The sequence below is a fragment of the Streptomyces sp. Xyl84 genome (assembly GCF_059731885.1).
Map to the genome: position 1 here is coordinate 4,949,852 of NZ_AP029182.1, position 56,083 is coordinate 5,005,934.

53 protein-coding genes (2 of these 53 cut by a window edge) are annotated in these 56,083 nt (G+C 72.4%); 25 read left to right on the top strand and 28 right to left on the bottom strand.

All coding sequences use genetic code 11. The features are described from left to right. Positions 1–206, top strand: the 3' portion of a protein-coding gene (locus AC6I72_RS21430) for a P-II family nitrogen regulator (RefSeq protein WP_037854343.1). Its footprint begins 133 nt before the window's first position; only the last 206 of its 339 coding nucleotides appear in the window; the start codon falls outside the window, past its left edge; its stop codon occupies positions 204–206. A 44-nt stretch (positions 207–250) separates the two neighbouring features. On the opposite strand, the gene AC6I72_RS21435 is transcribed toward AC6I72_RS21430, so the two are convergent. Continuing rightward, a complete protein-coding gene (locus AC6I72_RS21435) occupies positions 251–613 on the bottom strand; it encodes a cytidine deaminase-like protein (RefSeq protein WP_498002728.1) in 363 nt (120 codons plus the stop codon). A gap of 103 nt (positions 614–716) precedes the next feature. After that, positions 717–1,538 carry a helix-turn-helix transcriptional regulator gene (locus AC6I72_RS21440; protein ID WP_498004762.1) on the bottom strand — a complete coding sequence of 274 codons (822 nt, stop codon included), beginning with the start codon at positions 1,536–1,538 and terminating at the stop codon, positions 717–719. A gap of 148 nt (positions 1,539–1,686) precedes the next feature. Between AC6I72_RS21440 and AC6I72_RS21445 the strand changes: the two genes are divergently transcribed. Further along, positions 1,687–3,183: an MFS transporter gene (locus tag AC6I72_RS21445; protein WP_498002730.1), complete on the top strand. Its 1,497-nt coding sequence runs from the start codon at positions 1,687–1,689 to the stop codon at positions 3,181–3,183. A 33-nt stretch (positions 3,184–3,216) separates the two neighbouring features. Here the strand turns inward: AC6I72_RS21445 and AC6I72_RS21450 are convergent, their stop codons facing one another. The 8 genes from AC6I72_RS21450 to AC6I72_RS21485 form a co-directional block, all read right to left on the bottom strand. Beyond that, complete coding sequence (locus AC6I72_RS21450) at positions 3,217–3,576, bottom strand: MmcQ/YjbR family DNA-binding protein (protein ID WP_037854337.1); 360 nt, start codon at positions 3,574–3,576, stop codon at positions 3,217–3,219. Next, positions 3,573–4,871: a hemolysin family protein gene (locus AC6I72_RS21455; protein WP_498002731.1), complete on the bottom strand. Its 1,299-nt coding sequence runs from the start codon at positions 4,869–4,871 to the stop codon at positions 3,573–3,575. Before AC6I72_RS21455 ends, AC6I72_RS21450 begins: the two co-directional genes overlap by 4 nt. 6 nt (positions 4,872–4,877) lie before the next feature. Next, positions 4,878–5,375 carry an rRNA maturation RNase YbeY gene (ybeY, locus tag AC6I72_RS21460; protein ID WP_498002732.1) on the bottom strand — a complete coding sequence of 166 codons (498 nt, stop codon included), beginning with the start codon at positions 5,373–5,375 and terminating at the stop codon, positions 4,878–4,880. 12 nt (positions 5,376–5,387) lie between these two features. Further along, positions 5,388–6,476: a PhoH family protein gene (locus AC6I72_RS21465; RefSeq protein WP_051812609.1), complete on the bottom strand. Its 1,089-nt coding sequence runs from the start codon at positions 6,474–6,476 to the stop codon at positions 5,388–5,390. Positions 6,477–6,627: 151 nt separating this feature from the next. Continuing rightward, on the bottom strand, positions 6,628–7,935 hold the full coding sequence (locus tag AC6I72_RS21470; RefSeq protein WP_498002733.1) for an MFS transporter: 1,308 nt from the start codon (positions 7,933–7,935) through the stop codon (positions 6,628–6,630). Next, the gene (locus tag AC6I72_RS21475) at positions 7,932–9,272 is read right to left on the bottom strand and encodes a GH1 family beta-glucosidase (protein ID WP_498002735.1); all 1,341 of its coding nucleotides are present in this window, start codon (positions 9,270–9,272) and stop codon (positions 7,932–7,934) included. Before AC6I72_RS21475 ends, AC6I72_RS21470 begins: the two co-directional genes overlap by 4 nt. Positions 9,273–9,559: 287 nt before the next feature. Next, positions 9,560–9,826, bottom strand: a complete 267-nt coding sequence (locus AC6I72_RS21480) for a protealysin inhibitor emfourin (protein ID WP_037854332.1) — start codon at positions 9,824–9,826, stop codon at positions 9,560–9,562. 20 nt (positions 9,827–9,846) lie between these two features. Next, on the bottom strand, positions 9,847–10,917 hold the full coding sequence (locus AC6I72_RS21485) for a M4 family metallopeptidase (protein ID WP_498002737.1): 1,071 nt from the start codon (positions 10,915–10,917) through the stop codon (positions 9,847–9,849). Between the two features lie 368 nt (positions 10,918–11,285). Here AC6I72_RS21485 and leuA point away from each other — a divergent pair, with 368 nt between their 5' ends. Together leuA and AC6I72_RS21495 are read left to right on the top strand one after the other, a co-directional pair. Then, entirely contained in the window at positions 11,286–13,007 is a 1,722-nt protein-coding gene (leuA, locus tag AC6I72_RS21490) for a 2-isopropylmalate synthase (protein WP_498002739.1), read from the top strand. A 183-nt stretch (positions 13,008–13,190) separates the two neighbouring features. After that, a complete protein-coding gene (locus AC6I72_RS21495) occupies positions 13,191–13,889 on the top strand; it encodes a TerB family tellurite resistance protein (protein ID WP_498002740.1) in 699 nt (232 codons plus the stop codon). Positions 13,890–13,949: 60 nt separating this feature from the next. Here the strand turns inward: AC6I72_RS21495 and AC6I72_RS21500 are convergent, their stop codons facing one another. After that, the gene (locus tag AC6I72_RS21500) at positions 13,950–14,888 is read right to left on the bottom strand and encodes a dihydrodipicolinate synthase family protein (RefSeq protein WP_498002742.1); all 939 of its coding nucleotides are present in this window, start codon (positions 14,886–14,888) and stop codon (positions 13,950–13,952) included. Positions 14,889–14,979: 91 nt separating this feature from the next. On the opposite strand from AC6I72_RS21500, the gene AC6I72_RS21505 reads away from it, so the two are divergent. Next, positions 14,980–15,435, top strand: a complete 456-nt coding sequence (locus AC6I72_RS21505; protein WP_498002743.1) for a protein-tyrosine phosphatase family protein — start codon at positions 14,980–14,982, stop codon at positions 15,433–15,435. Positions 15,436–15,454: 19 nt separating this feature from the next. Here the strand turns inward: AC6I72_RS21505 and AC6I72_RS21510 are convergent, their stop codons facing one another. Then, positions 15,455–15,997 carry a GNAT family N-acetyltransferase gene (locus AC6I72_RS21510; RefSeq protein ID WP_498002745.1) on the bottom strand — a complete coding sequence of 181 codons (543 nt, stop codon included), beginning with the start codon at positions 15,995–15,997 and terminating at the stop codon, positions 15,455–15,457. Positions 15,998–16,317: 320 nt separating this feature from the next. Here AC6I72_RS21510 and AC6I72_RS21515 point away from each other — a divergent pair, with 320 nt between their 5' ends. The 6 genes from AC6I72_RS21515 (at position 16,318) to AC6I72_RS21540 (ending at position 23,261) form a co-directional block, all read left to right on the top strand. Next, complete coding sequence (locus AC6I72_RS21515; protein WP_498002746.1) at positions 16,318–17,067, top strand: SCO2525 family SAM-dependent methyltransferase; 750 nt, start codon at positions 16,318–16,320, stop codon at positions 17,065–17,067. 73 nt (positions 17,068–17,140) lie between these two features. Continuing rightward, positions 17,141–18,985: an SCO2524 family protein gene (locus tag AC6I72_RS21520; RefSeq protein WP_498002747.1), complete on the top strand. Its 1,845-nt coding sequence runs from the start codon at positions 17,141–17,143 to the stop codon at positions 18,983–18,985. Between the two features lie 3 nt (positions 18,986–18,988). Beyond that, positions 18,989–19,906, top strand: coding sequence for an SCO2523 family variant P-loop protein (locus AC6I72_RS21525; protein ID WP_037854314.1), 918 nt, complete (start codon positions 18,989–18,991; stop codon positions 19,904–19,906). Continuing rightward, positions 19,903–20,868 carry an SCO2522 family protein gene (locus AC6I72_RS21530; protein WP_498002748.1) on the top strand — a complete coding sequence of 322 codons (966 nt, stop codon included), beginning with the start codon at positions 19,903–19,905 and terminating at the stop codon, positions 20,866–20,868. The genes AC6I72_RS21525 and AC6I72_RS21530 overlap by 4 nt, the downstream gene beginning before the upstream one ends. Position 20,869: 1 nt before the next feature. Further along, on the top strand, positions 20,870–21,916 hold the full coding sequence (locus AC6I72_RS21535) for an SCO2521 family protein (protein WP_498002750.1): 1,047 nt from the start codon (positions 20,870–20,872) through the stop codon (positions 21,914–21,916). Between the two features lie 79 nt (positions 21,917–21,995). Continuing rightward, a complete protein-coding gene (locus AC6I72_RS21540; protein ID WP_498002752.1) occupies positions 21,996–23,261 on the top strand; it encodes a collagen-like triple helix repeat-containing protein in 1,266 nt (421 codons plus the stop codon). Between the two features lie 46 nt (positions 23,262–23,307). On the opposite strand, the gene AC6I72_RS21545 is transcribed toward AC6I72_RS21540, so the two are convergent. The 3 genes from AC6I72_RS21545 to AC6I72_RS21555 form a co-directional block, all read right to left on the bottom strand. After that, the gene (locus AC6I72_RS21545; protein ID WP_498002754.1) at positions 23,308–24,828 is read right to left on the bottom strand and encodes an alpha/beta hydrolase; all 1,521 of its coding nucleotides are present in this window, start codon (positions 24,826–24,828) and stop codon (positions 23,308–23,310) included. A gap of 224 nt (positions 24,829–25,052) precedes the next feature. Beyond that, on the bottom strand, positions 25,053–25,343 hold the full coding sequence (locus AC6I72_RS21550) for a DUF397 domain-containing protein (protein WP_498002755.1): 291 nt from the start codon (positions 25,341–25,343) through the stop codon (positions 25,053–25,055). Next, positions 25,325–26,158 carry a helix-turn-helix domain-containing protein gene (locus AC6I72_RS21555; protein WP_498002757.1) on the bottom strand — a complete coding sequence of 278 codons (834 nt, stop codon included), beginning with the start codon at positions 26,156–26,158 and terminating at the stop codon, positions 25,325–25,327. Before AC6I72_RS21555 ends, AC6I72_RS21550 begins: the two co-directional genes overlap by 19 nt. Positions 26,159–26,258: 100 nt before the next feature. Between AC6I72_RS21555 and AC6I72_RS21560 the strand changes: the two genes are divergently transcribed. From AC6I72_RS21560 to AC6I72_RS21580, 5 genes are all read left to right on the top strand, one after another. After that, positions 26,259–26,519, top strand: a complete 261-nt coding sequence (locus tag AC6I72_RS21560) for a hypothetical protein (protein WP_498002759.1) — start codon at positions 26,259–26,261, stop codon at positions 26,517–26,519. Next, complete coding sequence (locus AC6I72_RS21565) at positions 26,516–26,740, top strand: hypothetical protein (RefSeq protein WP_037854305.1); 225 nt, start codon at positions 26,516–26,518, stop codon at positions 26,738–26,740. Before AC6I72_RS21560 ends, AC6I72_RS21565 begins: the two co-directional genes overlap by 4 nt. Positions 26,741–26,782: 42 nt before the next feature. Then, complete coding sequence (recO, locus tag AC6I72_RS21570) at positions 26,783–27,529, top strand: DNA repair protein RecO (RefSeq protein WP_037854304.1); 747 nt, start codon at positions 26,783–26,785, stop codon at positions 27,527–27,529. A 37-nt stretch (positions 27,530–27,566) separates the two neighbouring features. Beyond that, complete coding sequence (locus tag AC6I72_RS21575) at positions 27,567–28,406, top strand: isoprenyl transferase (RefSeq protein ID WP_498002761.1); 840 nt, start codon at positions 27,567–27,569, stop codon at positions 28,404–28,406. 141 nt (positions 28,407–28,547) lie between these two features. Continuing rightward, positions 28,548–29,957: a histidine-type phosphatase gene (locus AC6I72_RS21580; RefSeq protein ID WP_498002762.1), complete on the top strand. Its 1,410-nt coding sequence runs from the start codon at positions 28,548–28,550 to the stop codon at positions 29,955–29,957. A gap of 88 nt (positions 29,958–30,045) precedes the next feature. On the opposite strand, the gene AC6I72_RS21585 is transcribed toward AC6I72_RS21580, so the two are convergent. The 4 genes from AC6I72_RS21585 to AC6I72_RS21600 are packed head-to-tail and all read right to left on the bottom strand — an operon-like array spanning position 30,046 to position 33,232. Then, the gene (locus AC6I72_RS21585) at positions 30,046–30,471 is read right to left on the bottom strand and encodes a Fur family transcriptional regulator (RefSeq protein WP_498002764.1); all 426 of its coding nucleotides are present in this window, start codon (positions 30,469–30,471) and stop codon (positions 30,046–30,048) included. Between the two features lie 60 nt (positions 30,472–30,531). Beyond that, positions 30,532–31,434 carry a metal ABC transporter permease gene (locus tag AC6I72_RS21590; protein ID WP_498002766.1) on the bottom strand — a complete coding sequence of 301 codons (903 nt, stop codon included), beginning with the start codon at positions 31,432–31,434 and terminating at the stop codon, positions 30,532–30,534. After that, positions 31,434–32,255, bottom strand: a complete 822-nt coding sequence (locus AC6I72_RS21595; protein WP_498004763.1) for a metal ABC transporter ATP-binding protein — start codon at positions 32,253–32,255, stop codon at positions 31,434–31,436. Before AC6I72_RS21595 ends, AC6I72_RS21590 begins: the two co-directional genes overlap by 1 nt. A 20-nt stretch (positions 32,256–32,275) precedes the next feature. Then, a complete protein-coding gene (locus AC6I72_RS21600) occupies positions 32,276–33,232 on the bottom strand; it encodes a metal ABC transporter substrate-binding protein (RefSeq protein ID WP_498002768.1) in 957 nt (318 codons plus the stop codon). A 205-nt stretch (positions 33,233–33,437) separates the two neighbouring features. On the opposite strand from AC6I72_RS21600, the gene AC6I72_RS21605 reads away from it, so the two are divergent. Beyond that, a complete protein-coding gene (locus tag AC6I72_RS21605; protein WP_037854295.1) occupies positions 33,438–34,820 on the top strand; it encodes a glycine--tRNA ligase in 1,383 nt (460 codons plus the stop codon). An 84-nt stretch (positions 34,821–34,904) separates the two neighbouring features. On the opposite strand, the gene AC6I72_RS21610 is transcribed toward AC6I72_RS21605, so the two are convergent. Beyond that, positions 34,905–35,987, bottom strand: a complete 1,083-nt coding sequence (locus tag AC6I72_RS21610) for a chitinase (RefSeq protein ID WP_498002770.1) — start codon at positions 35,985–35,987, stop codon at positions 34,905–34,907. Between the two features lie 266 nt (positions 35,988–36,253). Here AC6I72_RS21610 and AC6I72_RS21615 point away from each other — a divergent pair, with 266 nt between their 5' ends. Further along, complete coding sequence (locus AC6I72_RS21615; protein WP_498002772.1) at positions 36,254–37,264, top strand: aldo/keto reductase; 1,011 nt, start codon at positions 36,254–36,256, stop codon at positions 37,262–37,264. Positions 37,265–37,301: 37 nt separating this feature from the next. Then, positions 37,302–37,895 (top strand): TetR/AcrR family transcriptional regulator, encoded by a 594-nt coding sequence (locus AC6I72_RS21620; protein WP_498002774.1) that lies wholly within the window; start codon positions 37,302–37,304, stop codon positions 37,893–37,895. A gap of 18 nt (positions 37,896–37,913) precedes the next feature. Here the strand turns inward: AC6I72_RS21620 and AC6I72_RS21625 are convergent, their stop codons facing one another. Next, positions 37,914–38,336 (bottom strand): hypothetical protein, encoded by a 423-nt coding sequence (locus tag AC6I72_RS21625; RefSeq protein ID WP_498002775.1) that lies wholly within the window; start codon positions 38,334–38,336, stop codon positions 37,914–37,916. 232 nt (positions 38,337–38,568) lie between these two features. Next, positions 38,569–39,999 (bottom strand): MFS transporter, encoded by a 1,431-nt coding sequence (locus tag AC6I72_RS21630; protein WP_498002777.1) that lies wholly within the window; start codon positions 39,997–39,999, stop codon positions 38,569–38,571. Between the two features lie 101 nt (positions 40,000–40,100). Here AC6I72_RS21630 and AC6I72_RS21635 point away from each other — a divergent pair, with 101 nt between their 5' ends. Continuing rightward, positions 40,101–41,153, top strand: a complete 1,053-nt coding sequence (locus AC6I72_RS21635) for a helix-turn-helix transcriptional regulator (protein ID WP_498002778.1) — start codon at positions 40,101–40,103, stop codon at positions 41,151–41,153. A 14-nt stretch (positions 41,154–41,167) separates the two neighbouring features. Here AC6I72_RS21635 and AC6I72_RS21640 read toward each other — a convergent pair whose 3' ends face one another. Next, positions 41,168–42,613 carry an MFS transporter gene (locus AC6I72_RS21640; protein WP_498002779.1) on the bottom strand — a complete coding sequence of 482 codons (1,446 nt, stop codon included), beginning with the start codon at positions 42,611–42,613 and terminating at the stop codon, positions 41,168–41,170. A gap of 81 nt (positions 42,614–42,694) precedes the next feature. Here AC6I72_RS21640 and dusB point away from each other — a divergent pair, with 81 nt between their 5' ends. Together dusB and ppdK are read left to right on the top strand one after the other, a co-directional pair. Continuing rightward, on the top strand, positions 42,695–43,837 hold the full coding sequence (dusB, locus tag AC6I72_RS21645; RefSeq protein ID WP_498002780.1) for a tRNA dihydrouridine synthase DusB: 1,143 nt from the start codon (positions 42,695–42,697) through the stop codon (positions 43,835–43,837). Between the two features lie 846 nt (positions 43,838–44,683). Then, complete coding sequence (ppdK, locus tag AC6I72_RS21650) at positions 44,684–47,431, top strand: pyruvate, phosphate dikinase (RefSeq protein WP_498002782.1); 2,748 nt, start codon at positions 44,684–44,686, stop codon at positions 47,429–47,431. A gap of 157 nt (positions 47,432–47,588) precedes the next feature. On the opposite strand, the gene AC6I72_RS21655 is transcribed toward ppdK, so the two are convergent. Further along, positions 47,589–48,407 (bottom strand): PepSY domain-containing protein, encoded by an 819-nt coding sequence (locus AC6I72_RS21655; RefSeq protein ID WP_498002783.1) that lies wholly within the window; start codon positions 48,405–48,407, stop codon positions 47,589–47,591. Positions 48,408–48,733: 326 nt separating this feature from the next. On the opposite strand from AC6I72_RS21655, the gene AC6I72_RS21660 reads away from it, so the two are divergent. From AC6I72_RS21660 to AC6I72_RS21670, 3 genes are all read left to right on the top strand, one after another. Further along, complete coding sequence (locus tag AC6I72_RS21660; RefSeq protein WP_498004765.1) at positions 48,734–49,993, top strand: ABC transporter substrate-binding protein; 1,260 nt, start codon at positions 48,734–48,736, stop codon at positions 49,991–49,993. 155 nt (positions 49,994–50,148) lie between these two features. Continuing rightward, positions 50,149–51,051, top strand: a complete 903-nt coding sequence (locus tag AC6I72_RS21665) for a carbohydrate ABC transporter permease (protein WP_498004766.1) — start codon at positions 50,149–50,151, stop codon at positions 51,049–51,051. Beyond that, positions 51,044–51,877: a carbohydrate ABC transporter permease gene (locus AC6I72_RS21670; RefSeq protein ID WP_037854283.1), complete on the top strand. Its 834-nt coding sequence runs from the start codon at positions 51,044–51,046 to the stop codon at positions 51,875–51,877. Before AC6I72_RS21665 ends, AC6I72_RS21670 begins: the two co-directional genes overlap by 8 nt. Positions 51,878–51,904: 27 nt before the next feature. Here AC6I72_RS21670 and AC6I72_RS21675 read toward each other — a convergent pair whose 3' ends face one another. From AC6I72_RS21675 to nirB, 4 genes are all read right to left on the bottom strand, one after another. Further along, positions 51,905–52,690 carry an SDR family NAD(P)-dependent oxidoreductase gene (locus AC6I72_RS21675; protein ID WP_498002785.1) on the bottom strand — a complete coding sequence of 262 codons (786 nt, stop codon included), beginning with the start codon at positions 52,688–52,690 and terminating at the stop codon, positions 51,905–51,907. Between the two features lie 86 nt (positions 52,691–52,776). Then, the gene (locus AC6I72_RS21680; RefSeq protein WP_498002787.1) at positions 52,777–53,361 is read right to left on the bottom strand and encodes a TetR/AcrR family transcriptional regulator; all 585 of its coding nucleotides are present in this window, start codon (positions 53,359–53,361) and stop codon (positions 52,777–52,779) included. Positions 53,362–53,415: 54 nt separating this feature from the next. Further along, positions 53,416–53,820 carry a nitrite reductase small subunit NirD gene (gene nirD, locus AC6I72_RS21685; protein ID WP_498002788.1) on the bottom strand — a complete coding sequence of 135 codons (405 nt, stop codon included), beginning with the start codon at positions 53,818–53,820 and terminating at the stop codon, positions 53,416–53,418. Beyond that, a protein-coding gene (nirB, locus tag AC6I72_RS21690; protein WP_498004767.1) for a nitrite reductase large subunit NirB crosses the window boundary here: on the bottom strand, positions 53,817–56,083 show its 3' portion. The gene runs 301 nt beyond the window's last position; 2,267 of the gene's 2,568 nt are visible here — the last part of the coding sequence; the start codon falls outside the window, past its right edge; it ends in the stop codon at positions 53,817–53,819. Before nirB ends, nirD begins: the two co-directional genes overlap by 4 nt.

A 56,083-nucleotide genomic window follows, 5' to 3' on the forward strand; every position in this document is an offset into this window, starting at 1 on the left:
TGTACCGGGGCGCCGAGTACCGCGTCGACCTCGTGCCCAAGGTCCGTATCGAGGTGGTCGTCGAGGACGCCGACGCGGAAGCGGTCGTCGACGCCGTGGTCCGCGCCGCGCGGACCGGGAAGATCGGCGACGGCAAGGTGTGGGCCGTGCCCGTCGAGACGGTCGTACGCGTCCGGACCGGCGAACGCGGCCCGGACGCGCTCTGAGCGCCCTCACCGGGCCCGCGCGGCCCTCCCGGCAGCGGGGCGGCCTACTCGGCGGCCCCCGCGGGCCGGGTCAGGCGCACGGTGCCGTCGGGTCCCGCCAGCAGCACCGGCGTCCCGGCCCCGCCCAGGTCGCCCACGGCGGACAGGTCCTCGGGTGCCAGCCCCTCCGCCTCGCTGACCACGGCCGCCGCCTCCAGTGACGTCGCCCCGGACGCCACCGCCATCGCCACCGCCGTCTGCAGGGCGCTCAGCTTCAGCGAGGCGAGGTGCACCGAACCGGCGGCGTAGGTCCGGCCCGTCTCGTCCCGTACCGCCGCGCCCTCCGGCACGCCGTTGCGGGCCCGTACCGAACGGGCCAGGGTGACGATCTTTCGGTCCTCGGCGTCAAGCGCGTTGCTCTCGGTCATGATCCGAGCATACGGAGCCGCACCGGCGCCCAGGTGTCCGGTGCCGCGCCGGCGGCCGTACGGCCCGGTCCGCCGCCGGGCCCCCGGCGCGCCACGGGACGCCTCACCCCGCCACCGGGTACATCGCCCCGCGCCGTCCTTCCGGCGAGGCCAGCCACTCCAGTTTCGACGCCGTGTTCGCCTCGTCCAGCGGGGTGTGCAGCACCACCGTCAGGTCCGGCCGGGCCGGCACCTTCATCGCCGTCGACTCCACGCACAGCAGACCCACCAGCGGATGCTCCAGCTCCTTGCGGACCTGCCCCGGCTCCTCGATGTCCTGTTCCTCCCACAGCGCCGTGAACTCCTCGCTGGCCTGCGAGACCCGGTCCAGGACCGCCTGGTACCCCTCGTCACCGGGACGGGCGGCGCACGCGGCGCGGAACTGGGCGACGACGGTGCGCGCGTTGCGCTCCCAGCTCTGCGAACGGGAGCGGTACAGCGGGTCGGTGAAGAAGTCGACCAGGCAGTTCTGCGTGATGTCCGGGCGCATGCCCAGCACCACCGCGGCGGCGTCGTTGTACATCACGCAGTTGTAGTACAGGTCCATGATGTGCGCCGGGTACGGCATCCAGGTGTCGATCAGCCGCCGCAGACCCTCGCACATGTCCCGCTTCCCGGGCGCCACTTCGGGTGCGGGCGGGTTCAGACCGGCGAGCAGGTACAGGTGCCGGCGCTCGGCGTTGCTCAGCCGCAGCACCCGCGCCACCGCGTCCAGGACCTGCGGGGAGACGGAGATGTCGCGGCCCTGTTCCAGCCACTGGTACCAGGAGGCGCCCACCCCGGCGAGCACCGCGACCTCCTCGCGCCGCAGCCCGGGCGTGCGCCGCCGGGCACCGCCGTCCGGCAGCCCCGCCTCGGCCGGTGTCACCCTCGCCCGCCTGCTCATCAGGAACTCGCGCAGCTCACGCCGCCGCTGACTCTTGAACACGTCCGTGTCGGGCACGTACCGATCCCCCTCGTGCTGTCTGGTGGTGCCACCACCACCATAAGTGGCGACTCCCCACGGGTGTTCCGGCCGCACCAAGCTCTTGCCCATGGCGATCGACACCACCACGGACACCGCGTCCGCGGCCCCTTCACCCACGACCACCCCGTCCACGACCGCGTCCCCCGCTCCCGCCGCCCCCGGGCCCGACGGGACGGCGTCCGGCGCCCCCCGGCTGTCGACGCGTGACAAGCTGGTCCTCTTCGTCCTGTGCGCGGCCCAGTTCATGGTCGCCCTGGACTTCTCCGTCCTGAACGTGGCCCTGCCGGACCTGGGCGCCGACCTCGGCATGAGCCGGTCCGCGCTCCAGTGGGCGGTCACCGCGTTCGCGCTCCCCTCGGGCGGCTTCCTGCTGCTGTTCGGCCGGGCCGGCGACCTGTTCGGCCGGCGCAGGCTGTTCCTGACCGGGCTGGCCGTGTTCGGCGTCTCCTCGCTGCTGGCCACCCTCGCCTGGGACCCGGCCTCCTTCCTGGCCGGACGGGCGCTGCAGGGCCTGGGCGCGGCGGCGATCGTGCCGACCGGCATGTCCCTGCTGACCACCACCTTCCCCGAGGGCCCGGCCCGCGACCGCGCCCTCGGCATCTCCGGCACCCTGCTGTCGCTGGGCTTCACCGTCGGCATGGTCGCCGGCGGCGTCCTCACCGACGCGTTCGGCTGGCGCTCCACGATGGCGCTGCTCACCGTGTTCGCGCTGATCGTGCTGCCGCTGGCCCCCGGCCTGCTGCCGGAGTCCCGCACCCCCGACCGTCCGCGCCTGGACGTACCCGGAGCGGTCACCGTCACCACCGGCCTGCTCGCGCTGATCTACGCCCTGTCCACCGCCGCCGACCACGGCTTCGGCCGCGCCGACGTCCTGGTGACGCTGATGGCGGGCCTCGCCCTGCTGACCGCGTTCGTGGTCGTGGAGTCCCGTTCCGCCGCCCCGCTGGTCTCGCTGCCCATGCTGCGCCGCCGCACGGTGGCCTGGGGCAACGTGGGCGGTCTGGTCACCTTCTCGATGATGTCGACGGTCATCTTCGTCCTGACCCTGTACCTCCAGGAGATCCTGGGCCTGTCGGCCTTCGAGACCGGCATGGTCTTCGGGGTGCAGGGTGTGCTCTCGGTGGTCGCCGGCTCGTACGCCGCCAAGGTCATCGGCCGCTTCGGCGCCCGCCGCACGCTGGCCGGCTCGCTGGCCGGGCAGGGCGCGCTGATCGCCGCGCTGCCCGGACTGGGCACCGGGTCCTGGTCGGTGTGGCTGGCCACGGCCGCCGTCTCGCTGGCCAGCATGTGCCACCTGGGCGCGATCGTCTCCTACGGCCTGACCGTCACCTCGGGCGTCCCCGACGAGGAGCAGGGCCTGGCCACCGGCCTGGTCACCTCCACCCAGCAGGTCGGCATCACCGTCGGCATCCCGCTGCTGGGCGTGCTGGCCACCACCTCCGACGACCTGCTCGCCGGTGTCCGCACGGTGCTCGCCCTGGACGCGGCGATCGTGCTGGCGGCGGCGGTGCTGGTCGGACTGGGCCTGCGCGGCCGGAAGGCCGCGCAGAGCCCGGCGGCCTGAGCGGCCGCGCGGCTCCCGGCCGCCCCGGAGGTCTCAGGGGCGGTCGAGGCGGAGCCGCTCGGCACGCGGCAGCCCGGCCACCACCAGGTCGTACGAGTCCTCGACCAGCTCCCGGACCAGCCGGTCCGGGAGTTCGCCGTCGGCCGTGACCGTGTTCCAGTGCCGCTTGTTCATGTGCCAGCCGGGGACGATCAGCCCCGGGTGCTCGCCGCGCAGCCGCACCGCGTCCTCGGGGTCGCACTTGAGGTTGACGGTCAGGGGCCGCGCGTCCAGCGCCGTCAGCGCGAACAGCTTGCCCCGCACCTTGAAGACGGAGGTCTCCGGGTTGAAGGGGAAGTCCTCCACGGCCGCGTTGAACGACAGGCACAGGGCGCGCAGCTCCTGGGGCGTCACTCGGGCTTCTCCGCGTCCTCGGGCGGCTCCACCGGCTCCGCCAGCACCGTCACGATCTTGTTCCGGCGGCCCGCGGCGGACTCCGCGGTCAGCCGCAGCGCCCGCCCGTCGGGCAGGTCCACGACCGCCGACGCCCCGGCGATCGGGACCCGGCCGAGCGCCTTGGCGAGCAGCCCGCCGACCGTCTCCACGTCCTCGTCGTCGTACTCCTCCAGGCCGTACAGCTCGCCCAGGTCGGTGATGTCGAGGCGGGCGGTGACCCGGTGGCGGCCCTCGCCCAGGTCCTCCACCGGCGGCAGCTCACGGTCGTACTCGTCGGTGATCTCGCCGACGATCTCCTCCAGGATGTCCTCGATGGTGACGATCCCGGCCGTGCCGCCGTACTCGTCGATGACGACGGCGACGTGGTTGCGTTCCTTCTGCATCTCGCGCAGCAGGTCACCGGCGTTCTTGGTGTCCGGAACGAAGACGGCCGGGCGCATCGCCGTGGACACCAGGTCGTTCTCCGCGTCCCGGCTGATGTGCGTGCGGCGCACCAGGTCCTTCAGGTACACGATGCCGACGACGTCGTCCTCGCTCTCGCCCGTGACCGGGATCCGCGAGAAACCGGAGCGCAGCGCGAGCGTGAGGGCCTGGCGGATGGTCTTGTACCGCTCGATGACGACGAGGTCGGTGCGCGGCACCATCACCTCCCGCACCAGGGTGTCGCCGAGTTCGAAGACCGAGTGCACCATCCGGCGCTCATCGTCCTCGATCAGCGACTCCTGCTCGGCCAGGTCCACCAGCGCCCGCAGCTCGGCCTCCGAGGCGAACGGGCCGCGCCTGAACCCCTTGCCCGGGGTGAGCGCGTTGCCGATGAGGATCAGCAGCGACGGGACCGGGCCCATGATCCGCGCGAGCGGCACCAGCACGTACGCCGCCACGGTCGCCGTGTTCAGCGGGTGCTGGCGGCCGATGGTGCGCGGGGACACCCCGACGGCGACGTAGGAGACGAGGACCATGACCGCGATCGCGGCCACCAGCGCCTCGCCGGTGCCGGAGAACGCCTCCAGGCAGGCGTAGGTGACCAGCGAGGCCGCCGCCATCTCGCAGGCGACACGGACCAGCAGGGCCACGTTCAGGTAGCGGGTCGGGTCGGCGGCGACCTGGGCGAGCTTGGCGCCGCCCCGGCGGCCGGACTTCACGGCCTCCTCGGCACGGAAGCTGGAGACACGCGCGAGGCCCGCCTCCGCGCAGGCGGCGAGCCAGGCGACGACGACCAGGGCGACCGCGCCGACGACGATCTGTGGACTCATCGGCGGTTACGAGACCGTCGGTGCCGGGGACGGGCCCTCCAGGCCCCGCTCGGCACGCCAGCCGTCCACGATCGCCGCCTGGAGACCGAACATCTCGGCCTTCTCGTCCGGCTCCTCGTGGTCGTAGCCGAGCAGGTGCAGCACGCCGTGGACGGTGAGCAGCTGCAGCTCCTCGTCCATGGAGTGCCGCGTCTCCGCCTCGGCGCCCTGCTTGGCGGCGACCTCCGGGCAGAGCACGATGTCGCCGAGCAGGCCCTGCGGGGGCTCGTCGTCGTCCTTGCCCGGCGGACGCAGTTCGTCCATCGGGAAGGACATGACGTCCGTCGGCCCCGGCAGGTCCATCCACTGGATGTGCAGCTGCTCCATGGCGTCGGCGTCCACGACGATCACCGAGAGCTCGGAGAGCGGGTGGATGCGCATCCGCGCGAGCGCGTAGCGGGCGATGTCGAGGATCGCCTGCTCGTCGACCTCGGTTCCGGACTCGTTGTTGACGTCGATCGACATGGTCGTGCTGGTCTACTTCCCCTTGTGCCCGTGCCCGTGACCGGCGGCCCTGGCTCGGCCGCCCTTGGGCACGCCGCCGTTCTCGGTGCCGTGCTGGCTGTCGTACTTCTCGTACGCGTCGACGATACGGCCCACCAGCTTGTGCCGTACGACGTCCTGCGAGGAGAGCCGGGAGAAGTGGACGTCCTCGACGCCCTCCAGGATCTCCTGCACCTGCCGCAGTCCGGATTTCGTGCCGCTGGGCAGGTCCACCTGGGTGACGTCACCCGTGATGACGATCTTCGAGTCGAAGCCGAGGCGGGTGAGGAACATCTTCATCTGCTCGGGGCTGGTGTTCTGCGCCTCGTCCAGGATGATGAACGCGTCGTTCAGGGTCCTGCCGCGCATGTACGCCAGCGGCGCCACCTCGATCGTCCCCGCGGCCATCAGCCGGGGGATCGAGTCCGGGTCGAGCATGTCGTGCAGCGCGTCGTACAGCGGGCGCAGGTAGGGGTCGATCTTCTCGTACAGCGTGCCCGGCAGGAAGCCGAGGCGCTCGCCGGCCTCGACCGCGGGGCGGGTCAGGATGATGCGGTTGACCTGCTTGGACTGCAGGGCCTGCACCGCCTTGGCCATGGCCAGGTACGTCTTGCCGGTACCGGCGGGGCCGATGCCGAAGACGACCGTGTGCTTGTCGATGGCGTCGACGTACCGCTTCTGGTTGAGCGTCTTGGGGCGGATGGTGCGGCCGCGCGAGGACAGGATGTTCTGCGTCAGCACCTCGGCCGGGGTCTCCTGGCCGTCGCTCTCCCCGTTCTCGCTCGCCTTGAGCATGGCGATCGAGCGTTCCACTGCGTCCTCCGTCATCGGCTGCCCGGTGCGGAGCACCAGCATCATCTCGTCGAACACGCGCTGTATCAGGGCGACGTCCGACGTGGCGCCGACCGCGCTGATCTCGTTGCCCCGGACATGGATGTCGGCCCCCGGGAAGGCCTTCTCGATCACGCGCAGGAGGGAGTCACCGGAACCCAGCACAGTCACCATGGGGTGCTGGGCGGGGACGGTGAACTGTGCTCTCGCCTGCCCCTGCGCGGGGGTGTTGGCTGCGGGTGTCTGAGTCATGGGCCGGCGCTCGACGCCTGCGATTCCTCCTCGTCACGGCCGCACAGCTGAGGGCGGCCTCGCGCTTCCCAGGGTACGACGGCGCGGTGACAACGCCGTAGGGCTTTTCGGTGCCGCCCCGCCCCGGACGGCCCCGGCGGGCGGCGGCTCCTCAGTCCACGCCCCGGATCCGGGCCACCAGCACCGCCCCGGCCAGCCCGATCACCGCCGCGGTCAGGTAGAGCACGCGGTAGCCGCCGAGGTACGTCACGACCGGCGCCGCCAGCGCCGGGGCCGCGACCTGGGGGAGGGCGTTGGCGACGTTGATCACGCCGAGGTCCTTGCCGCGGTCCAGGGCCGTGGGCAGGACGTCGGTCATCAGCGCGAAGTCGACCGAGGTGAAGACGCCGAAGCCGACGCCGAGGACGGCCGCCGCGACGATCGCGCCCGGCCAGGTCTGCCAGGCGGACAGGGCGGCCGTGGCCACCGCCATCAGGACGCCGGACCAGAGCACGAAGGGCTTGCGGCGGCCCACCCGGTCCGACCACGCCCCGCCGGCCACGACGGTGGCCAGCAGGGTCAGCCCGTTCACCGCCGTCAGGACGAGCACGCCCCGCTCGGGGTCGGCGTACCGGACCCGGTCGCGCAGGTAGTAGAGGAGGTAGAGCAGGACGAGGGAGTTGCTGAGGTTGATCAGGAAGCGGGTCAGCCAGGCCCAGGCGAGGTCGGGGTGGCGGCGCGGGCTGAGCAGGAACCCGCCCAGGAAGCCGCGCCAGGACCAGGGCGGCCGGTCCGCCGGTGCCAGTCGCAGGTCCCTGTGGAGCAGGACGTACGGCAGGACGCCCGCCAGTGTGAACACCGCGCAGGCCGCGTACCCGGCGCCGGTGCCGCCCGCCACCGTCGCCAGGCCCGTCCCGCCGACCACGCCGAGGATCTGCGCCGCGCCCAGCCAGCCGCCCACCGAGCCGCGCTGCGCGCGCGGCACCCGGTCCGGCACCGCCGCCGTCACCGCCGCGAAGGCCGCGTTCAGCGTCAGCTGCACCAGGCACCAGCCGGCCGCCATGACCGCGACCGAGCCCGCGCCCGCCAGCAGCAGCAGCGACAGCGCGCCGCCCGCGGCCCCGGCCACGATCCAGGGGCTGCGGCGGCCCGTGCGGGCCGTCGTGCGGTCCGACAGGGCGCCGAAGAGCGGGTTCGCCACCAGCGACACCACCGCGCCCGCCCCGGTCACCCAGGCCAGCAGGGTCTCCTTGGACATGCCGGCGCCGGGGGCGAAGTCCTTCGCCTGGGAGGCGAGCAGGATCTGCAGCGGCCCGTACCAGCCCACCCAGATCGCCCCGTTGGCCAGCGAGAGCGCGCCGGTCCACCCCCGCCCGACCGGCTCGGCCGGCTCCCCGAGCGGATCCGGCCCGGCGCCCGCCCCCGGCCCGCCGGGTGCGGCCGGACCCGGCGTCTTCGCGGGGCGCTCGGGCCGGGTCATCTCTGGGCCCGGAGTACGTCCCGGAACCAGGCGTACGACGCCTTGGGGGTGCGCCGCCGGGTCTCGTGGTCGACGTGGACCAGGCCGAAGCGGCGGGCGTAGCCCTCGGCCCACTCCCAGTTGTCCAGCAGGGACCAGACGAAGTAGCCGCGGACGTCCACGCCCGCCGTGATCGCGCGGTGCAGGGCGCGCAGGTGGCCGTCGAGGTAGGCGATGCGGTCCTGGTCGTCCAGGCCGTCGTAGGAGCAGCCGTTCTCGGTGATGACGACCGGCGGGAGGCGGTCGCCGTAGCGGGAGCGGAAGCCGGTCAGCAGTTCCGTCAGGCCCTCGGGGACGACGGGCCAGCCGAAGTCGGTGAGGGGGCGGCCCTCGATCTGCCGCACCGCGAAGGGCAGTTCGGCGGGGAGCGTGATCCCGCCGAACTCCGCGTCGGTGCCCTGCGGGGCGCCCACCCGGGCGGGGGCGTAGTAGTTGATCCCGTACCAGTCCAGCGGCTCGGCGATCACCCCGAGGTCGGCCTCGACGTCCTGCGGGGAGCCCGGCATCAGCTCGCCGACGCCCTCCGGATAGCGGCCCAGCAGCAGCGGTTCGGCGAACAGGCGGTTGAGCAGCATGTCGTAGAGGCCGGCCGCCTCCACGTCCGCCGCCTCCGGCGAGGCGGGCCAGGTGGGGCCGTGGGAGTTGGCGATGCCGATGTCCGTGGCCCCGGCCGCGCGCAGCGCCTGGACGGCGAGGCCGTGGGCGAGGAGCTGGTGGTGGGCGACGGGCAGCGCGTCGAACAGGAGCCGCTTGCCGGGGGCGTGCACGCCCAGCGCGTGGCCCAGCAGGGTGTGCTCGGCGGGCTCGTTGAGGGTGATCCACTTCGTGACGCGGTCACCGAGCCGTTCCGCCACCACCGCCACGTACTCCGCGAACTCCGCGGCCGTGTCCCGCCGGAGCCAGTCGAGGCGGGCCGGCAGGTCCCAGTGGAAGAGGGTGGGCACCGGGCGCACCCCGGCCGCGCACAGGTCGTCGACGAGCCGGTCGTAGAAGTCGAGGCCACCGGGGGAGTTCACCCGGGGCCAGGAGACGGAGAAGCGGTAGGCGTCCACGCCGAGCCCGGCCAGCAGGGCGACGTCCTCGGCGTGGCGGTGGACGTGGTCGCAGGCCACCGCCGCCGTGGAGCCGTCCTTGATCCGGCCGGGCTCGGCGGTGAACGTGTCCCACACGGACGCCTCCCGCGCGTCCGCCGCGCCCTCGATCTGGTGCGCCGAGGTGGACACGCCCCACAGGAAGCCGTCCGGGAACCGGGGGACCGCCCCGGCTGAAGTGCCTGTGGTGCCTGTGTCAGTCGCCATGCGCGGATCATCCGTACCGGCGGTAACAGAAGTCAACGGCCGTGCGAGAAAAGGGGGTTGAGGTCAGGGCGCGCGCCCCCGGCCGCGCGTCCTCCGGCGGGCGCCCTCGGCTAGGTCCTGTCGTCCCATTCCCGTCGTCCGCCCGGAGGGCGGGCCTCGCGGCGTCAGGTGCGTGCTCTCGGCGTGCCGGGCCCTGACCCTCGTACTGGACGTACTCGGGTCTGGGCCCGGTGCGGCGAGAGTGCGTGCATGGCGTCGCGATGCAGGCGGGAACTTGACGCCAGGGCCTAGGCGCCCTCCTTGAGCACCCTGGAGATCAGCGCGCGCTCGTCCTCGCTCAGCCGGGGGTCGGCGGTGTGGACCGTCCGGCCGTCGACGGTGATCTCGTAGTGGAAGCCGTCGGGAACCCCGGCGGGCGGCGTGTCCCGGCCGGAGGCGAGTGCCTTCTCGGCCAGGGCGTGCCACTCGGGGGCATCGGGCCGCCCCGAGGTGTCCACCTCGGCCCGCCGCTCGATGCCCGCGAACCCGCCCGTGCGCCGTACCTGAATACGCATGGGACGTGTCTAGTACGGAATCAGCGTGTCCGCACCTTCACCTGTTCCCAGGCCTTCTGCACGGCCTGGAGCGCGTCGCCCGCGCCGTACCGCTCCCGGGCGGCCTGGACGGTGAGGGTGGCGAAGTCCGCGAAGTCCGCGTCCTCCTTGAGCTTGCCGCCGGTCAGCACGTCGTACCAGATCTGCCCTGCCTTCTCCCAGGCGTTGCCGCCGATCGCGGTGGCGACCAGGTAGAAGGCGTGGTTGGGGATGCCGGAGTTGATGTGCACGCCGCCGTTGTCGCTGCCGGTGTGCACGTAGTCGTCCATGGTGGCGGGCTGCGGGTCCTTGCCGAGCACGTCGTCGTCGTAGGCGGTGCCGGGGGCCTTCATGGAGCGCAGCGCGGTGCCGGTGACGCGCGGGGCGAGCAGTCCGGCGCCGATCAGCCAGTCGGCCTCGCCCGCGCTCTGGCCGAGCGTGTACTGCTTGATCAGCGAGCCGAAGACGTCGGAGACCGACTCGTTGAGCGCGCCGGACTGGCCGAAGTAGGCGAGGTTGGCGGTGTGCTGGGTGACGCCGTGGGTCAGCTCGTGGCCGATGACGTCGACGGGGATGGTGAAGTCGAGGAAGACCTCGCCGTCCCCGTCGCCGAACACCATCTGCTCGCCGTTCCAGAAGGCGTTGTTGTACTTCTCGTCGTAGTGCACGGTCGCGTCCAGCGGCAGGCCGCTGCCGTCGATGGAGTCGCGGCCGTACGCCTTCAGGTACAGCTCGAAGGTGGCGCCGAGGCCGGAGTAGGCGCGGTTGACCGTGGCGTCCTTGCCGGGCTGCTGGCCCTCGCTGCGGACCTTGGTGCCGGGCAGGTCGGTGCCGTGGCGGGCGTCGTAGACCGTGCGGTGCGGCTGCTCGGCCTGCTTGCCGGCGGGCGGGGCGACGGCGGGCGCGCCGACGACGGTGGTCAGCCGCCTGCGGGTGCGCTCCATGGCGTCGCGCTGCAGGCTGCGGCGGGCCGGACCGGACAGGGCGGGGTCCTCGTTCCGCGCGAGGCGGTCCAGGACGTGCGGCGGCACGATGGTGCAGAAGACGGGCTCGGAGCCCCCGTGGGTCGTCATACGTCGACCATCGCACTGCGTGACGTCAAAGTCACTACCTGCAACCTTGATTGGTGAAATATCAGGGCAAGGGGTTCGTGTCGTGGTCGCGAAGGGTAAGGGTGGCTGCATGGAGTGACCTGGCGCACTCTTTGCCCCCTTCGCCCCTTTTCGGGCTCCGCGTTTCGCATACTGGACCGGGCCCGCGCGTCCGGCGCGGCTCGGCTAGGCTGCACAGCACCATGCGTTTCGGGCTGCTTCTCCTTAGCTGCCGCGGCGAGGGCCTGTAGTCGTAGGCCGACCCCCTCCCCGCGGAGTCTGGCGTTGCGCCGTCGGCCGTCTTTCCGGCACCCGCGCCACCGCGGAAATCCAGAGGAGCCCCCGCCACCATGGTCAACCGCCAGCAGTCCAGTTCCATGCCGGTCCACAAGTACGGCCAGTACGAGCAGGTCGACATCCCCGACCGCACCTGGCCCGAGAAGCGGATCACCGCCGCCCCCCGCTGGCTCTCCACCGACCTGCGTGACGGCAACCAGGCGCTGATCGACCCGATGTCGCCCGCCCGCAAGCGCGCCATGTTCGACCTGCTGGTCAAGATGGGCTACAAGGAGATCGAGGTCGGCTTCCCGGCCTCCGGCCAGACCGACTACGACTTCGTGCGCTCCATCATCGAGGAGGAGGGCGCGATCCCCGACGACGTCACGATCTCCGTACTGACCCAGGCCCGCGAGGACCTGATCGAGCGGACCGTGGAGTCGCTGAAGGGTGCCAAGCGGGCCACCGTCCACCTGTACAACGCCACCGCGCCGGTCTTCCGCCGGGTCGTCTTCCGCGGTTCAAGGGACGACATCAAGCAGATCGCCGTCGACGGCACCCGCCTGGTGATGGAGTACGCCGAGAAGCTGCTGGGCCCGGAGACCGAGTTCGGCTACCAGTACAGCCCCGAGATCTTCACCGACACCGAGCTGGACTTCGCGCTGGAGGTCTGCGAGGCGGTCATGGACGTCTACCAGCCGGGCCCGGGCCGCGAGATCATCCTCAACCTGCCCGCCACGGTGGAGCGTTCGGCGCCGTCCACGCACGCGGACCGCTTCGAGTGGATGCACCGCAACCTGTCCCGCCGCGAGTACGTCTGCCTGTCCGTCCACCCGCACAACGACCGCGGCACGGCGGTGGCGGCGGCCGAGCTGGCGGTCATGGCCGGCGCCGACCGCGTCGAGGGCTGCCTGTTCGGGCAGGGCGAGCGCACCGGCAACGTCGACCTGGTCACCCTGGGCATGAACCTGTTCTCGCAGGGCGTCGACCCGCAGATCGACTTCTCCGACATCGACGAGATCCGTCGCACGTGGGAGTACTGCAACCAGATGGAGGTCCACCCGCGCCACCCGTACGTGGGCGACCTGGTCTACACCTCCTTCTCCGGCTCCCACCAGGACGCCATCAAGAAGGGCTTCGACGCCATGGAGGCCGACGCGAAGGCCAAGGGCGTCACGGTCGACGACATCGAGTGGGCGGTGCCGTACCTGCCGATCGACCCGAAGGACGTCGGCCGCTCCTACGAGGCGGTCATCCGCGTCAACTCGCAGTCCGGCAAGGGCGGCATCGCCTACGTCCTCAAGAACGACCACAAGCTGGACCTGCCGCGCCGGATGCAGATCGAGTTCTCGAAGATCATCCAGGCGAAGACGGACGCCGAGGGCGGCGAGGTCACGCCGGGCGAGATCTGGGCGACCTTCCAGGACGAGTACCTGCCCAACCCGGACAACCCCTGGGGCCGCATCCAGGTCAGGACGGGCCAGTCGACCACCGACACCGACGGCGTGGACACCCTCACCGTCGAGGCCACCGTCGACGGCGAGGACACGGTCCTGACCGGCTCCGGCAACGGCCCGATCTCCGCGTTCTTCGACGCCCTGCAGGCCATCGGCGTCGACGTGCGCCTGCTGGACTACCAGGAGCACACGATGAGCGAGGGCGCCTCCGCGCAGGCCGCCTCCTACATCGAATGCGCGATCGAGGACAAGGTCCTGTGGGGGATCGGGATCGATGCGAACACGACACGTGCGTCGCTGAAGGCGGTCGTCTCGGCCGTCAACCGCGCGGCCCGCTGATCACCCTGACCGGCGCTTTCCGGGCCCCGGTCGCCTGAACGGGCGGCCGGGGCCCGTCGTCGTGGCCGTCGTTTACCGGCCAGGTCACGGAAAGGTCTCGTCCGGGGTACTGACTCAGCCTCACCGATGTGGCTAACATCACGCCCACGCGGCGATGTTGCCGCGTGGTTACGGAGGTGCGACGTGCTGCCAGTACGGGGACGAAACGGCCGTGCCGCCAGGCTTGCCCGCATTCTGGGCACCCGGACCGCCTGGGCACCCGTGGGCGACGGCGAGTTCTTCTGCCCCGGCTGCGGCGGCGACCGCAACTACCAGCGGCTGAGCGGCCGGCGCCGCTTCACCGTCCTCGGGGTGCCGCTGCTGCCCCGCGGCACCGCCGCACCGGTCGTGGAGTGCGCGGCCTGCACCGGCCGCTTCGGCACCGAGGCCCTGGACCACCCGACCACCTCCCGCTTCTCCGCGATGCTGCGCGACGCCGTGCACACCGTGGCCCTCGCGGTCCTCTCAGCGGGCGGCACCTCCTCCCGTACGGCCCTGGAGACGGCCGCCTCCGGCGTCCGCGCCGCCGGCTTCGCCGACTGCACCGAGGAGCAGCTCGCCGCCCTCGTCGAGGCGCTGGCCGCGGACACCGGCCGGGTGTACGAGGACCAGCCGTGCGCCCCCGGCCTGACCATAGAGCTGCACGAGGCCCTCGACCCGCTGGCCCCGCACCTCGCCCCGGCCGGCCGCGAGGCGATCCTGTTCCAGGCCGCCCGCGTCGCCCTGGCCGACGGCCCCTACATCCCCGCCGAACGCGACGTCCTCACCACCGTCGGCGCGGCCCTGACCATCCCCACGGACGACGTGACCCGCCTGCTGGCGGCGGCCAGGACACCGTCGTGAGCCGGTGAGGGCGGGCGGCAGCGGGCCGACGGGCGCCGCGCCGGTCCTGCCGGCGGCCCGCTACAGCAGCCCTGCAGCGGCGAGGTGCCCGCGCACCCCCGCCACCTCCCGCGCCGTCAGCGGGATCTGCGGCTCGGCGGTGACCGGGCAGTCGATGACACCGCGCAGGTGCAGGGCCGCCTTGAACGCGCCGAGCGCGGAGGAACCCGGCCCCATCCGGGCCGGATCCCCGGCGCGGGTCAGCCCGAACAGCGCGCACAGCCGCTCCTGCTCGGTCCGGGCGCCCTCCCAGTCACCGGCGCGCGCCAGCCGGTAGAGGCGGACGAAGCCGTGCGGGTCGACGTTGGCGAGCCCCGGCACCGCGCCGTCGGCGCCCAGCGCGAGGGCCGCGTCGACCAGTTGCTCGGACCCGGTCAGCACGCTGAACCCGGCCGTGCCGGACCCTTCCCGCACCCCGGCCACCACCTCCCGGAAACCGCCCAGCTCCCCGCTGGAGTCCTTCAGCCCGGCCAGCACCCCCTCGGCGGCCAGCTCCAGGACCAGCCCGGCGGGCAGCCGGACGGGCACGGAGACGGGGATGTCGTAGGCGAGCACCGGGACCGGACTGGCGGCGGCGACGCGGCGGTAGTGGCGGGCGATCTCCGCCGGGTGGGCGGCGCGGGCGTAGAAGGGCGCGGTGACGACGACGGCCTGCGCGCCCGCCGCGGCGACGGCGGCGACGTGGTCGAGCACCCGCGCGGTGCTCATGTCGATCGCCCCGGCCAGCACCGGCAGCGCCCCGCCCACGTGCGCGACGACGGCCTCCACCACCTGCCGGCGCTGCCGGTCCGTCAGGAACGCCGCCTCGGAGGTCGAGCCGAGCAGGAACAGCCCGTGCACCCCGCCCGCCACCAGATGGTCGACCAGCCGCAGCAGCGAGTCCACGTCCACCTCCCGCTGCGGGGTCAGCGGGGTGCAAACGGGCGGGACGACACCGGTCAGCGGCGCGGGGAAGGTCATGCGGACTCCCGGGAACGGCGGTGGGCGACGACACCTGCCTTGTATAGTCGCCGCGCCGCACCGGGACACGCAGGAAGGGGGCGCCACGCCCATGAGCAAGCGGTCCGAACCCGCCTGGGACGAGAACGCCCCGGGCGTCCTGCGGCTCCCCTCCGGCCGGCTGGTGCGGGGCAGGGGCCTCAGCCGTCCCCTGGACCGGACGGCGCCCGCCCCGACGTACGGCGTCTACCTGCTGGGCCGGCCCCCGCAGGAGTTCCCCTGGGAGTCGCACTGGCTGCGCTGGCCCGACTTCCGCCTGCCCGCGGACCGCGCGGCGGCCCGCGACGTGTACGCGCGGGCCTTGCGGCGCACGGCCACCGACCGCGTGGAGTTCGCCTGCGCCGGCGGCCGCGGCCGCACGGGCACGGCCCTGGCCTGCCTGGCCGTCCTGGACGGCGTACCGCCCGGGGAGGCGGTCGCCTACGTACGGGAGCACTACGACCGGCACGCGGTGGAGACGCCCTGGCAGGCGCGGTACGTGCGGGGGTTCGCGCCGCAGCCGGGCTGAGCGGCCGGACCGCCGGCGCTCAGGTGCCCGGGGCCAGTTCCAGGCACAGCACCTGGCGGTCCATGCCGGGCCCGAAGTAGTCGGGGCGCAGGCCCGCGTCGGGCTCCTCGGGACGGAAGCCCAGGGAGCGGTAGAGGAGGATCGCGGCCCGGTTGGAGGGCTCGACGGTGAGCCGGACCTGCTGGATGCCGGTGCGGCGCAGCCGGTCCAGGACCGCTTCCATCAGTTCCCGTCCCAGTCCGTGGCGGCGCCGGTCGGGGGTGACGCACAGGCCGAGGATCCAGCTGTCGCGGCCGAGCGCCGTGGTGGCGGCCAGCACGTAGCCGCGCAGCCGGCCGGTGCCGTCGTCGAGGACGAGGAGGTGCTCCGCGTACATGTCGTAGAGCTGCCGCAGCAGGAAACCGGGGTAGGCGACCTCCTGGAAGACCTCCTCGTCCAGCCGCTGCAGTTCGGGCAGGTCCTCCTCGTGCGCGGTGCGCAGGACGAGGGGGCCCGGGTGGGGCACGGGTGCGGTGAGCTGCTCGTGGCGGTCAAGGAAACGTTCCAGCGGTTCGGCGGTCATGCCACCCCCCAGTCAGGACCTGCGGACGTCAACCCGACGGAGCCGGTCCGCTCACTCGAAGGGCTGAGGCCCCGGTGTGGCGGCCGGCTGCTCGTTCTGACACAGTGGGGTCTCCAAGTTCCTTTCTGCAAGGGCGAGTTAGGGCGTGCGCCCGGCTGTGCTGACGTGCGCCGGGGTGCACCGGGTGCGGCCTGCACGGGGGGACTGACGTGTTTCCGGCCTACCGTGCGGGGAATGACGTCCGCCGCTCATCTGCCGGTGTCCACGAGGCTCGCGCACATGGATCGGCTCGCAAACGAATGGAACGCGGCAGGGTGACTATGGATCGCAACGCTGACGCCCCGTGGTCGAACTTCGATCCAGAGGTGTACGTCGACAACAACTACCGCACCCCGCTCGAAGCCGATCTGCAGATCGTGCGGCTGCTGCGCGACTACTTCGGCCGCTGCTTCGCGGGGTCCGTCCCCGGCTCGGTGCGGGGCGTGGACGTCGGCGCCGGTGCGAACCTGTACCCCGCCCTGTCCATGCTTCCGTGGTGCGAGAAGGTCCTCCTGCTCGAGTACGCCCCGCCGAACATCGAGTACCTGAAGCGGCAGATCGCCCCGGAGGGCTTCGGCAGCGAATGGGACGCCTTCTGGGAGGTGCTCCGCGAGGCGCCGGCCTACCGGGACGTCGAACCGCGCGGCCGGGTCAGCGAGATCGTCCGGGTGGAGCGTGCCAACCTGTTCGACCTCGACGGACGGCGGCGCTGGGACATCGGGACGATGTTCTTCGTCGCCGACTCGATGTCCGAGTGCCCCGAGGAGTTCCAGCGGGGCGTACGGTGCTTCATGAACGCGCTCAGCGACCGGGCCCCGTTCGCCGTCGCGTTCATGAAGGAGTCGGTCGGCTACCAGGTCGGTGACCACCGTTACCCGGCCTACCGGGTCAACGAGGCCCGGGCCCGGGAGAGCCTGGAGCCGTTCACCGCCGAGCTGGAGATCCATGATCTGCACCACGTGGTGAGGCCGGGACACGAGGGGATGATCCTCGCCCTGGGACGGCGCAAAGGGGAGATTGCCGCTCCATAGGAACGGGGACCATGTCTGAGCACGGAAACGGGCACAGGCGCACGGCAACGGGATCTGTACGAGGGGTGCGGGGATGCAGATCAAGCCACGGCAGCATCTGCTGGACATCTGGCGGGCCACGGCCCGTCATTCGTTCGAGGACGGCAAGCTCGTCACGGGGGACACCGACGGGCTGAGCAGCGTCGCGGACGCCGAGCGCCTGCTGTGCCTGCTGTATCCCGCCACCGAGGTGCCCGCCTTCCGGCTCGACCAGCCCGACACCACCGAGCGGGACGTCCTGCGCGCCCTGGAGGGCATCGGCAGCCGGCTGGAGATCCCGCTCAACCTGATCACCGCGCTCACCCAGTTCATGCGCACCCACACCGGCCCCGACGACAGCCCCACCTTCTCCGGCGGCCACTACTTCAAACCGTCCGACCCGGAAGGCGAGATCACCCACGCCCAGGCCCAGTTGGGCGTGGTGGACTCCTACTCCATGTCCGTCACGCTGTGCCTGGCCACCCTCGGCTTCCTCAAGGTCTACGAGGCCACCACGACCCGCCCCGAGGTCCGCCGGGCCATCGAGGAGCTGCGCGAGGCCACGAACGCCCGGCTGACCTCCGCGATGATCAGCCTCCTGCGCTCCTTCACGGTCAACGTCTTCGACGCCGAGTCCGAACAGGGCAAGCGCCTGATCCAGGTCATCGGGCAGAACCGGCAGTCCGACCGGGCCGTCCTCCAGCAGTTCTCCCGCCGCCTGCGCCCGCTGCGCGCCACGATCATCGAAAGCCTCACCCGGGGCATCCAGGTCGACGAGAGCATCCGCGACGAGAGCCAGCTCTTCGAATGCGGCTGGGCGTGGGGCGTGGTGCGGGACGCGCCGCGCGTCACCGACCTGGACGTCCAGGTCCCCGGCCAGCCCGACGGCATCGCCGACCGGCTGCCCTACGTCTACTTCACCGTGGTCGCCCTCGACGGCATCCAGGACCTGTTCTCCGAGCGCACCCTCACCCTCGGGCTGCTCGACGCCGACCAGCAGAAACTCTCCGAGGCACTGCGCCTGCGCTGGGAGCTGAGCCAGCAGTACTGGTCCGCCGTCGCCCGGTTCGGCGACGACCGCTGGCCCCTGGAGGACCTGCCCTGGCAGACCACCGGCCTGCGGCTGGAGTCCGAGTACTTCTCGCTGACCGTCGCCGCCATTCTCGTCCACGACCTGGTCCGCCGGAAGGCCACCGACGACGACCTGACCCGCACGGTCGCCATCATGGAACGCCTGGCCGACCGCGGCCGGGTCACCAGCCGGATGACCCGGAACGACCCCACCATCGCCCTGCACAACCCCGGCGTCACCATGCCGCTGGCCGGCTCGGAACGCTCCGGCAGCCTCCTGCTGTGGCGGATGACCGACTTCTCCGCGCAGCTCCTCAAACGCATCGTCCAGCTCGCCGAACTCTCCCGGAACATCGACGCGCAGGACCGTCTGCTGCGGCTGGCCGAGCAGACCTTCGGACACCTGTGGAACCGGCGGATCGAAGAGGGCACCGGCACCGATCTCTGGGACGACGTGCGCAACGTCTACCCCGACGCCCGCGGCGCGGCCCCCCGCCTGTCCTGGAGCATCACCGAACGCATCACCGAGTGCCTGGTGGCCGCCCGCAACCTGTACGAGCAGGAGCCCATCCGCAGTCCTGAACTGGCCCAGCTGGCCCGGGAACTGCTCAGCGAGGCCACCCACCTGTTCGGCAAGGAGCAGCTGGAGGCGTCCGCCGGTTCCGACGGCGGCCGGGGCCGCACGATGCGGAGCATCGAGAGCCGCCTGGAACACGCCCGCAGCCTGCTCGACGACCGGCCCGCCACCGCCTTCGCGCTGGCGCTGCCCGTCCTCCAGGAACTCGACACCCTGGCCCAGGCCAGGGGCGCCGCCGCGCAGGAGGTGTGAGCCGTGCTCGTCTTCGCCGCCTCCGACAAAGGGGGCACGGGCCGCTCGGTCACCAGCGCCAACCTGGCCTACCAGCGCGCCCTCACCGGCGACCACGTGGCCTACGTGGACTTCGACTTCGGCTCGCCGACGGCCGCCGCCGTCTTCGACGTCCCCTCCGCGGTGCGCGGCACCGAGGAACGTGGCCTGCACTCCTACCTGGAGGGTGAGATCACCGAGCCGGCCAGGATCGACGTCTGGCGGCAGACCGAACACCCCCTGCTGCGGGCCCGCCCCAACCAGTCGGGCCGGCTGGTCCTCCTGCCCGGCGACGCGGGCGGCGGCGAGTTCGCCACCGGCGAGGAGGCCCTGGAGCGGTGCATCGACCTGCTGCTGCGGCTGAACACCGAGTTCGACCTGATCGTGGTCGACCTCAGCGCGGGCCGCAGCTACGCCGTCGACATGGTCCTCGCGGCCACCGCCCACCCGCGGATGCGCAACGTCCCCCACCGCTGGCTCGTCTTCCACCGCTGGACCCGGCAGCACGTGATCGCCGCGTCCGGGCTGGTCCACAAGGAACACGGCATCATCAAGGGCGGTGTGGAACGCGGCCACGACGAGCAGACCCTGCGGGCGGCGATCCGGTTCGTACGGGCCGCCGTACCCGACCCGGAGTCGCCGCTGTGGTCGCACGGCTCGCCCGCCCAGGCCGCGTGGATGCAGGCCTGCGACGAGGCACTGCGCCGGCTCGCCGCCGAGCACCGCATCGGCGACAGCGTCGTCCTCGGCATCGTGCCCCTGGAACCCATCCTCCAGTGGCGCGAACAGCTCATCACCGAAGAGGACGTGCTCTCCACCCAGATCGCGAACAAGGAGACCCTGGAGGCGCTGGAGGAGCTGGCCCGGCGCCTGACGGACGACACGTACTGGGGGCAGCTGTGACGGAGGCCGTGTTCCGTGAGACCGCGGCCCAGCCGCGCACCCAGGCGGTGCCGCTGTCCCACCTGTCACTGGAGCTGGGCCACCTCTACATGGAGGACTTCGAGGCGGGCCCGCAGCGGCTGCGGGAGCACTTCGCCCAGGTGCGGCCCTGGGCCGAGGCGGCCCGTGCCGCCGCCGCTGTCCGCACCGGCGGCCGGCGCCCCCGCATCAGCACCTGCTTCCTGATCGACGACTACTTCACGCGGTTCTCCAGCCCCGCCGAACTGGTCCCCCTGCTGCTGGCCGAGGCCGAGCGGGCCGGACTGGCCGTGGACTACCTGGCCCGCGAGTCCGGCTGCGCCGTCACCGGCAAGGTGCCCGTCGCCGAGGCGGTGGCCGGCCGGCTCGTGGAGGAGCCCCCGCCCGGCAGCTACGGCGGCCGGCCGCCGGCCGCGCAGACCGGCTGGCTGGCCAACGGCGAGCGCAGTCCCGTCGCCCGCGCCCCGCAGGCGATGAAGACCGCCGTCGCCTGGGAGCCGCCCAGACAGACGGCGGCCCGCCGCCACTCCGTCTTCCTCGACGTGGAACTGTGGAGCGAGGACGCCGACGGGCGGCGCACCTGGTCCTGCCCATTCCTCGCCGCGGTGTGGCAGCTCGGCCGCCTCGGACTGCTGCGCACCGAGGGGGAGCCCCTCTTCGTCCCGCACCCGGACACCCCCGCGGCCTTACCCGACGACTGGGACGACCTGCCCCCGCTGCTGCGCCTGAACGCCCGCGCAGACCCGTTCGCCGCCTACCGCACCTGCTCGGTGCTGCCCAGCCGGTTCCTGCCCGTCGAGCACGCCGTCCGGGTGATCCTCGACCAGACCGAGGTGGACCGCGGGGCGCTGGAGCAGGTCACCGAGCGGTCCGCCCGCGAGAAGGTCACCGTCCCGGACTCGGTGGCCGACCGCGTCTCCTACGTCTTCTACGCGGGGCCGTGACATGGCCGACACCTCCGCGGCCAGGGGCCGCGACGGGGCGGCCGCCGGTCCGGCGAGGACCACGCCGCCCGCCGTGCTGGCCTGCGGCGAGACCCGCACCTGCCTGCTGCCCGCCGGGCAGGCCCTCGACATCCGGTCCGCCGCCCAGCTCCTCGCCCTGCGGGCCGACGAACGCGTCCTGCTCTCCGAGCGCCCCAACCTCTACGCGCGTTCCCCGGAGACCCTCACCGGCGTCGACTGCCCGCTGCCCAGCGTCAACGGCGCACGGGTACGGGCCGTCGGCACGGTCGCCGCGCGGGCCGCGCTCACCGAGGGCCGCGTCCTGCAGACCTCCGCCTACTTCCGCCTCACCGCCGCCGGACCCGACCAGCGGCGCCCCTGGGGACAGTACCTGGTGCGGCCCGGTCTCCTGGAGCCGTTCGGGAAGCTGCCGCACGAGGCGGTCGCCGAGGGCGTGCTCGGCGGCGGACGCCACGGCGACCTCGACGTCGGCCTCGTCGCCGGCGGGCTGCTCACCCGGCTGCTGCGCCACCCCCTGCTCGACCAGTGCCCGCCGCTGCGCTCCCGCCCCACCCGGCTGCGCTGGGCGGCGCTGCCCGCCGACGGGGACGCCGGCCCGTCCATCGAGCGGTTCACCCTCGCGGAGGACGAGCTGCGCACCGTGCGGCTGCGGGTGCCCGAGGGCACGCCCGCCGCCGACATCGCCGGGCTCTGCGACGACCTGGCCCTGCACGACTGGCTGCTGACCACCCTGGTCCGCCTGCTGGACGGCATCAGCCTGGGAGCCCGGACCCCGCCCGCGCGGGCCCGGCCGGGAGCCGGGGACCGTCCCACCGTCGTCAGGGCGCTGCGGCCCGCCGTCGACCACCTGCTGCACCTGTGGATGCCACGGGCCCGGGTGGCGCGGGAGCTGGCGCCGCTGTGGGACGTGCTGGAGGACCGGCCCGGCTTCACCCGCCAGTGGCAGGCGCAGGTGCAGCGCATCCGCGACCAGCTCACCCTGCACGCGATCCCCTCGCTGCACCGGGAGGTGGAGCCGGTTCCCTGACCGGACGCTCCGGCAGGTCCTCCACCGCACATCCCCGCATCCCGATCCGCACGCGTATCCCAACGGGGGGAGAAGCGAGATGAGCACGGCACAGTCACCTCAGCCCGAGAGCACGGCGGGCACGCCCGGTACGGCCGCCGCACCGGGACCCGCGGTCCCCGCCGCCGGCCGACCGGGCGGCCCCGCCGCGGCCGGTCCGCGCGGCGAGCGGCCCGCGTCCGGCACGGCGGGCAGGATCCGCTCGGCCCTGGCCGCCGGACCGGGGCGGACGGGTCACCCGGGCCCGTCCCGGTGGGTGCGCCGGATCGCGGCCGGTGTCGTCACCGGCGCCCTCGCCTGGTCCGTCACCGCGCTGCTGGCCCCGCACACCGCGCTGTCCCGGCAGGCCGGGGCCGCCGCCCTGTGCGCCGCCGCCGTGGTCCTCGTCCAGCAGATCCTCGGCCCGGACCGGCGGACGGAGGAGTACGCCAGGCGCCTGGACGCGCACGCCAGGCGGACCGAGACCCTGCTGACGGAGACCGCCGCCACCGTGCGGGACGGCCTGCGCCGCCATGACGACCGGCTGGACACCGGCCTCACCCGCCACACCGACGACATGCGGCAACTGGTGGAGAGCCGGTTCACGGAGGTGGAGCGGTCCGTCGGCGAGCCCTACCTCCAGCCGGCCCGGATCCGGGCGGACGGGGTGCCCGAACTGGCCAAGAGCTTCGCCGAGGTGCTGGCCCCCGGCCCGTCGATCCTCTACACCTTCGTCCGCCTGGAGATGAGCCGGGTCGTCGGCCACATGACCGACCTCACCAACCTGAGCGCCGAGTGCCCCGGTGAGAACCACGACTGGATGCTGTCCCTCACCCGCGCCGCCGAGGAGTCCATCTGCACCACCAGCACGTCCGTGGACCGCGAGTTCTGGAACAGCGAGCCCGCCGCCCGCTACCTCCAGGCGCAGAAGGAGGCGGTGCAGGAGCGTGGCGTGACGATCCGCAGGGTGTTCCTGCTGGCGAGCGCCCGCGAACTCGACGACCGGCTGCTGCGGCTGTGCGAGGAACAGGAGGTGCTGGGCATCGAGGTGCGCGTGTCGGTGCTGCCCGAGCTGCCGCCGCACCTCCAGCGCGGCACCACCGACGACTTCGTCGTCTACGACGGGGAGGTGTCCTTCGAGATCGACCAGGACCTGCGGGACGTCAACGTCCGCACCCGCCTCATCGCCCGCCACGACCACGTCCAGGACCGTATGAAGCGCTTCACGGAACTGTGGGAGGCGGGCATGGGCGTGCGGGAGCTGGAGGTCCGTGTCGACGACGAGGAGGACGGCACCTGGATGGTCGACGGGACCGAGCAGGGCTGAGCGGGGCCGGCCGGGGCGGCCCCCGGCAGCCCCGCGGCCCCTTCCCTCAGCGGCAGTACGCGTCCGCCGCCGGGCGCCGGCCGGTGGCCAGGAAGCGGGAGACCGTGCTGTCGCCGCAGGCGTTGCCGTTGGCCAGGTAGGCGTCGTGGCCCGTGGAGTTCACGGTGACCATGACCGCGCGCCGGCCCAGCGCCGAGCGGAGCTTCAGGGCGCCGCTGAGCGGGGTGGCGACATCGCGCTCGTTCTGCACGAGCAGCACGTTGGACGGGCCGTGGCCGGTGATCCGCACGGGGGCCTGCCGGGGCGGGTAGGGCCAGGCGGCGCACAGCATCGCGTTGCGCGGCATGCCCGCCGTGAGCGGGTACGCGGCGCGGCTGTCCGCCACGTCCTTCTCGTACGCCGCCGCCGACTGCGGCCAGGCGACGTCGTTGCACAGGGTCCCGGCGCCCACGGCCGCGACGTTCTGGAGCACCGCCTCCGGGGGACCCTGCGGCGCGGGCGGTACGGTGCCCCGCTGCGCGGCCAGCATCAGCCTGGCCAGGTCCGGGTACCTGGACGGGGAGTAGAAGGTGTCCAGCATGGTCTGGCGCAGCACGTTCCCGTTCAGCTCCTCGGGGTTGGCGCCGGGCCACGGGATCGGGGTGCGGTCCAGGCGGGCGGCGAGCCGCAGGAACAGCGGCCGTACGTCCTCGGCCCGCTCGGCCACCCGGTCCGGGTTGCCGGGCCTGGAGGCCCAGGCCGCGAAGTCGGGGAAGGTGTCCTCCACGCCCTGCTCGTGTGCGCCCAGCCAGGCACGGTTGACCAGGGCCGGGTCCGGGTTGTCGTTGCTGTCCAGCACCATGCGGTCGACGCGCCGCGGGAAGAGCTGGTTGTAGACGGCTCCCACGTACGTCCCGTACGACACGCCCCACGCGGACAGCTTGTCCTCGCCGAGCGCCGCCCGGACGCGGTCGATGTCGCGGGCCTCGTTCACCGTGCCGAGGTGCCGGATCAGCTCCCCGCCGTTCTTCGCGCAGGCCTGTGCCATGCGCCGCGCGTCGGTCAGGTTCCCCGCGATCGAGCCGTCGGCGGCCGGCCACGGGCGCAGTCGGGAGGTGGCCAGGTCGCCGTGGTCGAGTCCGCAGTCCACGGCCGTGGAGGGCGCCAGGCCGCGCGGTGCGAAGCCGACCAGGTCGTACTTCTCGCGCACCTCCTCGGGGAGCTTCTGCCCCTTCCCCGAGGGGTCGTTGAGGCTGGACCCGCCGGGTCCGCCCGGGATCAGCAGCAGCGTCCCGCGCCGTGCGGACGGCTTCTCGCTCGGGATGCGGGAGAGGGCGATCGAGATGCTCGGGCCGTGCGGGTCGGCGTAGTCCATGGGGACGTCCAGGGTCGCGCACTGCCGGCGCGGGTCGAGACCGGTGCCCGCGCACGTCGTCCAGGCGAGGGTGTCCTGCCGGGGCGGGGCAGCGGCGGCGGCCGACGCCGTCACGGGCGCGGTGGCCCCGAGGAGGACCGCGGAGACCCCGACGAGGGCGGCTCTGCGGCGGCTGCGGGTGCGGGTGGTGGTGTCCGTGCGCTGTGTCGTCATGAGAGGAGCCTCGCGGACCGGCGCGTCCCGCCCCATCCGGCCAACTGGTTTTCCCGTCCGGGGGTTTACCCCCTCAGTGATCCCTAGGGAGCGCCCTCTTCACGGAGTTGGCCGGTGACCTGCTTCCGGCCGGTTGCCGGTGCCGTGCACCATGGGGCGGTGCCGCCACCGCCCCGCGAGACCGCGCCCGCGCTGCTGTCGGTCTCCAGCAGCGCGCTGCCCGATCAGACACCGCCCGCGCCGGGGCGCACCACGTCCCCGACGAAGCGGGCCCAGGCCGCCGCCCGCACGACCAGCACGGGGCCGTCCGGGACTTTGCTGTCCCGGACGGGGACGATGCCGGGGACTCCGTCGGCCACTTCGAGGCAGTCGCCGCCGTTGCCGTCGCTGTACGTGCTCTTGCGCCAGCGGGCGGCGCCGGGGAAGTCGTATGCGACCTCTACGCAGCTTCCGCCGTTGCCATCGCTGAAGGTGCTCTTCCGCCAGCGGGCCTTGGTCAAGTCGTACTCGCGCATCGTCTGAAGTCCTCCGCCGCAGACTCGATCATTGCCAGGGATGCCTCCGGCGACAGCGCGGCGGCCCTGATCTGATCGTATGCGGCCCGGGCACGCTTGACCACGGCTGGGTTGTCCAGCAGGTTCCCCGAATACACCGCTTCTGTATAGGCCGTTGTCGGGGCGTCGTCGAACTCCATGAGCGTCAGCATCCCGTTCATGAGTGCGTATGGGCCAGCCGCGTACGGCAGCACCTGCACCACTGCCGTCCGCTCATGCGCCATCCGCGCGATGCTTTCGAGCTGCTCCGCCATTGCCGCCGGTCCTCCGACCGGGATACGCAGTGCGTTCTCGTGCAGCACCACCCAGTACATCGGACGCGCGGCGTCCTGGAGGATGCGCGCTCGTTCCAGGCGGCCTGCCACCTTCTCCTCGATGTACTCGTCCACTGCGAACGGGTTCATCGACACGGTGACCGCCCAGGCGTAATCCCGTGTCTGCAACAGTCCCGGTACCAGTGCGGGCGCGAACTCGTAGATCTCAGTGGCCAGCGCCTCCAGCTCCGCCGCCCTCGCGAAATACTCCGCGTACCGCGGATCATCGATCAGCTTTCTGCACAACCGCTCGAAAATACCGTCGGTTTGCAGTACCTCGTCGATGCGCCGGGCCACGTCCAGCTGTGGTTTTCTGATCGCCTGTTCGAACTGGCCGATGTAGCCGCCCGAGACGAAGACCTTCGCGCCCAGCTCCACCTGCGTCATCCCCGTGTTCTCCCGGCGCCGCTTCAGCTCCGTGCCGAAGAACTCCCAGACCGCCTGGCGTGAACCGTTGGCCATCGCCAACCCCCTTGTGCAGCCCTCTTCTTGTAGGGCCCGAAACCCTTCCGAGTGTAGACGCGGAACGTCACTGTGGAGACACGAAGCGTAAAACTCCGGCATGAAGGAAATCCCGGAGAAAGAGAAAGGGAGGAAGCACACAGTGGCACCACGGCAACACTCGGCTCACTCGGCGGTCTGTGTTCAGGAAGCGGAGGAAACAATCGTTGAATTGCGTACCGCTCTCGGAAAAGCCGGAATCACCCTGCCCTCGCTCGGGCTCGACCCGGCCGGGCTCGCCCGCGAGGCGCCCTGCCCGCTGGTGGAGCTGGGCCGCTGCTCCGTGGAGACGGCCGCACGGCTCGCCGCGGTCCTGCGGTGAGCGGCCCGTGTCCGCCGGTCGGGACTTACGCCCTCGACACCGGCACCGGGCGGATCGGCGTGGTCATGGGCCACGAGGGACCGTACGTCCAGTTGCGCCCCCTCGGCGGCGGCCGGGAGTGGGACTGCCCGCCGGAGCTGGTGCGGGCGGCCACCCCGGCCGAGCGGCTCAGCGCGGCGACGGCGTACGCGAACGCCCGCAGCCGGGGGGAGGTGCCCTGAAGGAGGGACGGGGCCGCTCCCGCCGTGCGCGACAATGGGCGCATGAGTCTGTTCCGCGACGACGGCATCGTGCTGCGCACCCAGAAGCTGGGTGAGGCGGACCGGATCATCACACTGCTCACGCGGGGTCACGGCCGGGTGCGTGCCGTGGCCCGCGGGGTGCGGCGCACGAAATCCAAGTTCGGGGCCCGGCTGGAGCCCTTCTCGCACGTGGACGTGCAGTTCTTCGCGCGGGGCAGCGAGCTGGTCGGGCGCGGGCTGCCGCTGTGCACGCAGAGCGAGACCATCGCTCCGTACGGCGGCGGGATCGTGACCGACTACGCCCGGTACACCGCCGGGACGGCCATGCTGGAGACGGCCGAGCGGTTCACGGACCACGAGGGCGAACCGGCCGTCCAGCAGTACCTGCTGCTGGTCGGCGGACTGCGCACCCTCGCCCGCGGTGAGCACGCCCCGCACCTCGTCCTCGACGCGTTCCTGCTGCGCTCGCTGGCCGTCAACGGCTACGCGCCCAGCTTCGGCGACTGCGCGAAGTGCGGGATGCCGGGGCCCAACAGGTTCTTCTCGGTGGCCTCCGGCGGCTCGGTCTGCGTCGACTGCCGGGTGCCGGGCAGTGTCGTACCCTCGCCGCAGACGCTCGCGCTGCTGGGCGCGCTGCTCACGGGGGACTGGACGACCGCCGACGCCTGCGAGCCGCGGTACGTGCGCGAGGGCAGCGGGCTGGTGTCCGCCTATCTGCACTGGCACCTGGAGCGCGGCCTGCGCTCGCTCAGGTACGTCGAGAAGTAGAAGCAAGCAAGAGGGACCAGAGGGAGACGAGGAGCACATGGCCGTACGCGGGTTCCTGGGAGGCCGGCGCCGCGAGTACGACGCGCCCGAGCCGCATCCGTCCGGCGCGCGTGCGCCGAAGCTGCCGGGCGAGCTGGTCCCGGAGCACGTGGCGATCGTCATGGACGGCAACGGCCGCTGGGCCAAGCAGCGCGGGCTGCCCCGCACCGAGGGGCACAAGGTCGGCGCCGAACGCGTCCTCGACGTGCTCCAGGGCGGGATCGAGATCGGCGTGCGCAACATCTCGCTGTACGCGTTCTCCACCGAGAACTGGAAGCGCTCGCCCGACGAGGTGCGCTTCCTGATGAACTTCAACCGGGACTTCATCCGCAAGTCCCGCGACCAGCTCGACGGGCTCGGCGTCCGGGTGCGCTGGGTGGGCCGGATGCCCCGGCTGTGGAAGTCGGTCGCCAAGGAGTTGCAGGTCGCCCAGGAGCAGACCAAGGACAACGACCTGATCACGCTGTACTTCTGCATGAACTACGGCGGCCGGGCGGAGCTGGCGGACGCGGCGAAGGCGATGGCCGAGGACGTGGCGGCCGGCCGCCTCGACCCGGCCAAGGTCACCGAGAAGACCATCCAGAGGTACCTGTACTACCCGGACATGCCGGACGTGGACCTGTTCCTGCGTCCGAGCGGCGAGCAGCGCACCTCCAACTACCTCCTCTGGCAGAGCGCGTACGCCGAGATGGTCTTCCAGGACGTGCTGTGGCCCGACTTCGACCGCCGTGACCTGTGGCGGGCCTGCGTGGAGTTCGCCTCCCGCGACCGCCGCTTCGGCGGTGCCATCCCCAACGAGGAACTGCTCGCCATGGAGGGCAGGCAGGACACGCCGTAGGGCGGACGGATCTCGCGGGGACGGGGGAGCCGGGGGCAGGGCGCTCCGCGGAGCGGGAGTGCCCGTGGCGCGGGGGTACCCGGTGACCATGGACACCTGCTGGTCACCGGGGGTTCACGGGGGTCACCCACGATGCGCGTCATGAAGCGTGTCACCCCCGTCCTCGCCCTGTGCACCGCCCTCGTCGCCGTCCTGCCCGCGCAGGCCACGGCCGCCGACCGGTCCGCGCACCGCGGCACCCACGGCCGTGCCCTCCACGGCAGCCACGGCCACAGCGGTCACGACCGCGACAGCTACGGCACCAAGGCGCCGTACGCCCCGCAGCAGAACCCCCGCACCTACCAGAAGCCGCCCGCCGGGTTCACGCCCGTCTTCACCGAGGACGTCTCCCGGCACGGCTCCCGCGCGGCCGGCGACAGCGAGGACGGCGACCTCGTCCTCGCCCTGTGGGAGAAGGCCGCCGCCGAGGGGCAGCTCACGGACCGGGGCGAGGAGTTCGGGCCGGTCGTGCGCGCCCTGCTGGCCGCCATGGACAAGGTCGGCTACGGCAACCTCAGCGGGCGCGGCGAGCAGGAGATGCGGGACACGGCGGTGCGGCTGCGGCAGCGGATGCCGGAGCTGTTCGCGAAGATCGCCGGCAAGGGCGAGAAGATCGACCTGGTCAGCTCGGGGCAGGGGCGGGCGGTGGCCAGCGGCGAGCGGTTCGCCGGCGGCCTCGCCGACGCCGACCCGGAGCTGAAGCCGCTGATCGGGCCCGTGCGCACCGACAAGGACCTGCTCTACTTCCACAAGGCGGCCGGTGGCGCCGCCTACCGCGACTACATCGAGAACGACCAGCGGCTCGCGGCCACCCTGAAGAGCCTCACCGACCAGCCCGCGACCCACGCGCACGCCCGCGGCGTGCTGCGCCGGCTGTTCCGGGAGCCGTTCGTGCGGCGGATCGAGAACGGCGAGTTCGCCTCGCTCGGCAGCGCCGTCGACGCGGCCACCGCCGTCTACAACCTGTACGCCATCGCCCCCGCCATGCGCGAGGAGAGCCCCCGGGGCGAGGGCTGGGACATGGACCGCTACCTCTCCGCGAAGGACGCCGACTGGTTCGGCTACCTCGGGGACGCCGAGGACTTCTACGAGAAGGGCCCCGGGTTCGCCGGCAGCGACATCACCTACGAGATGGCCGGCGTCCTGCTGGACGACTTCTTCGAGCAGGTCGAGACCAAGCGTGCGGGCACCAACGACAAGGGCGCCGAACTGCGGTTCACGCACGCCGAGGAGATCATCCCGCTGGCCGCGCTGATGGGGCTGCCGGGCAGTACGGAGCCGGTGTCGCCGCAGCACCCGTACACCTACAAGGACAACCCCTGGCGCGGCGCGGACGTGTCACCGCTGGGCACGAACATCCAGTGGGACGTCTTCGCCAAGGGCGGCCGCTACCTGGTGCGCATGCTCTACAACGAGAAGGAGACCGCGTTCAAGACCGGCTGCCGCCCGATCGCCAGGGGCAGCGCCTTCTACGACCTGGACGAGCTGGAGCGCTGCTTCGGACGGCGCTGAGAGGGACGCCCGGGCGGACGCGACGGGCTCACCGGCACGGGCGGGGCCCGCGGCCACGGCCGCGGGCCCCGCCCGTGCCGGCCCCGCGTCAGTGCGGCCGGGTCTCCGTCGCCGCGCACTCCGCGCAGGTGCCGAAGATCTCCACCGTGTGGGCGACGTTGACGAAGCCGTGCTCCGCCGCGATGGCCTCCGCCCACTTCTCCACGGCCGGGCCCTCCACCTCGACCGCCTTGCCGCAGACGCGGCAGACGAGGTGGTGGTGGTGCTCGCCGGTGGAGCAGCGGCGGTAGACGGACTCACCGTCGGAGGTGCGCAGTACGTCGACCTCGCCGGCGTCGGCGAGGGACTGCAAGGTGCGGTAGACGGTGGTCAGGCCCACCGAGTCGCCCTTGTGCTTGAGCATGTCGTGGAGTTCCTGCGCGCTGCGGAACTCGTCGACCTCGTCGAGGGCTGCCGCGACGGCGGCGCGCTGCCGGGTGGCGCGGCCCTTCACGGGCGGTCCTGCGGTCGTCACCGGATGCCTCCTCACGTCTGCGCCTGCCGGGGCCATTGTGCCAGCCCGGGCGGAGCCCGGTCAGACGCCGACCTCCCCGGCGGCGCCCCGGGCGGCCGGGATCGCGCACTCCGCGGGGGCGGCCGCGGACCCGGCCGCGGCGAGCGCCCGGGCGCGGCGCCGGGCCAGCGGTGCGGCGAGCGCGGTGAGGGCGATGAACGCGGCGATGGTCAGCAGGACGATCGTCGCACCGGGGGGTACGTCCTGATAGTAGGAGGTGACGGTGCCGCCGATCGTCACGCTCACGCCGATGGCGACGGCGACGGCGAAGGTCGCGGCGAAGCTGCGGGTGAGCTGCTGGGCGGCGGCCACCGGGACCACCATGAGCGCGGAGACGAGCAGCAGTCCGACCACGCGCATCGCGACCGTCACCGTGACCGCCGCCGTGACGGCCGTCAGCAGGTTCAGGGCGCGCACCGGCAGACCGGTGACCCGGGCGAACTCCTCGTCCTGGCTGACCGCGAACAACTGGCGGCGCAGACCCAGCGTGACCAGGACGACGAAGGCCGCCAGCAGGCAGATCGCCACGACGTCGGACTGCGAGACCGTGGAGAGCGAGCCGAAGAGGTACGAGGTCAGGTTGGCGTTGGAGCCGCCCGGGGCGAGGTTGATGAACATGACACCGCCCGCCATGCCGCCGTAGAAGAGCATCGCGAGGGCGATGTCGCCGCGGGTGCGGCCGTACCAGCGGATCAGCTCCATGAGGACCGCGCCGAGCACGGAGACGGCCGTGGCCATCCACACCGGGGAGGCGGAGAGCAGGAAGCCCAGGCCGACGCCGGTCATCGCCACGTGCCCGATGCCGTCGCCCATCAGCGCCTGGCGGCGCTGGACCAGGTAGATGCCGACGGCGGGCGCGGTGATGCCGACCAGCACGGCGGCCAGCAGCGCCCGCTGCATGAAGGCGTAGTTCAGGAAGTCCATCAGCTCAGCAGTCCCGTACGGATCGGCGCGGCGCCGCCGGCGGCGGCGTTGGGGTCGAGGCAGTGGTGCGAAGCACCTCCGGCAAGGGCGGTGGCGGGTGACGGGTGGGCGTGGTCGTGGCCGGGCAGGGCGTGCCGGCCGACCGCCTTCGGGGGCGGGCCGTCGTGCACGACGCAGCCGTCGCGGAGCACGACCGCCCGGTCGATCAGCGGCTCCAGCGGGCCCAGCTCGTGCAGCACCAGCAGCACCGTGGTCCCGGCGGCGACCTGCTCCCGCAGGGTCCGCGCCAGCACCTCCTGGCTGGCCAGGTCGACGCCCGCCATGGGCTCGTCCATGATCAGCAGTTCGGGGGCGGCGGCGAGCGCGCGGGCGATCAGCACCCGCTGGTGCTGGCCGCCGGAGAGGGCGTCCACCGGGTCCTTGGCGCGGTCCGCCATGCCGACCAGGTCCAGGGCGCGGCGCACGGCCTCGCGGTCGGCGGTGCGGAAGACGCCGAAGCGGGTGCGGGAGAGCCGCCCGGAGGAGACGATCTCGGTGACGGTCGCCGGGACGCCGCCGGCGGCGGTGGTGCGCTGCGGCACGTAGCCGACGCGCGCCCAGTCGCCGAAGCGGCGCCGGGGGGTGCCGAACAGCTCGATCTCGCCGCCGCTGACCGGCACCTGGCCGATGAGGCTGCGTACGGCCGTCGACTTGCCGGAGCCGTTGGCGCCGAGCAGCGCGACCACCTCGCCCCGGTGCACGGTGAGGTCGATGCCGCGCAGCACGGGGCGGGCGCCGAGGTCGGCGCGCACCTGGCGCATGGCTATGACGGGTTCGCCCATGGTCTGCTCCCCGGTGTCGGTCACTTGGCGCCCAGCGCCTGCTGGAGCGCCTTGAGGTTGGCCTCCTGGACCGAGAAGTAGTCGGTGCCCCGGGACTTCTCGGTGATGCCTTCGAGCGGGTCCAGGATGTCGGTCTTCAGGCCCGCGTCCGCGGCGATGGTCCGGGCGGTCTTGTCGCTGACGAGCGTCTCGTAGAAGACGGTGGTGACGCCGTCGGCCTTCGCCATCCGCTCCAGGTCCCTGACCCGGGCGGCGCTGGGCTCGGACTCCGGGTCGAGGCCGTTGACGGCCTCCTCGGTCAGGCCGTAGCGCTCGGCGAGGTAGCCGAAGGCGGCGTGGGTGGTGAGGAAGACCTTCGAGGTGGTGTGCGCGAGGCCCTTCTCGAAGCGGGTGTTCAGCTCGTCGAGCTGCTGGACCAGGGCCGCGGTGTTCTTGCGGTAGTCGGCCGCGTGGTCCGGGTCGCCCTTCTCCAGGGCCTTGCCGACGCCCTGGGCGACCTGTGCGTAGCGGACCGGGTCGAGCCAGATGTGCGGGTCCTTGCCGCCGGACTCCTCGCCCTCGTGGGTGTCGTGCGCGGCGGCGTGCCCGCCGACCTCGTTGCCGTGCTCCTCCAGGGTGGTCAGGGAGGCGGCGTCGACCTTGGTCTTCACCCCGGACTGGGCGACCGCCTCGTCGACGGAGGGCTGGAGTCCCTTGAGGTAGAGGACGGCGTCGGACTCCTGGAGCTGGGCGGTCTGCTTGGCGCTGATCTCCAGGTCGTGCGGCTCCTGGCCGGGCTGGGTGAGGCTGGTGACGTGGACGTGGCCGCCGCCGATGCGCTCGGCGAGGAAGGCCATCGGATAGAAGGACGCGACGACGTCGTACTTCCCGCTGCCGCCGGCCGCGTCGGCGGAGGAGCAGGCGGTGAGGGCGCCGAGGCCGAGGGCGCAGGACGCGGCGAGAGCGGTCCCGGATATGAGGTGACGTCGTGCGTTCATGACAGTCATTTTCAACAAAAATGGAAACCGTTGTCAACAATCCCCTGTCAGGGGCCCCGGAGGCCGCTGACCGGGCCGCTGTCCGGCACCGATTTGATTGAGGGGGAGCCTGCGCCGGTACCCTGAAGCATTCGCTCTGAAGCGTCTCGCTTCGTCGAAGCGCAGCCGTCGCTTCGTCGCCCGTCGTCGTAATGAAGAGAGCACCGTGGCCGCCGACAAGATCGACACCATCGTCAGCCTGAGCAAGCGCCGTGGCTTCGTATTCCCCTGCAGTGAGATCTACGGCGGCCAGCGCGCCGCCTGGGACTACGGGCCGCTGGGCGTCGAGCTGAAGGAGAACCTCAAGCGCCAGTGGTGGCGCTACATGGTGACGTCGCGCGAGGACGTGGTCGGTATCGACTCGTCCGTGATCCTGGCCACCGAGGTGTGGGTCGCCTCCGGCCACGTCGCCACCTTCACGGACCCGCTGACCGAGTGCACCGCCTGTCACAAGCGGTTCCGCGCGGACCACCTGGAGGAGGCCTACGAGGCCAAGCACCACCGCCTCCCGGAGAACGGCCTGGCCGACGTCAACTGCCCCAACTGCGGCAACAAGGGCCAGTTCACCGAGCCCAAGCAGTTCTCCGGCCTGCTCTCCACCCACCTCGGCCCCACCCAGGACACCGGCTCCGTCGCCTACCTGCGCCCGGAGACCGCCCAGGGCATCTTCACCAACTTCGCCCAGGTGCAGACCACCTCGCGCCGCAAGCCGCCGTTCGGCATCGCCCAGATGGGCAAGTCGTTCCGCAACGAGATCACGCCGGGCAACTTCATCTTCCGCACCCGCGAGTTCGAGCAGATGGAGATGGAGTTCTTCGTCAAGCCGGGCGAGGACGAGAAGTGGCACGAGTACTGGATGGAGCAGCGCTGGAACTGGTACACCGGCCTGGGCCTGCGTGAAGAGAACATGCGCTGGTACGAGCACCCCAAGGAGAAGCTCTCCCACTACTCCAAGCGCACCGCCGACATCGAGTACCGCTTCCAGTTCGGCGGCAACGAGTGGGGCGAGCTGGAGGGTGTCGCCAACCGCACCGACTACGACCTCGGTGCCCACGCCAAGGCCTCCGGCCAGGACCTCGCCTACTACGACCAGGAGGCCGGCGAGCGCTGGACGCCGTACGTCATCGAGCCCGCGGCCGGTGTCGGCCGCGCGATGCTGGCGTTCCTGCTCGACGCCTACGTCGAGGACGAGGCGCCCAACGCCAAGGGCAAGATGGAGAAGCGCACGGTGCTGCGCCTGGACCACCGCCTGGCCCCGGTGAAGGCCGCGGTGCTGCCGCTGTCCCGCAACCCGGAGCTGTCCCCGAAGGCCAAGGGCCTGGCCCAGGCGCTGCGCCAGCACTGGAACATCGAGTTCGACGACGCCGGCGCCATCGGCCGCCGCTACCGCCGCCAGGACGAGATCGGCACGCCGTACTGCGTCACCGTCGACTTCGACACCCTGGACGACAACGCGGTCACCGTCCGCGAGCGTGACTCCATGAAGCAGGAGCGCGTCTCCCTGGACCAGATCGAGGGCTACCTGGCCGCCCGCCTGATCGGCTGCTGACCGGGCCCCTCCCGGGAGCGTCCCCGACGCCGTACGGCCGCCGGATCACCGGCGGCCGTACGGCGTTCTGCGTTCCCGGCGGCCTCAACGGCCCTGGAGCGCCTTCACGTTGTCGCCGAAGGTCCAGTTCTTCGAGCCGTCCCAGTTGAGCGACCAGGTCATCAGCCCCTTGAGGCCGTTGCCGTAGTGGTTCCAGGCCTGGGAGACCAGGGAGGGGGACATGTAGCCGCCGCCCGCGCCCGGCTGGGCGGGCAGGCCGGGCACCTGCTTGTCGTAGGGGACCCTGATGGTGGTGCCCTGGACCACCAGGCCCTTGTTCAGGCAGTCGGTCTGGGCGGTGAAGCCCTGCACGGTCGCGGCCGAGTAGGAGTCGCCGGAGCAGCCGTACATGCTGCCGTTGTAGTACTGCATGTTCAGCCACCACAGCCGGCCGTTGTCGGCGTACTTCTTGATGACGGGCAGGTAGGCGCCCCAGATCGAGCCGTAGACGATGCTGCCGCCGGTGACGTAGGCGGTCTCGGGTGCCATGGTCAGCCCGAAGTTCGACGGCATCCGGGCCAGGATGCCGTCGATGATGCGGATGAGGTTGGCCTGCGAGGCGGAGAGTTGGCCGATGTTCCCGCTGCCGGTCAGGCCGGTCTCGATGTCGATGTCGATGCCGTCGAAGTTGTACTTCTGCAGGATCGGCACGATCGTCGCGACGAACCGGTCCGCCACCGCCTGCGAGTTCAGGTCGATGCCGGCCGCCGCGCCGCCGATGGAGAGCAGGATGGTCTGTCCGGACGCCTTGGCCGCGCACATCTCCTCGGGCGTGGCGACCTTCACGCCCGAGTCCATGCCGTCCTCCCACAGCGCCGTCCCGTCGGACAGGATCACCGGGAAGGCCGCGTTGAGCACGTTGTAGCCGTGCGCCGCGATCCGGGAGTCGGTGACCGGGGTCCAGCCGAAGGGCGGGTGGACGCCGTTGGAGGAGCCGTCCCAGTTCTCCCAGTAGCCCTGGAGCACCTTGCCGGCGGGCCGGGACTTCACGGCGCAGGTGGCGGCGTCCGCCGTGGCGGGGGCGGCCGAGGCCGCGGGGGACGACAGGGACAGGGCGAGCGGCGCGAGGCAGGCGGTGGCCAGCGCGGCGGCGAGCAGGCGGGGTGTCCGGCGGATCCGGCGGAGCATGGGCGGCCTCCCGGTGGGGTGCGGTGAGGTGGCGGGCGGGGGTGGGTGAGTGGCGCTGAGGGGGCGGTGAGGTGGCGCGCGCGAGGGTGCTGGGCCCGGCGGGACGGCGCGCGGGTGGGGGGTGGCGCGGGTGTCGCAGACATGACAGTCCTATGGTCCAGACCTTTCGTCAAGAGGTCTGGACCGATGGCGGGGTGTCCGCAAGAAGTGGCAAGTATGGAATGACAGATATTGAAATCTGTCAGCTGTCATGCCAAGGTGGAGCCATGACGATGAACACCCGCTCCCTCGGAACCACCGGCCCCCAGGTCTCCGCCCTCGGTCTCGGCTGCATGGGCATGTCCGCGCTGTACGGCGAGGCGGACCGGGCCGAGTCGATCGCCACCGTGCACGCCGCCCTCGACGCGGGCGTGACCCTCTTCGACACCGGCGACTTCTACGCCATGGGCCACAACGAGATGCTGCTCGGCGAAGCCCTGCGCACCGCCCCCGCCGTCCTGCGCGAGCAGGCTCTGACCAGCGTGAAGTTCGGCGCCCTGCGCGACCCCGACGGCAACTGGAGCGGCTACGACGGCCGGCCCGCCGCCGTGAAGAACTTCGCCGCCTACTCGCTCCAGCGCCTGGGCGTCGACCACATCGACGTCTACCGGATCGCCCGCGTCGACCCCGACGTGCCGATCGAGGAGACCGTCGGCGCCATCGCGGAGCTGGTCGAGAAGGGACACGTCCGCCACATCGGCCTCAGCGAGGCGGGCGCCGACACCATCCGCCGCGCCGCCGCCACCGCGCCGATCTCCGACCTCCAGATCGAGTACTCGCTGATCTCGCGCGGCATCGAGGCCGCCATCCTGCCCACCACCCGCGAGCTGGGCATCGCCGTCACCGCCTACGGCGTCCTGTCGCGCGGACTGATCTCCGGGCACTTCACCCGTGACCGGCAGCTCGCCCCGACCGACTTCCGCGCCGTCTCGCCCCGCTTCCAGGGCGAGAACCTCCAGCACAACCTGGACCTCGTCGAGGCGCTGCGGAAGATCGCCGACGGCAAGGGCGTCACGGTGGCGCAGACCGCCATCGCCTGGGTGCTCTCGCGCGGCGAGGACATCGTGCCGCTGATCGGCGCCCGCAGCCGCGAGCGCCTCACCGAGGCCCTGGGCGCGCTCGACGTCACGCTGGACGCGGCCGACCTGGCGGCGATCGAGGAGGCCGTACCGGCGGACGCGGCGGCCGGCGCGCGCTACCCCGAGGCGCAGATGGCGCACCTGGACAGCGAGCACTGACCGCCGCGCCGGACAGGCGTTTGGGTACGGTCTAGGCATGTCACCCGCTGCTGAGACCCTGACCGCCGAGCGCATCATCGAGGCGACCGAGGAGGTGCTGCGCCGCCACGGGCCGGCGAAGGCCACCGTGGTGGACGTGGCCCGCGCGCTCGGCGTCAGCCACGGCAGTGTCTACCGCCACTTCCGCACCAAGGCGGCGCTGCGCGAGGCGGTGACGAAGCGGTGGCTGGACCGGACGCACGACGCCCTGGTGGGGATCGCGGCCGGGGACGGGCCCGACCCCCGGGAGCGGCTGCGCGCCTGGTTCCAGGCGCTGTTCGACGCCAAGCGCCGCAAGGCGGGCGACGATCCCGAGATGTTCGCCACGTACTCGGCGCTCGCCGAGGAGAACGTCGCGGCGGTCGAGCAGCACATCGCCGAGCTGACCGCCCAGTTGACCGGCATCGTCGAGGCGGGCGTGGCCGCCGGGGTCTTCGCGGTCGCCGACCCGGCGGCCACGGCCCGCGCCCTCTTCCACGCCACCGGCCGCTACCACGACCCGGGTTACGCGGGGCAGTGGGAGCGGCCGGGTGTCCAGGAGGAGTTCGACCTCCTCCTGGACCTGCTGCTGCGGGGACTACTGGCGCGTTAGCGCCGTCTCGTCCCGGGTTCAGGTCACGTCGACGGTGATCGTCTTGGAGTGCGTCGCCCCGTGCACCACGCGCAGGTGCTGCTTGCCCTTGGCGGCGAGCTTGGTGGTCACCGTGTAGGTGTTGCCCTTCTTGACCACCGTGGTCGCGCGCAGCGTCGTCCACTTGCCGTTGTTCAGGTGCTGGACGGTGAGCTTGGCGCCGGCCGCCATGTCGGCGGTGCGGCCGGTGAGCGTCACGCTCTGCCCGGCTTTGACCTTGGAGTGGCTGGCCTTGACCGTGATCGATTCCTTGGCCGGCATCATGCTGTGGGTCGGGCTCGGCTTGGCCTGCGGCGCGTCGTTCGCGGCCAGGGCGGTGGCCGACCCGGCCGACACGAGGGCGGCGGACAGGGCGCCGGCGGCGAGCGCACGGACCCAGCGGCGGCTGGTGGTGACAGACATGGTGGTCTCCCGTTGGTCGACGGATTCCCCCCTGCGGCGCGATGGCCGCCCCGGGGGGCTGCTCGCGCTCCTCCAGATTTGCCCGGGTTCGTTCGCGCGGCATGTCGGCGGGCTCCGGAACTGGTCGGTAAGGAGACGGCTTTGAGGTAAATCGGCAGGTCAGAGGGGTGGATCACTTGACCTGTTTCTTACCTTTGACCATTCGGTCACACACGGTGACGATTTCCGGCCGTCAGCCGATCGTGCGGGGCAGCCGCAGGCTCAGCAGGCCCGTCAGGACGATCCCGGCCAGCTGGACGAGCAGGGTGATCACCAGCGCGTCCCGCATGCCGAGGCCGGGGACCAGGGACAGGAACAGCGTGCCCAGGGTGGCCACGCCCAGCGCCAGCGAAGACTGCTGGGCGGTGACCATGACCCCGCTGCCGACGCCCGCCCGTGCGGCCGGCACCTCGGAGAGGATGATCCGGAAGATGACGGGCAGCTGCATCGCCTGCCCCGCACCGGCCACGGCCGCACCCGGCAGCAGCTCCGTGAAGCCCACCTGCGGCCAGGACTCCCGGACGGTCAGCGCCAGCAGGCCCACGCCCGCCAGCTGCACGACCGCGCCCGCCGTCACCACCCGCGTGCCGTACCGGGCGACCAGCCGGGGCCCGGCCAGCGAGACGAGGAAGAAGGCGACGGCCATGGGCGCGAGCGCCAGCCCCGCCGGGACCGGACCGAGGCCGGCGCCCTGTTGCAGCGCCACCGCGATGACGAACATGAAGCCGCTGAACCCGACGGAGAACGGCACGATCAGCGCGAGGCCGCGGCGCAGGGACAGCAGCCGGAACAGGCTCGGCGGCACCAGCGGCGTACGGCCCTGCCGGTCCGCGCGCCGCTCGACGGCGTAGAACCCGGCGGCCGCCAGCGGGAAGGCGGCCAGCGACAGCCACGTCCACAGCGGCCAGTGGGCCGCGCGGCCCTCGGTGAGCGGTACCAGCAGGGTCAGCAGGGAGGCCGCCAGCAGGACCGTGCCGGGGCCGTCGACCGGCTCCGGGTGCTGCGAGCGGGTCTCCGGGACGGCCCTGGCGGCCAGCACCAGGCCGACGAGGGCGACGGGCACGTTCACCAGGAACACCGAACGCCAGCCGGTGCCCCACAGGTCGGCCGCGACCAGGACACCGCCGAGGATCTGCCCGGCCACCATGGACAGGCCGGCCGTCGCGCCGTACAGGCCCATCGCTCTGGCCCGGCGGCGGCCCTCGGTCGCCGCCTGGATGGTGGCGAGGACCTGCGGCAGCATCGCCGCCGCCGCCGCGCCCTGCGCCACCCGCGCCCCGACCAGGGACCAGGCGTCCGGCGCGAGACCGCAGGCCAGCGAGGTCAGGCCGAAGGCCGCCATGCCGCCCAGGAAGAGCCGGCGCCGGCCGAAGAGGTCGCCGAGCCGGCCGCCCAGGACGAGCAGCACGGCGTAGGCCACCCCGTAACCGGCCACGACGAGTTCGAGGACGGCCTCGCTCGCGTGGAGGTCCTTGCCCATCGTGGGCAGGGCGACGTTGACGATGAAGAAGTCGATGAGGGGGAGTGCCGCGCCCAGCAGCACCGTGAACAGTCCGGGGCCGCCCAGCGCCGGGGGCGCCACGGCCGTGCGGACGGTGCGGGAGGAGATGGTTCGGGTGGTCACGCATCCGAGCCTGCGACCGGAGCGAGACAGGTACCAGAGTGTCCTTATCCTGGTAGCCGGAGTACCTGGAAACAGGGTCGGCGCGGCGGCAGGCTGGAGGCATGACCACCATGGCCCAGGAGACGGCGGCACGGACGGCGACGGCGGAGCCGGCGGTGAGGACGGCCCCGGCAGGGACGGCGGCGGCCGCGGCGGCACCGCGGGCGGCGGCCGTACGGGAGGCTGCGCGCGTCCCGGCGGCACCGGGGGCCGGCGCGGCGCCCGGCGGCCCGGCCGGCGCCGGGCAGGAGCAGGCCGGGCGGCTGCGGGAGTCCGCGGCCTCCGAGATCCGGCGGCACGAGCTGGCCGCCTTCCTGCGGCACCGGCGCGAGCACATCGCCCCCGAGCGGGTCGGCCTGCCGCGCGGTGCCCGCCGCCGCACCCCGGGCCTGCGCCGCGAGGAGGTCGCCCACCTCTCGGCGGTCGGCGTCACCTGGTACACCTGGCTCGAACAGGCCCGCGACATCCAGGTCTCCGCGCAGGTCCTGGACGCCCTCGCCCGCACCCTGCTGCTCGACCCCAGCGAGCGCGCCCACCTCTTCCGGCTCGCCGGTGCCACCGATCCGGCGCCGACGACCACCTGCCCGTCGGTCACCCCGGCCCTGCGCGCCCTCCTGGAACAGATCGAGCCCTACCCGGCCTGCCTGCAGAACAGCAGGTACGACATCCTCGCCCACAACCGCACCTACGGCCTGCTCCTGTGCGACCTGGAGGCGGTGCCGCCCGAGGACCGCAACTGCATGATCCTGGCGTACACCAACCCGCAGTGGCGCTCGTCGATCGTGCACCTGGAGGAGGCCACCCGGATCATGGCGGCCCGCTTCCGGGCCGCGATGGCCGGCCACCTCGCCGACCCGGCCTGGAAGACGCTGCTCAAGCGGCTGCGCGAGTCGCCCGACTTCCGCGAGGCCTGGGACCGGCACGAGGTGGTCGCGCCGGCCGGCAAGCGCAAGGAGTTCCGCAACGCCCGCGTCGGCCGCCTCACCGTCGACCAGACCGACCTGTGGCTCAGCCCGGAGGCGGGCCCGCGCATGGTCACCTACGTCCCGGCGGACGAGGAGTCCCGGGAGCGCCTGGAGAAGCTGCACGCCATCGCGGTGGAACGGAACTCTTAGATTCCGCGCTCCGGTCAGGCGCCGACGCCCGCCGCCTGCCGCACCTCGTGCTCCTGGAGCCGGTCGGCGGTGCGTTCGGCGGTCCGCCGGGCCCACCGGCCGCTGGTGAGGGCGCCCAGCACCAGCACCAGCGCGCCGCACGCCACCAGCACCCACCACCCGGGCCGGGCGGCCGACACGAACGTGTCCCGGTACGAGGACGAGCCGGTCCCGGACGCCAGCAGGGCGCCGACCACCGCGACGCCGAGGGTCGAGCCGAGCTGCCGGCTGGTCGAGGCGACGGCCGCGGCGACCCCCGCCTGGGCACGCGGCATGCCGGACACGGCGGTGTTGGTGATGGGCGCGTTGACGAAGCCGAAGCCGATGCCGAACAGGACGTACCCGGCGAGCAGCGTGGCGTTCGACGTCTCGGCCTCGAAGAGCGCGAACAGCACCGCGCTCGCCGTCATCGCGGTCCCGGCGATCAGCAGCGGCAGCCGCGGCCCCCGGGTGCCGACCAGCCGTCCGGACAGCGGGGCGCACAGGAACGTGGGCGCCGCCATCGGCAGCATCCACAGTCCGGCGTGCAGGGCGTCCAGACCGCGTACGTTCTGCAGGTACAGCGTGGACAGGAACAGGAAACCGCCGAGCGCCGCGAAGCCGCTGACCGCGATGACCGTGGCCCCGCTGAACGGGGCGGAGCGGAAGAAGCGCAGGTCGATGAGGGGTTCGGTGCGGCGCGGCTCGTACCACAGCAGGCCGAGCAGCGCGGCGAGCGCGACGGCGGCGAACGGCAGGACCACGGTGGCGCTCGCGTCCGGGGCCTCGATGATCGCGTACGTCAGCGCGCCGAACAGGGCGATGACGAGCACCTGGCCGACCGGGTCGGGGCGGCGGGCCCTGGGGGCGCGGGACTCGGGGACGAAGCGGAGGGTGAGCAGGATCGCGGCGAGGCCGACGGGCAGGTTGAGCCAGAAGATCGAGCGCCAGCCGACGGACTCCACCAGCAGCCCGCCGACCAGCGGCCCGGCGGCCATGGATATGCCGACCACGGCGCCCCACACGCCGATGGCGCGGGCGCGTTCGCGCGGGTCGGTGAAGGTGTTGGTGATGATCGACATGGCGACCGGGTTGAGCATCGAGCCGCCGACGGCCTGCACCATGCGGAAGACGACGAGCAGTTCGAGGTTCGGGGCCAGGGAGCACAGCAGCGAGCCGATGCCGAAGACGACGAGGCCGGTCATGAAGACGCGCTTGCGGCCGATCCGGTCGGCGGTGGAGCCGGCCAGCATCAGCAGGGAGGCCAGCACCAGGGTGTAGGCGTCGATCGTCCATTGCAGACCGGACGTAGCGGCGTGCAGCTCGCGCTGCAGGGAGGGCAGGGCGACGTTCAGGACGGTGTTGTCCAGACTCACGATCAGCAGGCTCATGCAGCAGATCGCGAGCACCAGCAGCCGCCGGCGGTGACTCAGCTCGGGCATGTGCACCAGCGTAGTCGATATCGATAGTGCGGTTAACTAATGACTGTTACAAGTTCGCTGCCCGTGCGGGACAATGGGGGAATGTCCACGCCCGAGTCCCCGCTCCAGATCGGCCCACACACCGTCCGGCCCCCCGTGGTCCTCGCCCCCATGGCCGGGATCACCAACGCGCCCTTCCGCACGCTGTGCAGGGAGTTCAGCGGCGGCAAGGGCCTGTTCGTCAGCGAGATGATCACCACTCGGGCCCTGGTCGAGCGCAACGAGAAGACCATGCAGCTGATCCGGTTCGACGCGAGCGAGACGCCGCGTTCGATCCAGCTGTACGGCGTCGATCCGGCGACCGTCGGCAAGGCGGTCCGCATGATCGCGGAGGAGGACCTCGCCGACCACATCGACCTGAACTTCGGCTGCCCGGTCCCCAAGGTGACCCGCAAGGGCGGCGGCTCCGCCCTGCCCTACAAGCGCAACCTGCTGCGCTCGATCCTGCGCGAGGCGGTCAGCGGCGCGGGCGACCTGCCGGTCACCATGAAGATGCGCAAGGGCATCGACGACGACCACCTCACCTACCTCGACGCCGGCCGGATCGCCGTCGAGGAGGGCGTCACCTCCATCGCCCTGCACGGCCGCACCGCCGCCCAGCACTACGGCGGCACCGCCGACTGGGAGGCCATCGCCCGCCTCAAGGAGCACGTCCCGGAGATCCCCGTGCTCGGCAACGGCGACATCTGGTCGGCCCAGGACGCGCTGCGGATGGTCCGCGAGACCGGCTGCGACGGCGTGGTCGTGGGCCGCGGCTGCCTGGGCCGGCCGTGGCTCTTCGCCGACCTGGTCGCCGCCTTCGAGGGCCGTACGGACTTCGCCGCGCGGCCCGCCCTGCGCGAGGTCGCCGACGTGATGGTCCGGCACGCCACCCTGCTCGGCGAGTGGATCGGCGACGAGTCGCGCGGCGTCATCGACTTCCGCAAGCACGTCGCCTGGTACCTGAAGGGGTTCGCGGTCGGCTCCGAGATGCGCAAGCGGCTCGCGGTCACCTCCTCCCTGGCCGACCTGCGGGCCGGCCTGGACGAACTGGACCTCGACCAGCCCTGGCCCGTCGGCGCCGACGGCCCCCGCGGCCGCACCTCCGGCAACAACCGCGTGGTCCTCCCGGACGGCTGGCTGAAGGACCCGTACGACTGCGCGGGCGTCGGCGAGGACGCGGAACTGGACACGTCGGGCGGCTGAGGCGCCCTGAGAGGGGCGCCTGTCCGCGGGGCGCGGCCCCGGGGGGAGCCCCGCGTGTCCGCGTGGCGCGGCCCCGGGGGCCTGGGGGCCGGGTGTCCGCCTGGCGAGGCCCGGCGGGAGTCCTGCCGGCTAAGTGTCCGCCTGGTGCGGCCCCCGGGGGAGCCCTGCGCCCAGGTGTCGCCTGGTGCGGCCCGGCCGGCCGGCGCGCGGACGTCCGTTCGGCGACCGGTGTGCGCGTCGCGCTGGGGCACCCGGGGCACCCGGGGCACCCCGGGCCACCCCGAGTCCTTCCGTGCGCGGTGGCGAGGAGCGCGGGCCGCTCCGGGGGAGGGGAAGAGAGCCCACCGGATCCGTACGGTCCGCCGGCCGGCGCCCTTCAGGACCGGTGGGCACAAACCCGGCGAACGGGGTGCCGGGACCGCGCCGGACCCCTCCGCCGGGTTCGCCCGAACGGGTGGCCCAGGAGGTCCGCATGGTGGAATCCGGGCGCGTATGGCAGCGTGATTCTCGCCACCCTTGATAAGGGGTGCGCTCACATGAGCGGATTATCGGCGTCTGCACTTCTCCAAGGAGTGGCACTCAGTGCCACCCCTCGATCGTTCAGCGATCGAAATCACCCGTGCCTGTAGCCGCTCATGTGAGCGCCAGGACGGGTTCATGGGCAGCGGCCCGTTCAAGAAGTGAAAACATCCGGCCCTGACGACTTGCCAAGCCTTGACTTTCGATCCGCTGGCGGACCGCTGGTTACGGGCGCATGACGCACGAGTGGACGTACCCACAAGCCTTCGATCTGGGTATGTTCCTCGCCGTCAGGGCAGCCACCGCGTCCTCGAGGAGTCGAGACCCGTGTCGGAAAACAAAGATCCCCAGGTACCCGCGCCGGGCGGGAGCGTTGAGGGCGTGAAGTTCGTCTACGACTTCACCGAGGGCAACAAGGACCTCAAGGACCTCCTCGGCGGCAAGGGCGCCAACCTCGCCGAGATGACCAACCTGGGCCTCCCCGTCCCGCCGGGCTTCACCATCACCACCGAGGCCTGCAAGGTCTACCTGGACAGCGGCGAGGAACCGGCGGCACTGCGTGACGAGGTGAGTGCGCACCTCGACGCCCTGGAGCAGCGGATGGGCAAGAAGCTCGGCCAGCCCGACAGCCCCCTGCTCGTCTCCGTCCGCTCCGGGGCGAAGTTCTCCATGCCCGGCATGATGGACACCGTCCTGAACATCGGCCTGTCCGACACCTCCGTGCAGGGCCTCGCCGCGCAGGCCGGCGACGAGCGGTTCGCCTGGGACTCCTACCGCCGGCTCATCCAGATGTTCGGCAAGACCGTCCTCGGCGTCGACGGCGACCTCTTCGAGGAGGCGCTGGAGAAGGCCAAGGAGACCAAGAAGGTCGCGGTCGACACCGAACTGGACGCGGCCGACCTGAAGAAGCTCGTCACCAAGTTCAAGAAGATCGTCAAGACCGAGGCCGGCCGGGACTTCCCGCAGGACCCGCGCGAGCAGATGGACCTCGCCATCAAGGCGGTCTTCGACTCCTGGAACGGCGAGCGCGCCAAGCTCTACCGCCGTCAGGAGCGCATCCCGCACGACCTCGGCACGGCCGTCAACGTCTGCTCGATGGTCTTCGGCAACCTCGGCCCCGACTCCGGCACCGGCGTCGCCTTCACCCGCGACCCCGCCTCCGGCCACCAGGGCGTCTACGGCGACTACCTGCAGAACGCGCAGGGCGAGGACGTGGTCGCGGGCATCCGCAACACCGTGCCGCTCGCCGAGCTGGAGCAGATCGACAAGAAGTCGTACGACCAGCTCATGCAGATCATGGAGACCCTGGAGAACCACTACAAGGATCTCTGCGACATCGAGTTCACCATCGAGCGCGGCCGGCTGTGGATGCTCCAGACCCGCGTCGGCAAGCGCACCGCCGGTGCCGCCTTCCGCATCGCCACCCAGCTCGTCGACCAGGGCCTCATCGACGAGGCCGAGGCCCTGCAGCGCGTCACCGGCGCCCAGCTCGCCCAGCTGATGTTCCCGCGCTTCGACGACAAGGCGAAGGTCGAGCAGGTCGGACGGGGCATCGCCGCCTCCCCGGGCGCGGCCGTCGGCAAGGCCGTCTTCGACTCCTACACCGCCGTCAAGTGGTCCCGCTCGGGCGAGAAGGTCATCCTGGTCCGCCGCGAGACCAACCCCGACGACCTGGACGGCATGATCGCCGCCGAGGGCATCCTGACCTCGCGCGGCGGCAAGACCTCCCACGCGGCCGTCGTCGCGCGCGGCATGGGCAAGACCTGTGTCTGCGGCGCCGAGGAGCTGGAGGTCGACACCAAGCGCCGCCGGATGACGGTGCCCGGCGGGCACGTCGTCGAGGAGGGCGACGTCATCTCCATCGACGGCTCCTCCGGCAAGGTCTACCTGGGCGAGGTGCCGGTGGTCCCCTCCCCGGTCGTGGAGTACTTCGAGGGCCGGATGCACGCCGGTGCCGACGACGCCGACGAACTGGTCGAGGCCGTGCACCGCATCATGGCCTTCGCCGACCGCAAGCGCCGGCTGCGGGTGCGCGCCAACGCCGACAACGCCGAGGACGCGCTGCGCGCGCGCCGCTTCGGGGCGCAGGGCATCGGCCTGTGCCGCACCGAGCACATGTTCCTCGGCGACCGCCGCGAGCTGGTCGAGCGGCTGATCCTGGCCGACACCGAGGCCGAGCGCGAGGAGGCGCTCAAGCAGCTCCTGCCGCTGCAGAAGAAGGACTTCGTCGAGCTGTTCGAGGCGATGGACGGCCTGCCGGTCACCGTCCGCCTGCTCGACCCGCCGCTGCACGAGTTCCTGCCCGACATCACCGAGCTGTCGGTCCGCGTGGCGCTCGCCGAGTCCCGCCAGGAGCCGCACGAGAACGAGCTGCGCCTGCTCCAGGCCGTGCACCGGCTGCACGAGCAGAACCCGATGCTCGGCCTGCGCGGCGTCCGCCTCGGCCTGGTGATCCCGGGCCTGTTCACCATGCAGGTCCGCGCCATCGCCGAGGCCGCCGCCGAGCGCAAGGCCGCCAAGGGCGACCCGCGCGCCGAGATCATGATCCCGCTGGTCGGCACCGTGCAGGAGCTGGAGATCGTCCGCGAGGAGGCCGACCAGGTCGTCGCGGAGGTCCAGGCGGCCACGGGCACGGAACTGAAGCTGGCGATCGGCACGATGATCGAGCTGCCGCGCGCCGCGCTCACCGCCGCCCAGATCGCCGAGGCCGCCGAGTTCTTCTCCTTCGGCACCAACGACCTGACCCAGACGGTGTGGGGCTTCAGCCGCGACGACGTCGAGGCGAGCTTCTTCACGGCGTACCTGGAGAAGGGCATCTTCGGCGTCAGCCCGTTCGAGACGATCGACAAGGACGGTGTCGGCTCGCTGGTCGCCGCCGCCGCGAAGGCCGGCCGCGCCACCCGCCCCGACCTCAAGCTCGGCGTCTGCGGCGAGCACGGCGGCGACCCGGAGTCCGTCCACTTCTTCCACGAGGTGGGCCTGGACTACGTCTCCTGCTCCCCGTTCCGCATCCCGGTCGCTCGCCTGGAGGCGGGCCGCGCGGCCTCCGCCTCGGAGGGCAGCGACCACCGGTGACGCCGGTGTGAAGACCCCGGAGTCCTCGTCGTGGTCCCCGACCCTCACTACCGATTGCGGCGGGGACTCCGGTTCACGGAGAAAGGGGCGGCATCCTTGTGCGGGGATGCCGCCCCTGTCGTGCGCGTCCCGCGGCGGACGCGGGTGCCGGGCGCGTTCAGTCGCTGTCGACGTGCTCACGCACGACGTTGCCGTTGGCCACGTCGATGTCGTAGGTCGTCTTGTGCCAGTCCTTGGGCGTGACGACGTCGACCGCCCAGACGAGCTTGTTGTCGTGCTCGTCGAGGTCGACGCCGGTGACCGTGCCCTTGGTCCTGCCGGTGGCCGTCTGCACGGCCTGCGCGGGCGTCCGGGTGGCCTTCTTCAGCCGGTCGGCGACCTTGCGCTTGTCGCCGGCGTCCTGGTCCGACTCGACCGCCTTGCGCGACACCTTGCCGGTGGCGGCGTCGACGTCCACCCGGTGGACCGTGCCGTCGGCGGCGGCGACCTTCGTCTCCCACTCCGCCGCGCCCGCCGAGGGCGAGGGGCTCCCGGTGCCGGCGCCCGGGGACGCGGGGCTCGGGGACGCGGCGCCCGGGGACGCGGCGCCCGGGGACGCGGGGCTCGGGGACGCCGCACCGGGGGAGGTGGCCATGCCCGGCGACGAGGTGGAGTGGTGCGAGGCGTTCTTCAGCTCGATGGAGACCAGCTTGCCCCCGGACACCTCCTTCACGGCGGTGTCGGCGGCCTTGTCCCAGCTCACGTGCGTCTGGGCGAGCAGGTCCCGGCGCTCGGCCTGGTCCTTGGTCAGCGAGGCGGACGGGGAGGGGGAGGACGGTGCCGTGGCCGAGGCCGACGTGGGACTGGCCTCGGCCGCCTCGGCGACACTCGACCCGGTCGAGCCGTTCGAGCAGGCGGTCATCAGCAGGGCGGAGCCGCCCAGAGCGCAGATCGCGACGATCGAACGCAGGGGCGGAATACGGAGCGCGGTTGTCATACCACTGTGGGTAACCCCTGCGTGTGAGGCCGACACGGACCCGCCGCCGGAACCACCCCAACGGCCCACGCACCCCGTCACCTGCGGCTTCTCCGTCCCCTGCCCGGCGCCGGACCTGCTGCCGGGCCGCCCCCGCGACCGGCCGCCGCGCTCGCGCTCCGCGCCCGCGCCGAGCGCCCCCGGGGTGGCCAGAAGTGCGGTCTTGACCCGTACACACGGCTGCCACGCTCCTGTCGTAATCACCGTGCATGGTTGATCGTTGGGCCGGGCACGGTGCGGGTACGGCCGTGCGGGCGGGCAGCGAGGACGAGCGTCAGGGGGCGTACATGACCATCAGCCGCAGAGCACTGCTCGGCGCCGGGGCCGTCGCGGGCGGCGGGCTGCTCGCCGCCTGCGGGAGCAACACCGGGCGCGGGGACGGCGGCGGGGGATCGGGACCGGAACTGACGCAGTGGTACCACCAGTACGGCGAGAGCGGCACCGAGCAGGCGGTGAAGCGGTACGCCGCCGCGTACGGCAAGGCCCGCGTCACCGTCCAGTGGCGGCCGGGCAACTACGACCAGCAGACCGCCGCCGCGCTCCTCACCGACTCCGGCCCGGACGTCTTCGAGGTCAACGGGCCCACCCTGGACCAGATCCAGGGCGGCCAGGTCGCCGATCTCACCGCCCTGCTCGACGGCGTCAAGGACGACTTCAACCCGGCGGTGCTCACCCCGAAGACGTACGGCGGGAAGATCTGGGGCGTCCCGCAGGTCATCGACATGCAGATGCTCTACTACCGCAAGAGCCTGCTCCGGGACGCCGGGCTCCGGCCCCCGGACACCCTCGACGCCCTCGTGGACGCCGCCAGGAAGCTCACCACCAGGAAGACCAAGGGACTCTTCCTCGGCAACGACGGCGGCGCGGGCGTCCTCGGCGGAACACCCCTGTACGCGGCCGGACTCCAGCTCGTCACCGAGGACGGCAGGCCCGGCTTCGACGACCCGGCCGCCGCCCGCACCCTCGCCAAGGTCCGCCAGCTGTACGCCGACAAGTCCCTGCTGCTCGGCGCCCCCGCCGACTGGTCCGACCCGTCCGCCTTCCTCCAGGGCCTGACCGCCATGCAGTGGTCGGGGCTGTGGGCGCTGCCCCAGGTGCAGAAGGAACTCGGCGACGACTTCGGCGTGCTGCCCTTCCCCGCGGACGGTCCCTCCGGCCGTCCGGCCGTGCCCGTCGGCGCGTACGCCGCCGCCGTCAGCGCCCGCAGCCGCCACCAGGACGCGGCCAAGGAGTTCGTGAAGTGGCTGTGGGTGCGGCGCACCGACGACCAGGAGGACTTCGCTCTCTCCTACGGCTTCCACATCCCGGCCCGGATCTCGCTCGCGAAGAAGGCCGCCAGGCTGCGCACCGGCGCCGCCGCCGACGCCGTGCGCCTGACCACCGACCACGGCTACGCCCAGCCCCTGCTGTGGACCCCGGCCGCCCAGACCGCCTACCAGGACGCGCTGAGCCGGATCATCAAGGACGGGGCGAATCCGGACAGCGAGCTGAAGACGGTGCTGCGGAAGGTGTCGGCCGAACTCGACCGTGTGAAGAAGAAGCCGTGAGCGCGGCACCGACGGGCAACACACCGGCCGGGAAGGCCCCCGCCGGGAAGACCCCGGCAGGGAAGGCGCGGACCGGGACGGCTCCGGCCGCGAACGTGCCGCCCGTGAGGGCGCGGGAGGCCGTGGGCACGCGGGAGGACGCGAGCGCCCGGGCCGTGCGCCGGCGGCGCACCCTCTGGTTCTGGGTCTTCGTCGGGCCCTTCGCCGCCGGCCTGGCCCTGTTCACCTACGTCCCGCTGCTGTGGAGCGTCGCCCTCAGCTTCTTCGACGCGCACAACACCGTCACGCCCACCCGCTTCACCGGGCTGGACAACTACACCGCGATGCTGAAGGACGACGCCTTCCTCGACAGCCTGCGCACCTTCCTCCTCTTCACGGCGTTCATCGTCCCGGCCACCTACGCCCTCTCCCTCTGCCTCGCCCTCATGGTCAACCGGGTGCGCCGCGCGCAGGCGTTCTTCCGCTCGGTGTTCTTCCTCCCGGCCGCGTGCAGTTACGTGGTCGCCGCCCTCGTCTGGAAGATGTCGATCTTCAACGGGGTGCGGTTCGGGCTCGCCAACACCGTCCTGGACCTCTTCGGCGCCGACCCGGTGGCCTGGCTGTCTACCACCGACCCGCCCTGGTACTGGCTGGTCATCGTGACCGTACGGCTGTGGCTCCAGGCCGGTTTCTACATGATCCTGTTCCTGGCCGGGCTCCAGCGGATCGACCCCGTGCTCTACGAGGCCGCCGCCGTGGACGGCGCCCGCCCCGGCCGGCAGGTGCTGCGGCACATCACCCTGCCGCAACTGCGCGCCACCTCCGTCGCGGTGGTCCTGCTCCTCGTCATCAACGCCTTCCAGTCCTTCGACGAGTTCTACAACCTGCTCTCCGACGCCCGCGGCTACCCGCCCTACGCCCGCCCGCCGCTCGTCTACCTCTACTACACCGCCCTCGGCCAGGGGCAGAACCTGGGCCTCGGCAGCGCGGGCGCGGTGATCCTCGCGCTGATCATCGCCGTCGTCACCCTGGGGCAGGCCCGCTGGTTCGGGCTGGGAAGGACGGACGCCGATGGATGACGCCCTGGTGCGGGTGGGCCGCGCGCTGCGGCTCGCCCTGCTGATCGCGCTCGCGCTGCTCTTCCTGGTCCCCTTCTACCTGCTCGTGCGCAACGGCCTGGCCAGTGAGCAGGACATCACCTCGCCCGAGTGGACGTTCTTCCCCGCCCACCTGCGCTGGGGCAACGTCCGCGAACTCTTCACGGACACCTCCGTCCCGTTCGCCCGCTCGCTGCTCAACTCCGCCCTGATCGCCGTCGCCACCACCCTCGGCACGGTCCTGCTGGCCTCGCTCGCCGGGTACGGCCTCGCCCGCATCCCCTACCGGCACGCGAACAAGGTCTTCTACGCCGTCCTCGGCACCCTCATGGTCCCGGCCGCCGTGACCTTCGTCCCCAGCTTCGTCCTGGTGTCGTCCCTGGGCTGGATCTCCACCCTGCGCGGCCTGATCGTCCCGACGCTCTTCTCCGCCTTCGCCTGCTTCGTCTTCCGCCAGTACTTCCTCGGCTTCCCGCGCGAGCTGGAGGACGCCGCCCAGGTCGACGGGCTCGGCCCCTGGCGGACGTACTGGCTGGTCGTCGTGCCGAACGCGCGGCCGGTGTTCGCGGCGGTCGGCACGATCGTCTTCATCGGCGCCTGGAACGCCTTCCTGTGGCCGCTGGTGATCGGCCAGGACCAGAGCGCCTGGACGGTCCAGGTCGCCCTGTCCTCCTTCACCACCGCCCAGGTGGTGCGCCTGCACGAGCTGTTCGTGGCGGCGGCCGTGTCGATCCTGCCGCTGCTGGTGGTGTTCCTGTGCTTCCAGCGGTGGATCGTGGCCGGGGTGGAACGGTCCGGCATCGACTAGCCGGCCGTTCCCGGGGGCCGGGGCGGGTCAGAGGGATCCGCCGCTGTCGACCACCAGGTCGGTGCCGACCAGGGAGGCCGCCTCGCCGGAGGCCAGGTACAGGATCGCGGCGGCGACCTCCTCGGTGGCGGAGACCCGGCCGAGCGGGAGGGTGTCCCGGGCGCGTTCGGCGCGGTCCGCTTCCGTCTCGCCGGCGCGCAGCGACATCGTGGTGGCGGTGGCGCCGGGGCTGACCACGTTGATGCGCACGCCGTCGCGGACGTGGTCCAGCGCGGCACCGCGGCTGAGCGCGGTCACGGCCGCCTTGGTCGCGGAGTAGGCGGCGGCGCCCGGGGAGGTGGCGTGGGCGCCGAAGGTGGAGGAGACGTTGACGATCGCGCCGCCGGACGGCTGGGTCCGCATCCGGCGGATCTGCGCCTGCAGGGCCAGGTGGACGCCGGTGACGTTGACGGCGAGCTGGGTGTGCCAGTCCTCCTCCGTCAGCTCGGCCAGCGGCTGCCCGCCCCGGAACACACCGGCGTTGTTCACGGCGACGTCGAGCGAGCCGAAGCGGTCCACGGCGGCCTCCACCAGCGCCGCCGCCTCACCGGGGCGGGAGACGTCCGCGGTCACCGCGAGCGCCTTGCCGCCCGCCTCCTCGATCAGCGCGACCGTGCCGGCCAGCGGCCCGGGGCGGCGGCCGGCGACGACGACGTGGGCGCCCTCGGCGGCGAACGCGAGGGCCGTCGCGCGGCCGATGCCGGAACCGGCGCCGGTGACGAGGACGGTGCGGTCCTGGAAGCGGCCCGCGGACCGTGTGCTCACCGTAGTCATGATCTCCCCTTTTTATTGACCGATCGGTTCAGTATGAGGGCCGAAGGAAACGCGCCCGGCGACAGGCGCGTTCCGCGGTCCGCTGCTCAGTCCAGCAGTGCCAGGGCCTGCTCCGCCGCGTCCCGGACGCGGGCCGGGTCCGCCGACGCCTTGCCGACCACCCGCAGACCCTGCATCAGCACCAGCAGGGTGCGGGCGAGGGCGAGCGGATCGCGCCCGGCGGGCAGCTCGCCCTGGGCCCGGGCGCGGACCAGGGCCGCGTGCAGCAGGGTCTCCAAGTGGTCCCAGTTGCGCTCCACGTGCCGGGCGGCGGCCGGATCGTGCGCGGCCAGCTCGGACGCCGTGTTGGTGACCATGCAGCCGTGCAGGCGCAGCTCGTCGTGGGCCGCCTCCGCCGCGTAGCGCCGTACGACCGCGCGCACGCCCGGCAGCGCGGGACCCGGCTGGGACAGCTCGCTCACGATCCGCCCCATGCCCCCCTGCTCGTAGCGTTCCAGCGCCTTCAGGTACAGCTCGTGCTTGCTGCCGAACGTCGCGTACAGGCTGGCGCGGCCGATGCCGAGGTGCGCCACGAGGTCCGCCATCGACGTCGCCTCGTAGCCGCGCCGCCAGAACAGCTCCAGGGCCGACTGCAGCGCGGCGTCCGGATCGAATTCCTTGGTCCTGGCCACGCCGTGGAGCCTAAGCCTGTCTGGAACGACCGGTCAAGTAACGGGGCTCGGTCTTCAGGCGCTGCGGACCCCGTACGCCGTCACCCGCACCCGCTCGTCGTCCAGGCACCGGCCGGAGGCGAGGTCGAAGCGCTGCTTCAGCAGCGGCGAGGCGACGAACGGGCGGCCCCCGTGGGTGCCGGTCAGGCCGCGGGAGAGCACCGCCGCGCCGGTGAACGGGTCCCGGTTGTCGATCGCGTACAGGCGGCCGGACCGGTCGCGGAAGAGGGCCGCCTGCCGGCCGTCCGGCAGCAGGGCCGCGACCCCGCGGCCGGGCAGCAGCGCGTCCAGGTCGCACACGGTGTACCAGTCGTCGTCGAGCCGGAGCTGGACCTTCCCCTCGGTGGTCCGGGCGGTCCGGGCGGCCTCGGTGATCCGGGTGGTCCCGGGGGTCTCGGGGGTCTCGGTGGCGAGGGTCATCGCTGGGCGCTTCCTTCCAGGGCGTCGTGGGCCGGCCGCAGGCCGAGGGACAGCAGCGGCAGGTCGGGCTTCATCTGGTCGCGTTCGGGAACGAACCCGACGACCGGGTCGGGGGTGTCGGGGGCGTTGACGAAGGACACGAACCGGGCGAGCTTGTCCGGGTCGTTGACCGTCTCGGCCCACTCGTCGCGGTAGTGGGAGACGTGCGCGGCCATCTGGGACTCCAGCTCGGCGCAGATGCCGAGCGAGTCGTGGACCACCACGTCCCGTACGTGGTCCAGGCCGCCGGGGATCCGCTCCAGCCACACGCTGGTGCGCTCCAGCCTGTCGGCGGTGCGGATGTAGAACATGAGGAACCGGTCGATCAGCCGGACCAGTTCGGCGTCGGACAGGTCCTGGGCGAGCAGGTCGGCGTGGCGCGGGGTGGCGCCGCCGTTGCCGCCGACGTACAGGTTCCAGCCGTTCGCGGTGGCGATCACCCCGAAGTCCTTCGACTGGGCCTCGGCGCACTCGCGGGCGCACCCGGAGACCGCCGACTTCAGCTTGTGCGGGGAGCGCAGGCCCCGGTAGCGCAGCTCCAGGTCGATCGCCATGCGTACGGAGTCCTGGACGCCGAAGCGGCACCAGGTCTGCCCCACGCACGACTTCACCGTGCGCAGCGACTTGCCGTACGCGTGCCCCGACTCGAAGCCCGCGTCCACCAGCCGGGCCCAGATCAGCGGCAGCTGCTCGACGCGGGCGCCGAACATGTCGATGCGCTGACCGCCGGTGATCTTCGTGTAGAGGCCGAAGTCCCGGGCGATCTCCCCGATCACGATCAGCTTCTCCGGCGCGATCTCCCCGCCGGGGATGCGCGGGACCACCGAGTACGAGCCGTTCCTCTGGAGGTTGGCCAGGAAGTGGTCGTTGGTGTCCTGGAGGGCGGCCTGCTCGCCGTCGAGGACGTAACCGCCGGCGCCGATCACCGGGGCGAGGGAGGCGATGACCGAGGCGACGGCCGGTTTGCAGGTCTCGCAGCCGTCGCCGCCCCGGGCCTCCTCGCGGCCGTAGCCGTCCAGCAGCTCCTGGTAGGAGGTGATGCGCAGGGCCCGGACGATCTCGTACAGCTCCTCGCGGGTCTGCGCGAAGCAGCCGCACAGGCCCTTGTCGACCTCGACGCCGCTCGCCTCCAGCTCGGCGTCGACCAACTGGGTGAGCACCTTGACGCAGGACCCGCACCCGGTGCCGGCCCGGGTGCACTTCTTCACCTCGGGCACGCTCGTGCACGCGTGGTCGGTGACCGCGCCGCGGATCGTGCCCTTGGTGACGTTGTGGCAGGAGCAGATCACCGCGTCGTCGGGGAGGGCGGCCGGGCCGAGCTGCGCGGGCGCACCGGCACCGGCCGGCAGCACCAGCGACTCGGGGGAGACCGGGGGCACCGAGCCGGTGAACGCGCGCAGCGTGCCGTACGCCTCCGCGTCACCGACCAGGATGCCGCCGAGCAGGGTGCCGTCCCGCCCGATGACCAGTTTCTTGTACAGGCCCGCCCGGGAGTCGGAGTAGACGACGTCCAGACAGTCCTCGGCGGTGCCGTGCGCGTCGCCGAAGGAGGCCACGTCCACGCCGAGCAGCTTGAGCTTCGTGGACAGGTCGGCGCCGGTGAACGCCGGGGCTTCCCCCTCGTCGGCGGCGATGGCGGCCGCCGCCGTCTCCGCCTGCTCGTAGCCGGGCGCGACCAGGCCGTAGACCCGGCCGTCTACCGCCTGCGCGCACTCGCCGATCGCGAACACGTGCGGGTCGGTGACCGTACGGCACTGCGCGTCCACGCTGATCCCGCCGCGCTCGCCGACCGCGAGACCGCTGTCGCGGGCCAGCTGGTCGCGGGGGCGGACACCGGCGCTGAACACCACCATGTCGGTGGCGAGTTCGGAGCCGTCGGACAGCCTCATGCCGGTGACCGCGCCGTCCGGGCCGGCCACGATCTCCTGGGTGCCCGTGCCGGTGTGCACGGTCAGCCCCATCCGCTCGATGGTGCGCAGCAGGGCCGCGCCGCCGCCCTCGTCGACCTGCACCGGCATCAGGCGCGGCGCGAACTCCACGATGTGGGTGGCCAGTCCGAGCCCCTTGAGGGCGCCGGCCGCCTCCAGGCCGAGCAGCCCGCCGCCGACCACCGCGCCGGTCCTCGCCCGCCCGGCGGCGTACGCCTCGATGGCGAGCAGGTCCTCGATGGTGCGGTAGACGAAACAGCCCTCGGCGTCCTTGCCGGGCACCGGCGGCACGAAGG

Bases quoted from the DNA above. Each gene is read 5' to 3' on its own strand.
- AC6I72_RS21535 (WP_498002750.1), top strand. From the start codon at position 20,870: ATGGCCGACACCTCCGCGGCCAGGGGCCGCGACGGGGCGGCCGCCGGT.
- nirD (WP_498002788.1), bottom strand. From the start codon at position 53,820: ATGACCCTCGCCACCGAGACCCCCGAGACCCCCGGGACCACCCGGATC.
- AC6I72_RS21595 (WP_498004763.1), bottom strand. From the start codon at position 32,255: ATGGGCGAACCCGTCATAGCCATGCGCCAGGTGCGCGCCGACCTCGGC.
- AC6I72_RS21610 (WP_498002770.1), bottom strand. From the start codon at position 35,987: ATGCTCCGCCGGATCCGCCGGACACCCCGCCTGCTCGCCGCCGCGCTG.
- recO (WP_037854304.1), top strand. From the start codon at position 26,783: ATGAGTCTGTTCCGCGACGACGGCATCGTGCTGCGCACCCAGAAGCTG.
- AC6I72_RS21600 (WP_498002768.1), bottom strand. From the start codon at position 33,232: ATGAACGCACGACGTCACCTCATATCCGGGACCGCTCTCGCCGCGTCC.
- AC6I72_RS21480 (WP_037854332.1), bottom strand. From the start codon at position 9,826: ATGCGTATTCAGGTACGGCGCACGGGCGGGTTCGCGGGCATCGAGCGG.
- AC6I72_RS21655 (WP_498002783.1), bottom strand. From the start codon at position 48,407: ATGACAACCGCGCTCCGTATTCCGCCCCTGCGTTCGATCGTCGCGATC.
- AC6I72_RS21620 (WP_498002774.1), top strand. From the start codon at position 37,302: ATGTCACCCGCTGCTGAGACCCTGACCGCCGAGCGCATCATCGAGGCG.
- AC6I72_RS21440 (WP_498004762.1), bottom strand. From the start codon at position 1,538: ATGAGCAGGCGGGCGAGGGTGACACCGGCCGAGGCGGGGCTGCCGGAC.
- AC6I72_RS21635 (WP_498002778.1), top strand. From the start codon at position 40,101: ATGACCACCATGGCCCAGGAGACGGCGGCACGGACGGCGACGGCGGAG.
- dusB (WP_498002780.1), top strand. From the start codon at position 42,695: ATGTCCACGCCCGAGTCCCCGCTCCAGATCGGCCCACACACCGTCCGG.
- AC6I72_RS21560 (WP_498002759.1), top strand. From the start codon at position 26,259: ATGAAGGAAATCCCGGAGAAAGAGAAAGGGAGGAAGCACACAGTGGCA.
- AC6I72_RS21590 (WP_498002766.1), bottom strand. From the start codon at position 31,434: ATGGACTTCCTGAACTACGCCTTCATGCAGCGGGCGCTGCTGGCCGCC.
- AC6I72_RS21555 (WP_498002757.1), bottom strand. From the start codon at position 26,158: ATGGCCAACGGTTCACGCCAGGCGGTCTGGGAGTTCTTCGGCACGGAG.
- ybeY (WP_498002732.1), bottom strand. From the start codon at position 5,375: ATGTCGATCGACGTCAACAACGAGTCCGGAACCGAGGTCGACGAGCAG.
- AC6I72_RS21670 (WP_037854283.1), top strand. From the start codon at position 51,044: ATGGATGACGCCCTGGTGCGGGTGGGCCGCGCGCTGCGGCTCGCCCTG.
- AC6I72_RS21575 (WP_498002761.1), top strand. From the start codon at position 27,567: ATGGCCGTACGCGGGTTCCTGGGAGGCCGGCGCCGCGAGTACGACGCG.
- AC6I72_RS21615 (WP_498002772.1), top strand. From the start codon at position 36,254: ATGACGATGAACACCCGCTCCCTCGGAACCACCGGCCCCCAGGTCTCC.
- AC6I72_RS21465 (WP_051812609.1), bottom strand. From the start codon at position 6,476: ATGACTCAGACACCCGCAGCCAACACCCCCGCGCAGGGGCAGGCGAGA.
- AC6I72_RS21660 (WP_498004765.1), top strand. From the start codon at position 48,734: ATGACCATCAGCCGCAGAGCACTGCTCGGCGCCGGGGCCGTCGCGGGC.
- AC6I72_RS21540 (WP_498002752.1), top strand. From the start codon at position 21,996: ATGAGCACGGCACAGTCACCTCAGCCCGAGAGCACGGCGGGCACGCCC.
- AC6I72_RS21675 (WP_498002785.1), bottom strand. From the start codon at position 52,690: ATGACTACGGTGAGCACACGGTCCGCGGGCCGCTTCCAGGACCGCACC.
- AC6I72_RS21520 (WP_498002747.1), top strand. From the start codon at position 17,141: ATGCAGATCAAGCCACGGCAGCATCTGCTGGACATCTGGCGGGCCACG.
- AC6I72_RS21435 (WP_498002728.1), bottom strand. From the start codon at position 613: ATGACCGAGAGCAACGCGCTTGACGCCGAGGACCGAAAGATCGTCACC.
- AC6I72_RS21485 (WP_498002737.1), bottom strand. From the start codon at position 10,917: ATGACGACCCACGGGGGCTCCGAGCCCGTCTTCTGCACCATCGTGCCG.
- leuA (WP_498002739.1), top strand. From the start codon at position 11,286: ATGGTCAACCGCCAGCAGTCCAGTTCCATGCCGGTCCACAAGTACGGC.
- AC6I72_RS21505 (WP_498002743.1), top strand. From the start codon at position 14,980: ATGAGCAAGCGGTCCGAACCCGCCTGGGACGAGAACGCCCCGGGCGTC.
- AC6I72_RS21625 (WP_498002775.1), bottom strand. From the start codon at position 38,336: ATGTCTGTCACCACCAGCCGCCGCTGGGTCCGTGCGCTCGCCGCCGGC.
- AC6I72_RS21545 (WP_498002754.1), bottom strand. From the start codon at position 24,828: ATGACGACACAGCGCACGGACACCACCACCCGCACCCGCAGCCGCCGC.
- AC6I72_RS21445 (WP_498002730.1), top strand. From the start codon at position 1,687: ATGGCGATCGACACCACCACGGACACCGCGTCCGCGGCCCCTTCACCC.
- AC6I72_RS21580 (WP_498002762.1), top strand. From the start codon at position 28,548: ATGAAGCGTGTCACCCCCGTCCTCGCCCTGTGCACCGCCCTCGTCGCC.
- AC6I72_RS21640 (WP_498002779.1), bottom strand. From the start codon at position 42,613: ATGCCCGAGCTGAGTCACCGCCGGCGGCTGCTGGTGCTCGCGATCTGC.
- AC6I72_RS21550 (WP_498002755.1), bottom strand. From the start codon at position 25,343: ATGCGCGAGTACGACTTGACCAAGGCCCGCTGGCGGAAGAGCACCTTC.
- AC6I72_RS21510 (WP_498002745.1), bottom strand. From the start codon at position 15,997: ATGACCGCCGAACCGCTGGAACGTTTCCTTGACCGCCACGAGCAGCTC.
- AC6I72_RS21475 (WP_498002735.1), bottom strand. From the start codon at position 9,272: ATGGCGACTGACACAGGCACCACAGGCACTTCAGCCGGGGCGGTCCCC.
- AC6I72_RS21470 (WP_498002733.1), bottom strand. From the start codon at position 7,935: ATGACCCGGCCCGAGCGCCCCGCGAAGACGCCGGGTCCGGCCGCACCC.
- AC6I72_RS21515 (WP_498002746.1), top strand. From the start codon at position 16,318: ATGGATCGCAACGCTGACGCCCCGTGGTCGAACTTCGATCCAGAGGTG.
- AC6I72_RS21500 (WP_498002742.1), bottom strand. From the start codon at position 14,888: ATGACCTTCCCCGCGCCGCTGACCGGTGTCGTCCCGCCCGTTTGCACC.
- AC6I72_RS21455 (WP_498002731.1), bottom strand. From the start codon at position 4,871: ATGAGTCCACAGATCGTCGTCGGCGCGGTCGCCCTGGTCGTCGTCGCC.